Origin of the sequence: Viridibacillus soli (assembly GCF_016612995.1) — a bacterium.
GTDB classification, from domain to species: domain Bacteria; phylum Bacillota; class Bacilli; order Bacillales_A; family Planococcaceae; genus Viridibacillus; species Viridibacillus soli.
The window spans coordinates 1-57,671 of the sequence record NZ_JAEOAH010000012.1; the positions used below are offsets into that span (position 1 = coordinate 1).

Annotated in this window: 53 protein-coding genes and 6 pseudogenes (1 of these 59 running past the window's edge); 44 read left to right on the forward strand and 15 right to left on the reverse strand. The window is 36.4% G+C overall.

Features of this window, described 5'->3' with window-relative positions:
* The first annotated feature begins 445 nt into the window (after positions 1–445).
* The 3 genes from JFL43_RS10175 to JFL43_RS10185 are packed head-to-tail and all read left to right on the forward strand — an operon-like array spanning position 446 to position 2,094.
* Positions 446–1,156, forward strand: coding sequence for a cytochrome c biogenesis CcdA family protein (locus tag JFL43_RS10175; protein WP_200748975.1), 711 nt, complete (start codon positions 446–448; stop codon positions 1,154–1,156).
* A gap of 60 nt (positions 1,157–1,216) precedes the next feature.
* Positions 1,217–1,579, forward strand: coding sequence for a response regulator (locus tag JFL43_RS10180; RefSeq protein WP_200748976.1), 363 nt, complete (start codon positions 1,217–1,219; stop codon positions 1,577–1,579).
* Positions 1,580–1,602: 23 nt separating this feature from the next.
* A complete protein-coding gene (locus JFL43_RS10185) occupies positions 1,603–2,094 on the forward strand; it encodes a CcdC family protein (RefSeq protein WP_200748977.1) in 492 nt (163 codons plus the stop codon).
* Between the two features lie 45 nt (positions 2,095–2,139).
* Here the strand turns inward: JFL43_RS10185 and JFL43_RS10190 are convergent, their stop codons facing one another.
* Positions 2,140–2,571: a DUF2621 domain-containing protein gene (locus JFL43_RS10190; RefSeq protein WP_200748978.1), complete on the reverse strand. Its 432-nt coding sequence runs from the start codon at positions 2,569–2,571 to the stop codon at positions 2,140–2,142.
* A 116-nt stretch (positions 2,572–2,687) separates the two neighbouring features.
* Between JFL43_RS10190 and JFL43_RS10195 the strand changes: the two genes are divergently transcribed.
* The 4 genes from JFL43_RS10195 to JFL43_RS10210 all read left to right on the forward strand — a co-directional run bounded on the left by JFL43_RS10195 (position 2,688) and on the right by JFL43_RS10210 (position 4,048).
* Positions 2,688–2,909, forward strand: a complete 222-nt coding sequence (locus tag JFL43_RS10195; protein ID WP_100797116.1) for a DUF1659 domain-containing protein — start codon at positions 2,688–2,690, stop codon at positions 2,907–2,909.
* A 22-nt stretch (positions 2,910–2,931) separates the two neighbouring features.
* On the forward strand, positions 2,932–3,153 hold the full coding sequence (locus tag JFL43_RS10200) for a DUF2922 domain-containing protein (RefSeq protein ID WP_200748979.1): 222 nt from the start codon (positions 2,932–2,934) through the stop codon (positions 3,151–3,153).
* A 78-nt stretch (positions 3,154–3,231) separates the two neighbouring features.
* A complete protein-coding gene (locus JFL43_RS10205) occupies positions 3,232–3,357 on the forward strand; it encodes a YvrJ family protein (protein ID WP_200748980.1) in 126 nt (41 codons plus the stop codon).
* 94 nt (positions 3,358–3,451) lie between these two features.
* Positions 3,452–4,048, forward strand: coding sequence for an SCO family protein (locus JFL43_RS10210; RefSeq protein ID WP_200748981.1), 597 nt, complete (start codon positions 3,452–3,454; stop codon positions 4,046–4,048).
* Between the two features lie 157 nt (positions 4,049–4,205).
* Here the strand turns inward: JFL43_RS10210 and mscL are convergent.
* Positions 4,206–4,580 (reverse strand): annotated as a pseudogene (gene mscL / locus JFL43_RS10215) (large conductance mechanosensitive channel protein MscL).
* Positions 4,581–4,787: 207 nt separating this feature from the next.
* Here mscL and JFL43_RS10220 point away from each other — a divergent pair.
* From JFL43_RS10220 to JFL43_RS23050, 7 genes and pseudogenes are all read left to right on the forward strand, one after another.
* Positions 4,788–6,224 (forward strand): MDR family MFS transporter, encoded by a 1,437-nt coding sequence (locus JFL43_RS10220; RefSeq protein ID WP_200748982.1) that lies wholly within the window; start codon positions 4,788–4,790, stop codon positions 6,222–6,224.
* A gap of 45 nt (positions 6,225–6,269) precedes the next feature.
* A complete protein-coding gene (locus JFL43_RS10225) occupies positions 6,270–6,971 on the forward strand; it encodes a lytic transglycosylase domain-containing protein (protein ID WP_200748983.1) in 702 nt (233 codons plus the stop codon).
* A gap of 123 nt (positions 6,972–7,094) precedes the next feature.
* Positions 7,095–7,307, forward strand: a pseudogene (locus JFL43_RS23190) (tyrosine-type recombinase/integrase); the annotation flags it as partial.
* 402 nt (positions 7,308–7,709) lie between these two features.
* Positions 7,710–7,926, forward strand: a pseudogene (locus tag JFL43_RS22520) (hypothetical protein).
* Complete coding sequence (locus JFL43_RS10230; RefSeq protein ID WP_200748984.1) at positions 7,904–8,473, forward strand: HAAS signaling domain-containing protein; 570 nt, start codon at positions 7,904–7,906, stop codon at positions 8,471–8,473. Before JFL43_RS22520 ends, JFL43_RS10230 begins: the two are co-directional and overlap by 23 nt.
* Positions 8,470–9,075 carry an NDxxF motif lipoprotein gene (locus JFL43_RS10235; RefSeq protein WP_200748985.1) on the forward strand — a complete coding sequence of 202 codons (606 nt, stop codon included), beginning with the start codon at positions 8,470–8,472 and terminating at the stop codon, positions 9,073–9,075. The genes JFL43_RS10230 and JFL43_RS10235 overlap by 4 nt, the downstream gene beginning before the upstream one ends.
* A gap of 309 nt (positions 9,076–9,384) precedes the next feature.
* Positions 9,385–9,591, forward strand: a pseudogene (locus tag JFL43_RS23050) (transposase domain-containing protein); the annotation flags it as partial.
* A 49-nt stretch (positions 9,592–9,640) separates the two neighbouring features.
* Here JFL43_RS23050 and JFL43_RS10250 read toward each other — a convergent pair.
* On the reverse strand, positions 9,641–12,424 hold the full coding sequence (locus JFL43_RS10250; protein WP_200748986.1) for a dynamin family protein: 2,784 nt from the start codon (positions 12,422–12,424) through the stop codon (positions 9,641–9,643).
* A 279-nt stretch (positions 12,425–12,703) separates the two neighbouring features.
* Here JFL43_RS10250 and JFL43_RS10255 point away from each other — a divergent pair.
* Positions 12,704–13,210, forward strand: a pseudogene (locus JFL43_RS10255) (DUF1572 family protein); the annotation flags it as partial.
* Positions 13,211–14,059: 849 nt separating this feature from the next.
* Complete coding sequence (locus tag JFL43_RS10260; RefSeq protein ID WP_200748988.1) at positions 14,060–14,620, forward strand: GNAT family N-acetyltransferase; 561 nt, start codon at positions 14,060–14,062, stop codon at positions 14,618–14,620.
* A gap of 818 nt (positions 14,621–15,438) precedes the next feature.
* Here the strand turns inward: JFL43_RS10260 and JFL43_RS10265 are convergent.
* Positions 15,439–15,687: a GlsB/YeaQ/YmgE family stress response membrane protein gene (locus JFL43_RS10265; RefSeq protein ID WP_100797127.1), complete on the reverse strand. Its 249-nt coding sequence runs from the start codon at positions 15,685–15,687 to the stop codon at positions 15,439–15,441.
* Positions 15,688–15,760: 73 nt separating this feature from the next.
* On the reverse strand, positions 15,761–16,312 hold the full coding sequence (locus tag JFL43_RS10270) for a cysteine hydrolase family protein (protein WP_100797128.1): 552 nt from the start codon (positions 16,310–16,312) through the stop codon (positions 15,761–15,763).
* Between the two features lie 399 nt (positions 16,313–16,711).
* On the opposite strand from JFL43_RS10270, the gene JFL43_RS10275 reads away from it, so the two are divergent.
* From JFL43_RS10275 to JFL43_RS10330, 12 genes are all read left to right on the forward strand, one after another.
* On the forward strand, positions 16,712–17,887 hold the full coding sequence (locus JFL43_RS10275) for an alanine racemase (RefSeq protein WP_200748989.1): 1,176 nt from the start codon (positions 16,712–16,714) through the stop codon (positions 17,885–17,887).
* Positions 17,875–19,221 carry a D-arabinono-1,4-lactone oxidase gene (locus JFL43_RS10280; protein WP_200748990.1) on the forward strand — a complete coding sequence of 449 codons (1,347 nt, stop codon included), beginning with the start codon at positions 17,875–17,877 and terminating at the stop codon, positions 19,219–19,221. Before JFL43_RS10275 ends, JFL43_RS10280 begins: the two co-directional genes overlap by 13 nt.
* Positions 19,222–19,520: 299 nt before the next feature.
* Complete coding sequence (gene ilvE / locus JFL43_RS10285) at positions 19,521–20,420, forward strand: branched-chain-amino-acid transaminase (protein WP_200748991.1); 900 nt, start codon at positions 19,521–19,523, stop codon at positions 20,418–20,420.
* A gap of 15 nt (positions 20,421–20,435) precedes the next feature.
* Positions 20,436–22,103: a dihydroxy-acid dehydratase gene (ilvD, locus tag JFL43_RS10290; protein WP_100797132.1), complete on the forward strand. Its 1,668-nt coding sequence runs from the start codon at positions 20,436–20,438 to the stop codon at positions 22,101–22,103.
* A gap of 330 nt (positions 22,104–22,433) precedes the next feature.
* Positions 22,434–24,188, forward strand: a complete 1,755-nt coding sequence (ilvB, locus tag JFL43_RS10295; protein ID WP_200749035.1) for an acetolactate synthase large subunit — start codon at positions 22,434–22,436, stop codon at positions 24,186–24,188.
* Complete coding sequence (gene ilvN, locus JFL43_RS10300) at positions 24,185–24,700, forward strand: acetolactate synthase small subunit (protein WP_100797133.1); 516 nt, start codon at positions 24,185–24,187, stop codon at positions 24,698–24,700. Before ilvB ends, ilvN begins: the two co-directional genes overlap by 4 nt.
* A 40-nt stretch (positions 24,701–24,740) precedes the next feature.
* Positions 24,741–25,772, forward strand: a complete 1,032-nt coding sequence (ilvC, locus tag JFL43_RS10305; RefSeq protein ID WP_100797134.1) for a ketol-acid reductoisomerase — start codon at positions 24,741–24,743, stop codon at positions 25,770–25,772.
* Positions 25,759–27,300: a 2-isopropylmalate synthase gene (locus tag JFL43_RS10310; protein WP_200748992.1), complete on the forward strand. Its 1,542-nt coding sequence runs from the start codon at positions 25,759–25,761 to the stop codon at positions 27,298–27,300. Before ilvC ends, JFL43_RS10310 begins: the two co-directional genes overlap by 14 nt.
* 21 nt (positions 27,301–27,321) lie before the next feature.
* Positions 27,322–28,422 carry a 3-isopropylmalate dehydrogenase gene (gene leuB, locus JFL43_RS10315; RefSeq protein WP_200748993.1) on the forward strand — a complete coding sequence of 367 codons (1,101 nt, stop codon included), beginning with the start codon at positions 27,322–27,324 and terminating at the stop codon, positions 28,420–28,422.
* A 17-nt stretch (positions 28,423–28,439) separates the two neighbouring features.
* A complete protein-coding gene (gene leuC, locus JFL43_RS10320; RefSeq protein ID WP_200748994.1) occupies positions 28,440–29,849 on the forward strand; it encodes a 3-isopropylmalate dehydratase large subunit in 1,410 nt (469 codons plus the stop codon).
* 14 nt (positions 29,850–29,863) lie between these two features.
* On the forward strand, positions 29,864–30,451 hold the full coding sequence (gene leuD, locus JFL43_RS10325; protein WP_100797138.1) for a 3-isopropylmalate dehydratase small subunit: 588 nt from the start codon (positions 29,864–29,866) through the stop codon (positions 30,449–30,451).
* Between the two features lie 521 nt (positions 30,452–30,972).
* On the forward strand, positions 30,973–31,374 hold the full coding sequence (locus JFL43_RS10330) for a thiol-disulfide oxidoreductase DCC family protein (RefSeq protein ID WP_200748995.1): 402 nt from the start codon (positions 30,973–30,975) through the stop codon (positions 31,372–31,374).
* Between the two features lie 60 nt (positions 31,375–31,434).
* Here the strand turns inward: JFL43_RS10330 and JFL43_RS10335 are convergent, their stop codons facing one another.
* The 3 genes from JFL43_RS10335 to JFL43_RS10345 all read right to left on the reverse strand — a co-directional run bounded on the left by JFL43_RS10335 (position 31,435) and on the right by JFL43_RS10345 (position 32,689).
* Positions 31,435–31,782 (reverse strand): DMT family transporter, encoded by a 348-nt coding sequence (locus JFL43_RS10335; RefSeq protein ID WP_200748996.1) that lies wholly within the window; start codon positions 31,780–31,782, stop codon positions 31,435–31,437.
* A 25-nt stretch (positions 31,783–31,807) separates the two neighbouring features.
* Positions 31,808–32,080: a DMT family transporter gene (locus tag JFL43_RS10340; RefSeq protein WP_234447723.1), complete on the reverse strand. Its 273-nt coding sequence runs from the start codon at positions 32,078–32,080 to the stop codon at positions 31,808–31,810.
* A gap of 69 nt (positions 32,081–32,149) precedes the next feature.
* Positions 32,150–32,689 carry a TetR/AcrR family transcriptional regulator gene (locus tag JFL43_RS10345; protein ID WP_200748997.1) on the reverse strand — a complete coding sequence of 180 codons (540 nt, stop codon included), beginning with the start codon at positions 32,687–32,689 and terminating at the stop codon, positions 32,150–32,152.
* Positions 32,690–33,305: 616 nt separating this feature from the next.
* Between JFL43_RS10345 and JFL43_RS10350 the strand changes: the two genes are divergently transcribed.
* From JFL43_RS10350 to JFL43_RS10385, 8 genes are all read left to right on the forward strand, one after another.
* Entirely contained in the window at positions 33,306–34,028 is a 723-nt protein-coding gene (locus JFL43_RS10350; protein ID WP_267907784.1) for a FadR/GntR family transcriptional regulator, read from the forward strand.
* A 133-nt stretch (positions 34,029–34,161) separates the two neighbouring features.
* Positions 34,162–34,878, forward strand: a complete 717-nt coding sequence (locus JFL43_RS10355) for a (Fe-S)-binding protein (protein WP_200748999.1) — start codon at positions 34,162–34,164, stop codon at positions 34,876–34,878.
* 11 nt (positions 34,879–34,889) lie between these two features.
* Positions 34,890–36,320: a LutB/LldF family L-lactate oxidation iron-sulfur protein gene (locus JFL43_RS10360; protein ID WP_200749000.1), complete on the forward strand. Its 1,431-nt coding sequence runs from the start codon at positions 34,890–34,892 to the stop codon at positions 36,318–36,320.
* Complete coding sequence (locus JFL43_RS10365) at positions 36,317–37,027, forward strand: LutC/YkgG family protein (RefSeq protein ID WP_200749001.1); 711 nt, start codon at positions 36,317–36,319, stop codon at positions 37,025–37,027. Before JFL43_RS10360 ends, JFL43_RS10365 begins: the two co-directional genes overlap by 4 nt.
* A gap of 260 nt (positions 37,028–37,287) precedes the next feature.
* A complete protein-coding gene (acnA, locus tag JFL43_RS10370; RefSeq protein ID WP_200749002.1) occupies positions 37,288–39,993 on the forward strand; it encodes an aconitate hydratase AcnA in 2,706 nt (901 codons plus the stop codon).
* Between the two features lie 147 nt (positions 39,994–40,140).
* A complete protein-coding gene (locus JFL43_RS10375; protein WP_200749003.1) occupies positions 40,141–42,147 on the forward strand; it encodes a M14 family zinc carboxypeptidase in 2,007 nt (668 codons plus the stop codon).
* A 157-nt stretch (positions 42,148–42,304) separates the two neighbouring features.
* Positions 42,305–42,730: an acyl-CoA thioesterase gene (locus JFL43_RS10380; RefSeq protein WP_100797149.1), complete on the forward strand. Its 426-nt coding sequence runs from the start codon at positions 42,305–42,307 to the stop codon at positions 42,728–42,730.
* Positions 42,730–43,026, forward strand: a complete 297-nt coding sequence (locus JFL43_RS10385; RefSeq protein ID WP_200749004.1) for a hypothetical protein — start codon at positions 42,730–42,732, stop codon at positions 43,024–43,026. Before JFL43_RS10380 ends, JFL43_RS10385 begins: the two co-directional genes overlap by 1 nt.
* 43 nt (positions 43,027–43,069) lie before the next feature.
* On the opposite strand, the gene JFL43_RS10390 is transcribed toward JFL43_RS10385, so the two are convergent.
* Entirely contained in the window at positions 43,070–43,366 is a 297-nt protein-coding gene (locus JFL43_RS10390; protein WP_100797151.1) for a HesB/YadR/YfhF family protein, read from the reverse strand.
* A gap of 21 nt (positions 43,367–43,387) precedes the next feature.
* Positions 43,388–43,990: a glycerol-3-phosphate 1-O-acyltransferase PlsY gene (gene plsY / locus JFL43_RS10395; protein WP_100797152.1), complete on the reverse strand. Its 603-nt coding sequence runs from the start codon at positions 43,988–43,990 to the stop codon at positions 43,388–43,390.
* A gap of 253 nt (positions 43,991–44,243) precedes the next feature.
* Between plsY and parE the strand changes: the two genes are divergently transcribed.
* The 5 genes and pseudogenes from parE to JFL43_RS23495 form a co-directional block, all read left to right on the forward strand.
* A complete protein-coding gene (parE, locus tag JFL43_RS10400) occupies positions 44,244–46,196 on the forward strand; it encodes a DNA topoisomerase IV subunit B (protein WP_200749037.1) in 1,953 nt (650 codons plus the stop codon).
* On the forward strand, positions 46,193–48,619 hold the full coding sequence (gene parC, locus JFL43_RS10405; protein ID WP_200749005.1) for a DNA topoisomerase IV subunit A: 2,427 nt from the start codon (positions 46,193–46,195) through the stop codon (positions 48,617–48,619). The genes parE and parC overlap by 4 nt, the downstream gene beginning before the upstream one ends.
* Before the next feature lie 344 nt (positions 48,620–48,963).
* Positions 48,964–50,043, forward strand: coding sequence for a phosphotransferase (locus tag JFL43_RS10410; protein WP_325166664.1), 1,080 nt, complete (start codon positions 48,964–48,966; stop codon positions 50,041–50,043).
* Positions 50,044–50,339: 296 nt separating this feature from the next.
* A complete protein-coding gene (locus JFL43_RS22535; protein WP_325166665.1) occupies positions 50,340–50,474 on the forward strand; it encodes a DUF3888 domain-containing protein in 135 nt (44 codons plus the stop codon).
* 157 nt (positions 50,475–50,631) lie between these two features.
* A pseudogene (locus JFL43_RS23495) lies at positions 50,632–50,831 on the forward strand (MFS transporter); the annotation flags it as partial.
* A 268-nt stretch (positions 50,832–51,099) separates the two neighbouring features.
* Here the strand turns inward: JFL43_RS23495 and JFL43_RS10420 are convergent.
* The gene (locus JFL43_RS10420) at positions 51,100–51,279 is read right to left on the reverse strand and encodes a hypothetical protein (RefSeq protein ID WP_200749007.1); all 180 of its coding nucleotides are present in this window, start codon (positions 51,277–51,279) and stop codon (positions 51,100–51,102) included.
* Between the two features lie 192 nt (positions 51,280–51,471).
* A complete protein-coding gene (locus tag JFL43_RS10425) occupies positions 51,472–51,921 on the reverse strand; it encodes a hypothetical protein (protein ID WP_200749008.1) in 450 nt (149 codons plus the stop codon).
* Positions 51,922–52,126: 205 nt separating this feature from the next.
* Between JFL43_RS10425 and JFL43_RS10430 the strand changes: the two genes are divergently transcribed.
* Entirely contained in the window at positions 52,127–52,978 is an 852-nt protein-coding gene (locus JFL43_RS10430; protein WP_200749009.1) for a leucine-rich repeat domain-containing protein, read from the forward strand.
* Between the two features lie 136 nt (positions 52,979–53,114).
* Here the strand turns inward: JFL43_RS10430 and JFL43_RS10435 are convergent, their stop codons facing one another.
* The gene (locus JFL43_RS10435; protein ID WP_200749010.1) at positions 53,115–53,351 is read right to left on the reverse strand and encodes a hypothetical protein; all 237 of its coding nucleotides are present in this window, start codon (positions 53,349–53,351) and stop codon (positions 53,115–53,117) included.
* A gap of 110 nt (positions 53,352–53,461) precedes the next feature.
* On the reverse strand, positions 53,462–54,736 hold the full coding sequence (locus JFL43_RS10440; RefSeq protein WP_100797163.1) for a dicarboxylate/amino acid:cation symporter: 1,275 nt from the start codon (positions 54,734–54,736) through the stop codon (positions 53,462–53,464).
* Between the two features lie 445 nt (positions 54,737–55,181).
* Here JFL43_RS10440 and JFL43_RS10445 point away from each other — a divergent pair, with 445 nt between their 5' ends.
* Positions 55,182–55,607 carry a hypothetical protein gene (locus JFL43_RS10445; protein ID WP_200749011.1) on the forward strand — a complete coding sequence of 142 codons (426 nt, stop codon included), beginning with the start codon at positions 55,182–55,184 and terminating at the stop codon, positions 55,605–55,607.
* A gap of 357 nt (positions 55,608–55,964) precedes the next feature.
* Here JFL43_RS10445 and JFL43_RS10450 read toward each other — a convergent pair whose 3' ends face one another.
* A complete protein-coding gene (locus JFL43_RS10450; protein WP_200749012.1) occupies positions 55,965–57,014 on the reverse strand; it encodes a DctP family TRAP transporter solute-binding subunit in 1,050 nt (349 codons plus the stop codon).
* Between the two features lie 97 nt (positions 57,015–57,111).
* Here JFL43_RS10450 and JFL43_RS10455 point away from each other — a divergent pair, with 97 nt between their 5' ends.
* On the forward strand, positions 57,112–57,671 hold the 5' portion of the coding sequence (locus JFL43_RS10455) for an ATP-binding protein (protein WP_200749013.1). Its footprint extends 1,036 nt past the window's final position; 560 of the gene's 1,596 nt are visible here — the first part of the coding sequence; the start codon lies at positions 57,112–57,114; the stop codon falls past the right edge of the window.

Genomic DNA, 57,671 nt, shown 5'->3' on the forward strand with positions numbered 1-57,671 from the left:
TTTTTTTTTGTTCAATACTAACGTATGTTACTACAGTTTTTAGTTGCTTGTAGCGGAGGGTGCATGCCCGCGGAAAGCGAGCATCCCGTAGCGGAAATCAACCTATCTACCACTTTATTAGTAATGGTTAAAATGGGTTATTCAACACGCCTGTAATGTTATATTAGAAATATATCGCACTTCTAAATGCAAATATAAAATGATTTTAAAATCTGCATATAGTTGAAGCAATTAATACTTGTCGTGACAAAGAGCAACCTATTAGCGCCAAATCTCCCTTGACAATTGCATTCAATCCTATAGTTTTAGGACATATTTTCTTGTAAAAAATGACTCTACATTCACTTCTTCATTTTGTCATGAAAATGTCACAGCCAAAAGAAAAGTAATTTCATGAAAAGTTTGGTACGATGGGTACAGAAACTATAAGGAGAGACAACTAGATATGGATACTGATATTAATTTGTTTTTAGCATTTGGTGCAGGGTTCTTAAGCTTTATATCACCTTGTACGTTGCCACTTTATCCCGCTTTCCTTTCCTACATAACGGGTGTGTCATTTGACAAATTGAAAAATGACAAAGGAATGCTTCAAAAGACGGCTATCTTACACACATTATTTTTCTTAATTGGATTTACAATTGTTTTCGTCGTTTTAGGATTCTCTACGACATTTGTATCAGGCTTCTTTTATGAATATCAAGATTTAATTCGTCAAATGGGTGGTATTTTAATCGTTATTTTCGGATTAATAATTGTTGGAATTTTAACACCAGACTTTTTAATGAAAGATCGCAAATTCCAATTTAAAAATCGACCAGCAGGCTATTTAGGTTCATTATTAATAGGTTTAGCGTTTGCGGCAGGCTGGACGCCATGCACAGGGCCGATTTTAGCATCAATTATTACTTTAGCAGGTTCAAATCCTGATTCAGCAATTTTGTATATGCTAACATATAGCCTTGGATTCTCTATCCCATTTTTCGTTTTATCATTCTTTATGACAAGAATGAATTGGATTCGTACACATAGTCAGAAAATCGTGCAAGTCGGCGGTTATGTGATGATTGTTGTTGGGATTTTATTGTACTTTGATGGCATGACACTGATTACACGTCTCTTAGAGCCGATTTTCGGTGATTTTATCGGATTTTAATTGGCATACCAGACGTTTTCGTAGTATAGTATTTTCAGTTTCAATTTAGGGGTTGAGTGTTTGGCGAAGGTATTAGTAGTAGACGATACGATGTTCATGCGTCATGCGATTAAAACGATGCTAGCGGGTTCAGATTATGAAGTCGTTGGAGAAGCTAGTAATGGCAAGGAAGCAATCGAGAAATATCGGGAGTTATTGCCAGATGTAGTAACGATGGATGTTACGATGCCAATTATGACAGGTTTAGACGCAACAAAAATGATTATCGATGAATATCCTGATGCGAAAATTATCGTTATTAGTGCATTAGGTCAACAGAAAATGATCATACAAGCACTAGAAAATGGTGCAAAGGATTTTATTATGAAACCTTTTGATCAAGAAAGTTTATTGTCTACAATTGTTAAAGTAATGGAAGATTAGTAAATGTGAGGAGAGGGTCTGTTATGTTGAGTTCTATTCCTTCTCAATATATGGTCATCGGTTCAACTGTCGCCGTTATATTTATGGGTATTATGGCGATGATTGTAAGAGCTAGATCGGCTAAAAAACCAGCAAATGCTAGGAAAATTATTATACCGCCAATTGCGATGTCTTCGGGTGCGTTAATGTTTTGCTTTGAGTATTTCAGAGTACCTTGGACACAAGTTTTAGAGGCAGTTGTTGTAGGGTTAATCTTTTCAACGGTATTAATTGCTACATCAAAATTTCATATTGTTGAAAATGACATCTTTTTAAAGCCATCGAAGGCATTTTTCTTCATTTTGATGGGTTTGCTAATTGTCCGTACGGTTGCAAAAGTTTGTTTGAGTGGTTCATTCCATTTAGGTGAGCTTGGTGGTATGTTCTGGATACTTGCATTTTCAATGATTGTCCCATGGCGAATAGCGATGTTAGTTCGCTATAAAAAGCTTGAAAGACAATTACATGTAAATTAAAAAAAGGTTCTTTTCCACTAAAAGTGGAGAAGAACCTTTTTTTGTTTAATCGAGTAAATTTTCGTATGGAGACAAATCGATTTTCATTTGGGTTAATTTTTTGCGTAAAAATTTATGATCTCTTTTTGGAGAGGCAATGATATAACCTCTAATAATTAAATCGAATGTAATGGATGAAGCTTTTTCTTCTAAAGCTAGTTCACCGATCTTACCTGCAATTTTCTGTTTTGCTACAGGTCTAAATAGATCCGGAACAGGACTTACAAGCTCCGTCAATAAAGCTTTTGACTCGTCACCCCATAAATGAATTGTATTATCTACATAATGTTCTTCCCAATCCATAGCAGACTTTCCATCTTCTTTAGGCATTCTTTTTAAAAACTTACGGAACATAAAGAATCCGCCAATTGCCATTGAGCTAATTAAAATAACGACCCAAAATAATATAAACCACAGAAACCAGCCAGTTAATTCCAAACATCTCACCTCTTCTATACTCTTATCCCATTATAAAAGGAATATGAAAAAAATTCACCTGTTGTCTCCTTTTCTTTATAAAAATGCTATGTAATTGTTGAAAGGAGGTGAACAAAATGGCAGTTTTTAGTTTTAATAACGCAACTTTACGCTTATCGTTTGTAGTAGGTACAAATGCAGAAGGAGAACCGGTTGAAAAGAAGAAGACGTACCGTAATATTAAAAACGGTGCACAAGCAGATGCATTAGTATCTGTGTCTACTGTATTAGCCGGTTTATCCAGCTATCCAATGAGCAAAATTGAGTTCAACGAATTACAGGAAGTGGTCGGTAACTAATTTGACAAAGGGGGGATAACAGATGACAAAGGTGTTGCAGCTACAATTTAAAACAACGGGTGATAAAAACTACACGTTGAACGTCGATGCACCAAAGGAACAGCTGACTGAGCAAGAAATTTTTAATGCGATGACAGCGATTATTGATAGTCAAGTATTCTTAGTGAATCGAGATCCTTTAGCGACGATTAAAGGCGCGCAAGTTGTTGATCGTCAAGTGACGGAATATCAAATGCAAGGATAAAGGAACATCAGATTGCGCCGTCTGCCATCAAGGCTGATGGCGCAATCTTTTTATTTTCTTAGTAAAGGAGGAAATAAGATGGAGCAATGGTTGGTATTTATACAAGAAATAGGTTTTCCAATCGTTGTATCATTTTACTTGATGCATCGTGTGGAATCTAAGCTGGAATCGATTCACAATGCGCTACTATCTTTGAAATCGTAAGCATTCACAAATTCGTCAGAAACGATTGCCTTACGCTTCTTGTGTTATGGCTTACAATTCGTTAAGATTGGTGGTATGAGGGAGTGAACAAAGCATGAAGAAAAGACATTTAACATTGCCCTTGCTAATGATTGTTGCATTAGTATTATCCGCATGTGGTAATGGGAATTTTAAAGCGGATACCAATTGGGAAGTACAATCGTTTGAATATACCAATCAGCATGATGAAAAAGTTTCGTTAGATTCTCTAAAAGGTAAGCCATGGCTAGGTATGTTCATCTTCACCAACTGTACAACCGTTTGTCCGCCAATGACGATGAATATGACAGATATTCAAAAGGCATTCCAAAAGAAAGACTTAGAAGACTATAAAATTGTCGGATTTAGTGTAGATCCAGAAGTGGATAATCCTAAAGTATTAACGAAGTATTTGGCAGAATATCCTGTACCTGATGATTCTAAGTGGGATTTGTTAACGGGTTACACGCAAGATGAAATTTCTGAGTTTGCTTTAAAATCATTTCAAACGTTAGTAAAAGATAATCCGTCTGATGATCAAGTCATCCACGGTACAAGTTTCTTTTTAGTGGATCAAAACGGCATTGTCGTGAAAAGCTATGGCGGCTATCAAGATGTACCTTTTGATACAATCGCAGTCGATATGGAAACATTAATTGCAGATGGTAAATAAAAAAACCGAGCGATTCGTATTGAATCGCTCGGTTTTCTGTATCGGCTACATCTAGCTCCGTGCTATTTTGCCGATAGGTTGTTTCGTACCCTCATGCGAAGACAAAGAGCGCCAACACGTCGGGTGTAAATGAACTATCTTCGCTTTTGTTCTTATATTAAGCTTGTTTATCTTTTAATAAGTCGCGAATTTCTTTCAGTAAATCTTCTGTTGTAGGAGCAGGTTGTGCTTCTTCAACAAGTGCTGCTTTTTGTTTTTTGACATTAAGTTTTGAAATAATGCGGATGAACATAAAAATGGAGAACGCGATAATTAAGAAATCAAATGCACTTTGGATAAAGTTTCCATACATAATTCCTTTATATTTTAATTCTGAAAAATCAACTTTACCAACAAATAGTGCAAGAACAGGCGTAATAATATCGGTTACTAATGATGTTACTATTTTCCCGAATGCCGCTCCGATAATAACCCCGACAGCTAAATCCATAACGTTTCCTTTTAAGGAGAATTTTTAAAAATTCTCCCACATGTATATATACCTCCAATTTAAATGAATGCGTGAACGTGAAGTGAAAACTGGTTCTATTACTCAATCTACTAATGTCCGTTTTTCTAAGTATCAAACCTAAATGAAAGAAACTAGTGAAATTTGGCTCATATAGGTAATTTTTTGTTTTCGTGTTATAATATTTACCTTAGTAATCCAGTATATTTTTAGTTAGAATAGAGGTTTTTTATGAACAAAGTATTTATTGCCGTCTTACTTGCAACAGCGCTTGCTGCTATTGAGGGTACGATTGTGGCAACAGCAATACCAAGTATTACGACGGATTTATCAGGTGTGGAGTTAATTAGTTGGATTTATTCCGCGTATTTGCTAACATCTGCAATTGCAACGATCATTTTCGGTAAATTAGCCGATTTATTTGGGCGAAAACGAATGATCATTATCGGTATTTCTATTTTCTTAATTGGTTCGTTTTTATGTGGTCTAGCACAGTCGATGGAGCAGCTAATCGTGTTCCGAGCAATTCAAGGGATTGGTGCCGGTTCCATTTTGCCGATTACGTTAACAATTGTTGGTGAATTATTTGATACAGAGAAGAAACGTGCAAAAGGACAAGGCTGGATTAGCATGGTCTGGGGCGTTTCAGGTGTAGTAGGTCCCCTTATTGGTGGGTTCATTGTAGATCAATTAACTTGGCATTATATTTTCTATTTAAATATACCATTTGGTTTAGGTTCTATTTTCATGATTGCAAAATATTATGAGGAAGATTTGAAAAAGGCGAAACGTAAAATCGATTATGCAGGAGCATTATTTTTCTCCGTAGGGATGGTTGCATTACTTTATACGATTATTGAAGGTAGTAATACACAAAACTGGTTCGGTACGACTTCGATCATTTTGTATGCTGTTGCAGCTATTGCGCTTATCATTTTTGTTCGTGTAGAGCTGAAGGCAGAAGAGCCAATCGTGCCGCTTTCCTTATTCAGAAATCGTCGCTTGAATATAGTGAATAGTTTAACCTTATTTGTAATGGCGATTGTCATCAGTATTTCTGCATACTTGCCGATATTTGCGCAATCCGTTTTTGGTAAGAATGCGACGCAAGCCGGTTTAATGCTGACGCCTTTATCTGTCATGTGGACATTTGGTGCGATTATGGGCGGTAATTTAATCGGGCGTTTAACGACTAAAACGATTATTCAAATAGGGGCAAGTTTGTTAGTCATTGCGACGTTTATTTTAACGACATTATCAGCGAATTCTAATGAGTTGCTTGTTTATGTTGGAACCGGTATTTTAGGCGTAGGTATGGGCTTAATTGCACCGATGCTGATTATCGCTGTACAAGCTTCGGCTTCAAGAGAGCAGCTAGGTACCGCTATTGGTTTGAATTCCTTTATTAATACATTTAGTCAATCGATTGGGGCAGCGATTTTCGGGATGCTGTTCAATTTAGCAACAAGCGAAAAATTATCTAGTTTTGGCAAAGGTGACATCAATTTGAATGGTGATTTCGATACGAATATATTTTCTAGTGAAGAAATTGGCCAACTGGTCGATATTATAGCTAATGGTATTCGTATTGTATATTCAGGTTCCTTCGCATTTGCAGTGATTGCACTCTTGTTATCATTCTTTATTGCTAAAAGGAAACCGGTTTAATAATATTTTCTGTTAATATAAAATGGTCTGATAGGTGTTTATTGAATGGTGAATAAAAAGAAGCAACAATTGAATATGAAATTGAAGCTCTGGCTGATCATTTTACTAATTCCTGTTTCAATTGCACTTTACACAACAACGATCATCATGTGGCAACAACTGAAGGAGTTGCCGATGGTGAAGCAGTTTAGTAAAGAAGAAAAGAAAGACGTACCGTCATTTGATATCGAAATTCCGAATCAATATATTCCGGTCTATCAAAAGGCCGCTAAAAAATATAATGTTCCGTGGACGTTACTTGCTGCACATCATCGAATTGAGACGCGTTTTTCGTCGATGAAAACATTAGAATCACCTGCTGGAGCAGTTGGTCATTTGCAATTTATGCCTTGTACTTTCGTTGGCTGGAGTCATCCTACATGTAAAGACCTTGGTAAAGGGCATATTAAAAAAAAGGAATTGACGAGCCCTAAAACGATTAAAAAATACGGTGGTTACGGCGTAGATGCAAATGGAGACGGTATAGCAGATCCATATAATATTGAAGATGCTGTCTATAGCGCTGCGAATTATTTAGCTGCAAGCGGTGCAGCAGATGGCAAAATAAAGAAAGCAATTTATCAATATAATCATAGTGAAGAATATGTAGATAATGTATTTTACTACTACAAGCTCTATGAGGAGAATAAAAAAGAGCTCGTTTACAATAGTAAAATAGCATTGAAGGCTGCAAAAAAAGTAGAATAAAAGAGTTACTACCCTTTAATTTTAAATGAACAAAAGTACACCACTATCTATTTTAAATAGACTAAACTAAAAAGAGGATATTATGTTCAATATATGAACATATATCCTCTTTTTCTTATATATGAAAACCCTTATGGAACATGTCACGCTCGTCTAAACGGAAACTGCCCTCATATGGAAGCACCTCCTTGTCTTACTTGTCTTCCTTGTCTTGATAATCAAACACCAGGTAAAGATTTAGCGGTAGGATTTTCAGAATTAGATAAGGAAAGGTATGAACTTCATATAAAATCAACCACAAAAGCAATTGAAATAGCAAAGAGGATAAGCAGAGATAGCCGAGACAAATGAAAAAAAGTTTACCAAGGGTTGTCTCTTAAATTGTAATCTTAATATCATCATCCAAATTAATTTATCAAGGAGCATCAGCTTACTTCATGTTTATATTTACTTAGTATACGTCCGACGTTATCAAAGCAAAAGTTGAAATTCTTTGATTTTAAAAGTCTCCTATAAGGATTTTTTATGTATTTTAGGGAAATAATTACTAAAATATAAAAAATTGATTTATCTAGGATTTGATGTTACATTGTTATTTGAAGTATCAAATATCGCATTGGTTTAGAGTGTTAAAGTTTATTGCTTTTTAATAAAAATATAGTATTAGATCATTACAAATGTTGGTAATAAATTATGAACGCTCAGTTTAAAAAAGGTGTAATTGAATTAATAGTCTGATTGATAATAAACAAAGAGGATGAATATGGCTATTCACTAGTAAAAAAAATATCTAACCACCTATCATCAAAAATCAACAGAAGGAACATTTAGAAATTACTACATAGTTACAAAGGATGGAATTGATAAACTTGAAACTTTGAAATTTGAATGGAATGAGTTTTTCCTAATAATTAATCGCTTTATCGAGGAGAATGATAAACTTGAACAAGAATAATTTTTTGAAATTACTTAAAAATAGTTTGGATTTTATGTCTGAACAAGAAAAAAAAGGTATAGTAGATGAATATATTATGCACTTTGCTGAGAAAAAACATGAAAATAAAAGTGAAGAGGAAATATCTAAAGAATTGGGAAATCCTGTAGAGATTGCTAAAGAATTAAACGCTGTTTATTCTATTAAGAAGGTTGAAGAGAATAAAAGCAAGTTTACATCACATTTGTCAATTATGGGATTAAGTGTAATGAATTGTATTATTATTATAGTGAGTTTATTTGCGCTACTAATACTTTTACCATTTATATTAGCTTATATCATTGGTGTACCTACCATGATTCTATCTCCACTGATTTTAATTGTAACAGGATTTGTTAATGGATTTAGTACAATTGGATTTAAAGAGATTTTCGAGTCCATAAAAGGGCTTATTATAGGCTCTCTTTTAGCATTCCTAGGGTATTATATAGGGAAATCTTTTGTTAGACTATGTATTAAATACTTTAGATGGAACAAGTCAATTGCAAGGGGGGAGAAATTATTATGAGAAGGATTTTTTACAGCTTCCTAATTCTTTTGATACTAAGCGCATGTTCGCAGGAAAAAAATATTGACGCTACAGAAGATACTACAGAAGAGGAACTTCCTCTTACGCAGGACGTAAAGATTCCTAGTATTATTTTCACCTCTGAAAAACAAAATAGTACAATAGGAGAAGATGAAATAAAACTAAGCATAAAAACATATCTAGATAGCTTTGAAGAATTATCTAATGCTAGTGAACCATTTCAAGAGATTATAGATGAAGAAGAGGAATTTAATAAAAATGAATTAGAGAAATTCGACAAAATTATCAAGCTTACAAAAGAAAATGATAAGAATTTTTCTAACTATATCTTAAATAATACATTGCCTGAAGGTTATCAAGAAGAGTCTGAAAGAATTAGCCAGTACATTACAGCTTTAAATGAGACTCTTAATGAAATGGATGAAATGCTAGATGACATAAATAAAGGAGTTGTTCCAAAATTAAACATTATATCAATAATTGGTAAAGGTAAAGTGGTGAATGGAAGAGAACAGAAAAAAATAGAAGAATTCCTTGATAAGAAAAATATTGATACTAAAGTATTTGGACGGGAACATTAAGAAAAAGAAAAGTAACAGAGTAATTCGTTGAGCTTTATAATTATAATCGATTCTTATCCTTTTAAGCATTTTCGGCCATTATTGCCAAACTTAGTACTATGCATAAAATTATATTATACATAAGACATTACAATACTACCGAAATATTGAATTGTTCATATTTTGGTAGTATTGTTTTTTTACACCAATATAAAGGGTGAGGAATAATGATTAAATTATCTATGAAGGCAAATAATGAAAAAAGTGAAGCTGATGTATCAAAAGCAACACTTTATAACAACAAAGACATCCGTTCAAGAATAGAAACAGCGAGGTACTAGAGGAAGTGCCATCATGTATAGTGTGGTTGAAACCGCAAAAGAGAATAATCTAAGTCCCTATCATTATCTTCGTTATTTGTTTGAAAAGCTTTCCAACTTCGATTTAAACAATAAAGAGGGAATTGATAAAGTCTTGCCGTGGTCAATGGATTTACCATCTAGTTGCAGAGTACCGAAAAAAATGAAGCAAACAAAAAATAACTCCAAAATCAACTTTTATTGTATATTTTGGAGTTGCTTTACGTTTACTCTATGTTTGTTTCTATAGTTAAATCTGTATAGGAATTATCCTCACCTATATTTAAGATTACTTCACATTGACGTAATCTCAATTCAAAGAGCGTTATAGAATCATGATAAACTTCAGGATTGGATTTCATTTTATGCAGTATATCTTGTTTTTCTTGTATTTCTAAATGAGTGTTTTCTACAGCTTGTTCCAAAGCGCCAAATGGATTTTTAAAGAACATATTAATATCCCGCGCTTGTGCGTTTTCAAATAGCCCAAATTGCAAGAAAAATTTGTTCATAATAGAAGTCGTTACATCGGTATAATCTTCATTTTCTAAATACTGTTTGTATTTGTTATACAGCATAGCTTTATTTTTAGGAAGAACTCCAAATAATTTACCGGCACTTTTCAGTAAAAATTGTGCTGGTGTAAATCGGCGTAAGATATTTACTTCTTCCATCTGTATTCTAGTTGTCATTCTATCAGTATCTCTGCGCCAGTCATCAAGCACTTTAAAGTCACATTCTAACTGTATTCGATTTTCTCCATATAAAGAATTAAGTCCTTCACTGATTTCTTCTAAGTACGATTGACTTTGAAGGAACTCATTATTAGAAGTTGCAATCCAATTTTGCATAGAGCGAGCAAGATTAGGTAACACAGTTTGTTCTAGATATTTTTGGACTCTTTCGTTCATCGCTGTATTTAGTTCAATATCAATGTGCCCAAAATCGCTTTCTTCACTAATTAAATCAGAACAACTCTGCAATAGTTTCGGAATATGTTCTGTAAGCTCATTAGTAATTTCGTTTTTCATTGTACGATATGATTCTGTAATTAAATGGATTTTTTCCTTCTCTAAAGCAGAAAGGTTATTAATAAAACCATTTAGTTTAACTAACATATCTTTATCCAAATTAATAGAATCCACTAGTTTATTTTCCATCTCGACGCGTTTATCCAAAAGATATTTAATTGTTTTTCGAATGAAAAACAATAACTTTTCAGTACGTTCTACATCGATATTTTTATGGTTAAAGTTAAAATGAATAAACTCAGTTAAATCGTTTAGTTGTTGACTATTTGTATATAACGAAGAGTAAGGGAAAATTCTTGCATGCGGGAAATATGCGTTTATTCTCGCTTGCGTATCATGTATAACTCTTTTTGCTTCTGCTTCACTGTAAATGTTATCGATTTTATTTAATAAGAAATGAATTTGTAGATTTGGTGTATGTTCTTGAATACTTAATAGAATGTCACGTTCTTTGTCAGTAAAAGGCGAATCCGCATTCAATACGAATAATAATTCGTCTACAGAATTTATATATTCGAATGTCTCATCTCTAGTATCGTTGTTCCTATTAAAGCTAGGTGTAACAACGAATGTACGTTTATTTTTACTTAAAAATCTGCATGGTAATTTAAATTCAACATATGCTCTATCTCTATATGTTTGGGGGTGTAGAGACATCATGTTCTGGTAATCAGAGAAATTCTCAGTTGTTGTAATTGCTGAATCTGTTATTGCGTTAAATTCTGTATGAGCGTCATTTTTAAAGACAACTACATTTGAGACTGAGTTTTCTAATATATTTTCTCCTAGTACAGAGTTAATAAATGAAGCTTTTCCATTTCCTGAAGTTCCAGTTACTAAAAGGCGATTTGTTCTTAAATCTGCAAGCTCGCTAACTAACCATCTAAATCGATGACCCATTTCTAAATCATTTTTTTGTGCCCACTGTGTAATAGATTCAAAAAGATGCAAACTATATTCTAAGCCATTTACATGATTAATAGAATATGATAGTAGGTTTTCCGCATGTTTTATATTTTCTGAATCTATTTTGGAAGGGAAACTCTCATCCCATGCCAATACAGCTGCAGATGGAAATACAGAATGAGACGGATTGGCTATCTTTAACCAATTTGTTAAAAGATTTGGAATGATATCGTGTAATTGTCTTAGCATATATTGACCTTGAATTAATTCAAAGTACGTTTCTTCGTAAAGAGAAGAAATTTTGTCCCATATATCGGACGAATGTATTTCGAGAAGTAAGAAAAATTCATTTATTGTTTTAAGCCATAATAAGTAATTTTGTTCATTTTTATAGCTGTGCCAAAGTGATGAAACAATTTGCGTAAATTGTACTTGATCTACATTATTTAATGTAACTAATACTTCATAAAAATAGTCTGGTGAAATATTTTTAGTAAATCCTTTATCGATATATTCTTTTAGAACCTCAAACCATGGAGAAGATTCTGTTCGAATTAGTTCATTCACAGCAAGCCCTACTGCACTGTCAAAATCTTGCTGTTCTTCATAAAAGGAACGTGCAATTGTTGTGACGTTTGGATAATCGGGATTTAAAGAAACCGCGTCTTTAATAACAGCGAAAGCTGAATCAAGATTATTTTGCTCGATGTAAAGAGACAGTAATTGCAGTGCAATTTCGGTCTTAAGTGTTTTGTTATCAGTAGTAATGGAGGTATAAACATTTTCAGCAACTGATAATTGATTAAGTTCGAAGTAAGCATCCGCAATATTTTTTTGTGCCCATGGTGCTAATTCATTACTAACTTTCTCCCATTTAAAAATAGCTGATTCAAAATCTTGATGGTGATAATAAAATTCACCTTGTGCAAAACGAATATAAGATCCATCGGAAATCTCATTTTTTTGTTCGTTTAAATAAGCTTCTCCAAGTACTTGAAGAGGTGGATGTGTTTCATTCTCCATTAGGAATGTTTCATAATATATCTTTTTTATTAATTGTTTTTCTAATCTCATTTTTTCCCCCACCATATCTCAGAGAATACATTTTTCTCCAGTGTCAACACTTTTTTGTATTTATACTTTTTTATTTTAACAAAGAATTTCTTTTGGAAAATTTCATTTTTCTTTCATTTTTTAAGTAAGATTGAAGTTTAATGAGAAAAGTTTCATTTTTTTTTCAATTTCCTTTCACAGTTGTGAAACAACATTAAATCTTCCTAATAACTTAATGCGAAAATAATATTCTACATTAAGTTGTAACATTCCATGTAGAGTTCGTTATAAGTAAGCGCCAAAAGTGTAAAAAGCCTTGGATATAAAATGATAAATCAATTATCAGAAGGGGAAATACATTGGACTTATAATATCGAGTCAAATAGTGTTGCATTAATAGTAAAGCATTTGAGTGGAAATATGGTTTCAAGATGGACTGACTTTTTAACTTCAGACGGAGAAAAGGAATATAGAAATCGTGATGAAGAATTTATAGAAGATATATCTTCAAAATCCGAGCTAACTATTGTTTGGGAAAAAGGCTGGAAAACCTTAATTGATACATTAACTGCTTTAAGTGAACAAGATTTATTGGGAAATATATATATTTATGGAGAAAGGCATTTAGTTTTAGAGGCTATTGAAAGGCAAATAGCACATTATGCTTATCACGCCGATCAAATGGTTTTTATTGGTAAGCAAATAAAAGATAGTAAATGGGAGAGTCTCAGTATTCCAAAAGGAAAATCGGAAGGGTATTTAAACCAAATGCTTGATAAACACCAAGACAAAATAAACAAAGAATAGTATAGTCCTATTAAAAAACACCTCGTTTTTCATCTGTCAGGTGCTTTAGTTTAATAAAAAGGAAAGGGCGTTACGTATTAGTCATATAAAATATGTAATGTCCTTTTATTTATTTATTTATCTTTTTTTAATTTAGGTCTTGATAAAATAGATAGTGGTGTACTTTTTGATTGCGCCCAGCATGGACGCAAACTATAGGGAGCAAGTCCCGAGCCATGAAATCAGAAGTAGTGGTTAGGCAAGCACGATGAGGTCAGTGGTGACGCGGAATTTGAAGAAAGCGAGCGGCAAATCTCCGGTCTAAGGAACAAGAACTTAGACAAGGCTATACATATTTGAAAAAGCCTACTTAACAACGCAAAGCCCTTTCTGTCTATAGGTATATTTAGTAAATGGAGTAGATAGGCGGTGAGAAAGAGTGTGTTCTTACCTCGGGACCTAAATACATTAAGTTTGTTTAGTGATAAACAGGTAAACAATCAAACGTCATAGTACTGTTTAATTCTAGAGTGATTGAGAAGGAGTAAACGATAGAAATCTCCTATGATAAAATAGAACTTTTTTAGTAACCCTTGAACTAACAAACATACACATACCAGCTATTGATAAATCCAACTTACAATTGTTAATTTCCTCGAATTTTGTGTGCCATCAAACATTATGTTAAATATATTTAAAATTACATAAATTACTAATAATATATAAATAAGGATAATTATTGTGTTTTTATTGCCTTTTGAATAACTGAAAAAATATAAAGAAATGAAAATGATATGTATTTTTGAATTAATTCATTTTTTAAATGAATTTTCAAGTATGTTAAAAATCATAAGATAAGAGAGGTATGCTATGTTTACAAATGCTTGTATTGAAACTGAAAGATTATTAATTAGACCCTATCAAATTGGTGATTTAGACTGTTTATATGAATTGCAAAAGCACCCCGAGGTACATCGCTATATTCCTGAACCGATTTATTCCATGGGAGAAATGGAAAATATCATTCGGTGGAGTATGGATGTAAACAAAAAGAACACAGTAAATAATATTATAAAATTCAATCTTGCCATAATAGAAAAAACTTCTCAAAAATTAATCGGTTATTGTGGATTAGGACCGTTAGACTTTAACCCCTCATTAACAGAATTATATTATGCATTAACATATGATCAGTGGGGAAATGGATATGCTACAGAAGCTTCAAAAGCTCTTTTAAATTATGCTTTCTCAGTTTTTCAGGTTGAAAATATTGTTACTACTGTATTTCCAGAAAATCTAGCCTCTATTCATGTGTTAGAAAAACTAGGGTTTCAATATAAGCATAAAGTTCAAGATTTAGATGTAGAATTTCAAGAATTTGAAGGGTTACTGTTTTTCTCTAAAACAAATCCTATTTCTTTAACTAACTGATTCAAAGCATGTGTAATATATTGTTGTAATTCTTTAGAAAATAATTGTAGTTTAACAGAAATCGATAGGCTCTTAAAAAACGCCATTCTTAAAAGTCATGGAAAAATCGCATGGGACTTAGGTGAAATGTTTGTTAGTGTTGATCTTATTGGAAATCCAAAGATAATGATCAAACATGGTTACGATACTATTTTAAAGACATACATAAAAACTGCTGTTTTCTATAATGAGGATGGTACTATATATAATAAAAAGTATACAAGAATTGACTTAAAGAAGTTGTTAAACTATTGAGTAGATTTTGTCGACTTAGAAGATACTGATAAAGGCTTTGTGACTGATCCCATAGAGCGAGATAAATAAAAAGAGAATTATATTTTCAGGTGTGTTGATTAGGGGAATATTAGGTTGTTACTTACCGTTAAAATGGTTTTTTATTTTCAATATTAACGTATGTTACTACATTTTTAGTTGATTGTAGCGGAGGGTGATCGACTCCTGCGGGGAATGCAAGCGAACGGAGACCCTGCACGGAGCGTAGCGGAGGAAGCGGCTCGGTGCTTGCCCGCGGAAAGCAACCTACCACATTAATAGTAATGGTTAAAATGGGTTAATCAACACGCCTGATATATATTCAAACAATTTTTTATGGAGGATAATTTATGAAATTTGTACTAATATTTGGTCCACAGGCAGTAGAACATGAATTAGCAAAAGTAACTGAATTTTATGAAGGCTTCGGATGGGTCATAAATAAGTAAGTAAAAGGATAGATAAGGCAAAATATATCTGCTTTATCTATCCTTTTGTTTAATTCGTTATTTTTTCATGGATCTTAAAAACAGACTAGCGATAAATACTAAGATGACGGCACCGATAATGGAAGGGAAAACATAGAAGTCTTGAATTTCCCAACCCCATGATCCGAGCAATTTACCTCCAAGCCAAGAACCTAGAATCCCTGCAATCATATTGCCTAGGATTCCTCCTGGTATATCTTTACCTATTATCAAGCCAGCCACCCAGCCGATTAATCCACCTACAATTAAATACAAAATAATACTCATTTATGATCACTCCTTTAGATGTATAGTATTCTTATATCCTTATTGGAGTGATTCTAAACTGCTTTTCTTCATCTTATAAAATAACTTTTGCACCAAGCGTGTTTTTGAAGTGGTTCAAAGCCCATTCATGACCTTTTTCGTCAAAGCTTGCAACACCTTTTTCATAGACAAAAGTTTGAATACCTTTGTTATAAGCATCCACTGCAGTATGTAGTACACAAATGTCCGTGCAAACACCGACTAAGTGTATCTCACATATGCCTCTTTCACCTAAAAGTTGCTCCAAGTTCGTCCCTGCAAATGAGCTGTAGCGTGTTTTATCCATCCATCGCACATTGCTCAGATGTTGATTTTCTTTGTAAAGAATTTGTAATGATCCGAAAAGTTCTCTTCCATCAGTATCTCGAATATTATGAGGAGGGAACAGTTTAGACTCGGGATGATAAGAATCATTTATCTCATGTAAGTCACAAGCAAATACGACGAGCTCATCTTCTTGTATAAATTGTTCTGTTAACGATGCAATGGTTTGTTCTATCGCTTGCCCTGGCTTGCCGCAAGTTAATGCTCCGTGATCCGCCACAAAATCATTCGTATAATCGATTACTAATAATGCTTTCTTCATATTAGAATAACCCCCTACAGTGTCTTTACATATATCATTACACATAGAGGGGGGAGTTGTCATATAAAAAAATTAAAACTTACCTGTGCAAATTTTTTGCAAATTTAGTTACAGGTGATTATAATATGAAAAAAGAAGGGGGAAGTGCTTATGGATCGTGTTTTAATGAAAAAGTTTAACAAACAAGCTTTAGTATTTGTTGTTATTCACACTATTTTCTTCTTAAATCTTGCAGTGGATTTATTTGAAATCCGTTAGCCTTACTAAAATTGAAAAATTATATGCTTATTGAAATGCCCTTTTAGGCGGAAAAGTTAAACATCATTGACAGATGGATTTCTCGCTTAAAAGGGTATTTTTCGTTATTAAGATAAAGAAATGCAGATGGGGTGTGAGGCAATGCAAACGTTTAAACGAGCCTTTGAACATTTAGAGTGTCCATTTGCATGGCTTGATCTAAATGCATTGGATGCCAATATCGATTTTATAAATCAACATGCAAATGGTAAGAACATTCGCATCGCTACAAAATCAATTCGGTCAAAATCACTCCTTACGTACATTTCATCAAAATTACATTCTTTTTCAGGGTGGATGACGTTTACTGCTGAAGAGACACTGTATTTGCTAGAGGAAGGGCATGATCATTTTCTCATTGGCTATCCAGTAATGGAGCCTAAGGGGGGAAGAGAGCTTGCTAAGTACGTGAAAGAGGGCAAGGATATTACCTTTATGGTAGATGATGTACGGCATATTCAATTCTTACAGGACATAGCAAGTGAATATGACACGACTTTACATATTTGTATCGATATTAATCTGTCGATGAAAACGCCGTTTATTTATTTTGGTACGAGGCGTTCTTCATTAGATTCTTTAGAATCACTTGCTAATTTATTAGCCCAGCTGACACAGTTTTCGAATATTTTAGTAAAGGGTTTAATGGGCTATGAGGCGCAAATTGCTGGGGTTGGGGATAAACCGTTTCGTAAATGGCAAACGCCGATGATTCGTTTTTTGAAAAATAGCTCTAAGAAAAAGGTATCAGCTTTTCGTAAACAAGCTGTAGCAGACATTAGGCAGCGCTTTTCTACATTGGAAATTGTGAATGGAGGGGGCTCTGGCAGTTTGCTCTATACGGCTGCCGAGGAGGAAGTGACAGAGGTGACGATAGGCTCAGCATTTTTTGCGCCAGCGTTGTTTGATCATTATCATACATTGCATCTACAGCCAGCAGCAGGATTTGCACTACGTGTTACACGAAATCCAGCGTCGAATATAATTGTTTGTCACGGCGGAGGATATATTGCCTCTGGAGCAGTAGGGAAGGACAAACAGCCTGTACCATATGAACAACATAGTTATGAATATTATGATTTAGAAGGTGCAGGTGAAGTGCAAACGCCCCTTCATGTTCGTAGTGGCCTTCATGTGAATATTGGAGATACGGTTTATTTTCGTCATGCAAAGGCGGGGGAGCTCTGTGAACGCTTTCTCCGGCTTGAAGCCAAAAGAGGAGATCAATATATTGATAGTTTCATGACATACAGGGGGGAAGGTAAATGTTTTCTGTAAAAGATTGGGTTGATAACAAACAGTGGGCAAACTGGGCTGGAAATGTGGTTAGTAAACCGTCAAGCGCCTTATTACCACATTCAACAGAACAGATGGCTTCGATTATTGCAAAAGCGAATAACAGTGGGCAAACGATACGTGTAACGGGCGCAGCACATTCTTTTAGCCCAGTAGCAAAGCCTGATGACATAGCAGTATCACTACATAATATGCGTGGCTTAATCGATGTCGATCAGGAATCAGGAGAAGTGACACTTTGGGCAGGTACTTATCTATACGAAATTGGGCCACTGCTAAAGGAGCACGGTTTGGCGCTACAAAATATGGGGGATATCCAAGCGCAAACGATTGCTGGAGCGGTTTCAACGGGTACACATGGTACAGGTATAACACTTGGTTCTATTTCAAATCAAGTTGTTGCATGGGGGTTTGTGGACGGTTTAGGGAAATATCATGAGCACCGTAGAGGGGACGATGAACTGTCACAATCCTTACATTTATCGTTAGGTCTCTTAGGGGTACTCGTCCAGGTAACGATCCAAACTGTGCCGCTCTATAGTTTAAAATGTGAATCCAAGCAAACATTATTAGATGTCGCTTTACAGGACTGGCCACAATTGATTCGAGATAATCGTCATTTAGAATGGTTTTATTTCCCAGGTAATGAAAAGATACAAGTGAAGATGATGAATATAGTGCCACTGATGGAGCAATCTAAATCATCAAAAGTGATTGAGAGTATCAAATCTCAAGTGGTAGAAAATGGTTTGTTCTATATCATGTCTGAGCTTTGCCGTAAACAGCCAAAAAGAACAGCGCTCGTTAGTAAAATTTCTGCATCTAGCGTGCCAAATGGCATTAAAACAGGACTAAGCTATGAAATTTTTCCAACACCTCGCCATGTAAAGTTTTTAGAAAGTGAATATGCGATCCCACTTGAACATTTTGAAGCTTGTATGGAAGAGATTCATTATATGCTGCAATCACATCCATTTAGGGTGCATTTTCCGATTGAATGTAGAACGGCAGCAGGGGAGGTGGGCTATTTAAGTCCAACACAAGGGAGGGAGTCGGCGTTTTTAGCATTTCATATGTATAAAGGAATGGATGAAAAACCTTATTTCAGATGGGTGCAACAATTAATGACGAAGTATAATGGGCGACCTCATTTTGGGAAAGCGAATGCATTAACTTCGGATAGAACGGCTGAACTGTATCCAGATCTCCCGAAATTTTTGGCGCAGCGTGAAAAAAGTGATCCAAATAACGTGTTCATGACAGCCTATTTTAAAACTTTGTTCAATAGTGTGAAGTGCAAAAGTATAACCATATGACCTCAATCACGCTCCATTCCGTTTATGCCATGGCAACGGGATGGAGCGTGATTTTAATTTAATTTATGCTAATTTATAAATTTTCTAAAAATTTATAAATTTGTACATAATTCAGCTAAAACCAAACTAGAAGGGAATGAAAACGCATACAAGAGTAATTGACTATTCTAAATTGATAAACAATTCAAAAAATAAGGTTGACGTACTTCAAAATACGTACTATGATAGCAACAATTTAATAAAACGTTTGAAGTAAAATTCACAAACGTGACAATGTTATTAAGGAAAGAGTGATAAGTATGGAAGAACAGTTAATTTATCTCGATGGAGATTTTGTTAAGAAGGAAGATGCGAAAGTATCAGTTTATGACCATGGCTTTTTATATGGTGACGGAGTATTTGAAGGTATTCGAGCATATAACGGAAATGTTTTTCGTTTAGAAGAGCATTTGGTGCGACTCTACGAATCAGCAAAATCCATTTTACTTGAAATTCCATACACTATCGAAGAAATGACCGATGTAGTGAAACAAACTTTACGAGTAAACTCACTACAGAGTGCTTATATCCGCTTAATCGTTTCACGCGGTGTTGGGAACTTAGGGATTGATCCTAGAAGTTGTAAAGGCGCAAGCGTAATTGCCATAGCTGAACCTTTATCTTTATTCCCAGCAGAACTTTACGAAACAGGTATTGAAATTGTATCAGCTTCAAGCCGTCGTAACCGTTCAGATGTTTTAAGCCCAAAAACAAAATCATTGAACTATTTAAATAATATTTTAGTTAAAATCGAAGCAAACCTTGCAGGTGTTCCTGAAGCGTTAATGATGAATGCAGACGGTTATGTTGCAGAAGGCTCAAGCGATAATATCTTTATCGTAAAAGATAATAAGTTAATCACACCACCAGGTTATATCGGTGCTCTAGAAGGTATTACACGTAATGCTATCCTAGAAGTAGCGAAAGAAAGAGGTTATGAAGCGGTTGAAGGAGTTTTCACTCGACATGATGTCTATGTAGCTGACGAAGTATTTTTAACTGGTACGGCTGCTGAAGTAATCGGCGTAGTGAAAGTAGACGGTCGTGTTATTGGAGAGGGCATCCCAGGTAAAGTGACAAACGACATTTTAGAAGGTTTCCGTTCAATTGTTAATAATGATGGTGTTAAAGTTTACGAAGAAAATACGACAACAGCTTGATTAGGGGCGTTTTAAATGAGAAGTGACATGATAAAAAAGGGAGTCGATCGTGCTCCGCATAGAAGTTTGTTATATGCAACAGGCGTTAAAACAAAAGATTTAGATAAACCGTTTATCGGTGTTTGTAACTCATATATTGATATTATTCCAGGTCATGTTCATCTTCAACAATTTGCACAAGTCGTAAAGGAAGCGATTCGAGAAGCAGGCGGTATTCCATTCGAATTCAATACAATCGGTGTGGATGATGGCATTGCTATGGGGCATATCGGGATGCGTTATTCATTACCAAGCCGTGAACTGATTGCAGATTCTGCGGAAACTGTTATAAATGCTCACTGGTTTGACGGCGTATTCTACATTCCAAACTGCGACAAAATCACACCAGGTATGCTGATGGCAGCTGTTCGTACGAATGTTCCTTCCGTTTTCGTCTCAGGAGGACCAATGGAAGCGGGTGTTTCATCAACTGGTGAACAGCTCTCATTAACATCAGTATTTGAAGGCGTTGGCGCATATAAAAGCGGTCAAATGACAGCTGAACAATTGAAAGACATTGAAGATAATGCTTGCCCGACTTGTGGCTCATGTTCAGGAATGTTCACAGCTAACTCTATGAACTCTCTTATGGAAATGCTAGGCATGGCTCTACCAGGGAACGGCACAATCTTAGCAACATCGGATGCACGTCATCAATTAATTAAAGACGCAGCAAAACATTTAGTCCAAATGATAAAAGATGATGTGAAACCACGCGATATTATTACAAAAGAAACAATCGATGATGCCTTTGCATTAGATATGGCAATGGGTGGATCGACAAACACAGTTCTACATACATTGGCAATCGCTCATGAAGCAGAGATTGACTACAATATTGAAGATATTAATAAGGTAGCAGAACGTGTTCCTTATTTATCGAAAATTATGCCAGCATCTAATTATTCAATGCACGATGTTCATCTTGCAGGTGGCGTTAGTGCTATCGTCAATGAACTTTGTAAAATTGATGGTGCGATTCATAAAGACCGTATTACCATTAGCGGTAAAACAATTGCTGAAGATGTAGCAGGATATGAAATTACAAATACTGAAGTCATACGTACAAAAGATAATCCATACAGTCCAGTAGGCGGTTTATCCGTACTATTCGGTAATATTGCTCCAGAAGGCGCTGTTATTAAAGTAGGTGCTGTTGATCCTTCAATTAAAGACTTCACAGGCGAAGCAATCGTCTTTGATTCTCAAGAGGAAGCACAAGAAAACATTGATAATGGGACGGTTGGAGCAGGTCACGTCGTTGTCATTCGTTATGAAGGACCAAAAGGCGGACCAGGAATGCCTGAAATGCTCGCACCAACATCTGCTATTATGGGACGCGGTTTAGGCAAAGAAGTAGCGCTCATTACAGATGGGCGATTCTCAGGTGCCTCAAGAGGTATCTCAATAGGACATATTTCTCCTGAAGCTGCTGATGGTGGTCCAATTGCGTTAGTTGAAAACGGAGATATAATTTCTATTAATCTAAAAAATCGTACGATTGAATTACAAGTTTCTACTGAAATTCTAGCTGAAAGAAAGCAAAACTTAAAACCATTCGAACCGAAGATTAAAAAAGGTTATTTAGCAAGATATTCTAAACTCGTTACATCCGCTTCGACTGGTGGCGTGTTGAAAATTTAGTTTCACAATCAAATAATTAAATCGTTGATGAGGTTAAAGGTTATAGATTTTTGTATTCACAGAGAGCCGGTAGTGCTGGGAGCCGGCAATACAACTATATCCGACATCCCCTCGGAGTGGGTTGCTAAACACGCAAGTAATTAGGTAACCTCGGGTACAACCAATTGTGCTCGTTAGATAAAGAATAGACTCGTCTATTCAAGAGGTAGTCTTTTGACTATGAACAAGGGTGGTACCATGAAAAGCTTATTTTCATCCCTACGTAAAGGTTTTCTTTGCGTGCGGAGAAATGAGCTTTTTTTATATAAATTTTCAGGGGGGAGTTATATGATGAATGCACAAGTTCAACTAAAGAACAGAGCGTTAGCACCAAAAGGGTCTGAAGAAGGTACTAAACCTAAACAGAATGGTGCGGCATTATTTATTGAATCATTGAAGAAACAAAATGTTGAAATTATTTTCGGATATCCAGGTGGTGCTGTCTTACCTATATATGACGCACTTTACCAAAATCCAGTGAAACATATTCTCGCTAGACATGAACAAGGCGCTATTCACGCAGCTGAAGGATATGCTCGTGTATCAGGTAAACCAGGTGTAGTAATTGCGACTTCAGGACCGGGGGCTACAAACCTTGTCACGGGTATTACAGATGCTATGATGGATTCTTTACCACTTGTTGTCTTTACAGGACAGGTTGCAACGACTGTAGTTGGAACGGACGCTTTCCAAGAAGCTGATATCGTTGGAATTACACAACCAATTACTAAGCACAACTATCAAGTGAAGAACATCAATGATATCCCAAGAATCGTTAAGGAAGCATTTCATATTGCTTCAACTGGCCGTAAAGGACCGGTACTAGTAGATATTCCAAAAGATATCGCAAATACCATCTTTGAATCAGAAGTGGATGATGATGCACCCATCAATTTACCGGGTTATCAGCCAACATTACATCCGAACTTTTTACAAATTCAAAAAGCTATAAAGGCAATTGCTGAATCAAAACAACCTTTAATTTTAGCTGGTGCAGGTATTCTTGCAGCTGATGCATCCGCTGAATTAACTGAATTTGCTGAAAAGCAAAATATTCCGGTAACGAATACTCTGCTTGGACTTGGCAGTATTAATGGTGAACACGAGCTCTTCCTAGGAATGGCAGGTATGCACGGTACGTTTACGTCGAATATGGCGATTAGCAACTGTGATTTACTTATCAATATAGGAGCTCGCTTCGATGATCGTCTAACTGGCAATCTAAGCAAATTCGCTCAAAAAGCGAAAATTATTCATATCGATATCGATCCAGCTGAAATTGGCAAAAACGTACCGACGGATATCCCGATCGTTGCGGATGCGAAAGAAGCATTAAAAGCACTATTAAAACATTCAATTGAGGCACCTGATACGAAGCTTTGGCATGAGTATTTGTCTGAATGTCTTGCAGAATATCCTTTATGGTACGACGCAAAAGAGCCAGATACAGTTTATCCACAACAAGCTGTTGAGCTAATCCACCGTATTACAAATGGTGAAGCAATCATTACAACAGATGTAGGGCAACATCAAATGTGGACAGCGCAATACTATAAGTTCAAAAATGAACACAATTGGGTAACATCTGGCGGGCTTGGTACGATGGGCTTTGGTTTCCCAGCAGCAATTGGAGCTCAATTTGCAAAACCTGAACAAAGAGTTATTTCTATTGTAGGGGATGCAGGCTTCCAAATGACTTCTCAAGAACTTGCTTTATTAAAGGAATTCAACCTACCAGTGAAAATTGTTATTTTAAATAACAGCTGTCTAGGAATGGTTCGCCAATGGCAAGAGACGTTCTATGAAGAGCGCTATTCATCTTCTTTAATGCCAGTACAGCCAGATTTCGTGAAGCTAGCTGAAGCATACGGTGTTAAAGGCTACCGCATTAATACAATCCATGAAGCTGAAGAAATACTGACAGAAGCATTATTATCAGATGAACCAGTACTAATCGATTGTCGTGTGAAGCAACTTGAAGTAGTAAACCCAATGGTAGCACCAGGTAAAGGGTTGGATGAAATGATTGGGGTGAAAAAAGGATGAAAAGAGTTATAACTGTAACTGTGATCAACCAAAGTGGCGTATTAAATCGCGTCACAGGGTTACTTATGAAAAGGCAATTTAACATCGAAAGTATCACGGTTGGTCATACAGAACAACCGGATATATCTAAAATGACTTTCATCGTACATGTTGAAGATGAAAACAAAATTGAACAATTGGTCAAACAGCTCTCAAAACAAATTGATGTGATTAAAGTAAATGACATCACAGATAAATCAATTGTTATACGTGAGCTAGCACTAATTAAAATTGTTGCTCCACCGAATTTGCGCATGGAGATTAATTCAATCGTCGAACCGTTCCGGGGCTCTATTATTGATATGGGTAAAAATGTTGTAACTTATCAAATCGTAGGGAACCCAGAAAAGATTGACGCGTTTATTGAACTTATTCAACCATATGGTATTAAAGAGCTAACACGTACAGGCGTAACAGCATTCGTACGTGATGCACAAGTAAAGCCAACAGCGCAACTTTCGATTTTACAATAGAAATTAAAAAAACTACTAAACCAATCAGGGGGAATTTAAAATGGCAAAAATGTACTATAACAACGATATTAACGAGGCAGTACTACAAGGGAAGAAAATCGCAGTAATCGGTTACGGTTCACAAGGTCATGCACATGCTCAAAACTTAAAAGAATCAGGATTCGACGTTGTAGTTGGTATCCGCCCAGGCAAATCTTTCGACAAAGCTGAGCAAGACGGTCTTACAGTTAAAACAGTAAAAGAAGCAGCTGCAGAAGCAGATGTAATCATGATCTTACTTCCAGACGAACGCCAAAAAGCTGTTTACGAAGAAGAAATCGCTCCAGGACTACAAGCTGGTAACGCACTAGTATTCGCACATGGTTTTAACGTACACTTCGGTCAAATCGTGCCACCAGCTGACGTTGACGTTTTCTTAGTAGCACCAAAAGGACCAGGGCACTTAGTACGCCGCACATATGAAGCTGGCGCAGGTGTACCAGCATTATTCGGTATTTTCCAAGATGCAACTGGTAACGCAAAAGACGTGGCCCTTGCTTACGCTAAAGGAATCGGTGCAGCACGCGCTGGCGTAATCGAAACAACGTTCAAAGAAGAAACTGAAACAGATCTATTCGGCGAACAAGCGGTTCTTTGCGGCGGTACAACAGCACTTGTAAAAGCTGGTTTTGAAACATTAGTTGAAGCGGGTTACCAACCAGAAGTAGCTTACTTCGAATGTATGCACGAACTAAAATTAATCGTTGATCTTATGTATGAAGGCGGCCTTGCTAACATGCGCTACTCAATCTCTGATACAGCTGAATGGGGAGATTTCGTTTCTGGTCCACGCGTAATCGATGCTTCAGTAAAAGATCGTATGAAAGATGTTTTAACTGATATCCAAGAAGGTAAATTTGCTAAAGAATGGATCGAAGAAAACGAAACAAACCGTCCAAAATACAACGCTATCAAAAAAGCGGAAGCTGAGCACCAAATCGAGGTAGTAGGTGATAAACTTCGTGAAATGATGCCTTTCGTAAATAACGGTAAAAAGATTGCGAAGGAAGTGGTGAAGAGTGCGCAAAATTAAAATTTTCGATACAACACTACGTGATGGAGAGCAATCTGCCGGTATTAACCTTAATACCGCAGAGAAGCTTGAAATTGCAAAACAACTAGAACGCTTTGGGGCATCTATTATTGAAGCAGGTTTTCCTGCTTCATCCCCTGGCGATTTCGAAGCTGTACAGCGTATTGCGGGTACCGTTAAAAACTCAATCGTCACAGGTCTTGCTAGAGCTATTAAAAAAGATATTGATGTTACTTGGGAAGCACTTAAAGGTGCTGAGCAACCACATATCCATGTGTTCCTAGCTACTAGTCCAATCCACATGCAATACAAGTTAAACAAAACACCAGATCAAGTTGTGGAAGCAGCCGTAGAAGCTGTCAAATATGCGAGTAGAACATTTCCACTCGTGCAATGGTCTGCTGAAGATGGTTTCCGTTCGGACCGTGAATTCCTTGTCCGTATTATTAATGAAGTGATTAAAGCTGGTGCAACGACAATCAATATTCCGGATACAGTAGGTTATGCAAGCCCTGCTGAATATGGTGCACTATTTAAATATTTAAGAGAAAACGTCACGGGTAGTGACAAAGTGAACTTCTCCGCTCACTGTCATGATGATTTAGGCATGGCTGTTGCAAATTCAATCGCGGCAATTGAAAATGGCGCCAACCAAGTTGAAGGTACGATTAATGGGATCGGTGAACGCGCTGGTAATGCAGCATTAGAAGAAATTGCTGTTGCTATGCACATCCGTAAAGACATTTACGGTATCGAAACGGGCATTAATTTACAAGAAATTAAACGTACGAGTCAACTCGTTAGTAAACTTACAGGTGTCGTTATCCAACCAAACAAAGCAATCGTTGGCAGAAATGCCTTCGCTCATGAATCAGGTATTCACCAAGATGGTATGTTGAAAAATCCTGAAACATATGAAATTATTACACCTGCTTTAATTGGCGAAAGCGCGGTTCCTCTCGTATTAGGTAAACACTCCGGAAGACACGCATTCAAAGACCGTGCAGAAACGATGGGCTTTGACTTAAGCGATGAAAAAATTAACCGTGCATTTGCGGAATTTAAAAAATTAGCAGATCGTAAAAAGGAAATTACGGAAGAAGATTTGTTAACTTTATTAACAGATCAACAAATTAAGCATGAAGAGATTCCTGTGTACCAACTAAAAAGTGTGCAAGTACAATATGGTACAGCGAATATTCCAACAGCTACCGTGCAAGCAATTCAACCGGATGGTGAACAAGTGACAGTAGCATCTACTGGATCGGGTTCTGTTGAAGCGATCTTTAACACATTAGAAATGCTTGTTAATGCTAGTGTCGAAATTCTAGATTACCGTGTCACATCTGTTGGGAAGGGCCGAGACGCATTAGGTGAAGCCGTTATCAACTTAACGTACAATGACCAAAAAGTAACAGGTCGTGATGCTGCACAAGATGTTCTGGAAGCTTCAGCAAAAGCCTATTTAAATGCTATTAATAGACAAATTATTCAAGCGAGTTTAAGAGCTAAAGAATTAGTTCACTAATTATATAGAGGAGGAGTTTAAATGGATAAGAAAATTACAGTACTACCGGGTGATGGAATTGGCCCAGAAGTTGTTGCTTCCGCCGTTTCCGTTTTACAAGCAGTCGGTAAAAGATATCATCATACATTCCACATCGCTTATGGTGCAATAGGTGGCACAGCAATCGATCAGCATAACGATCCGCTACCACAGGAAACGATTGCCCTTTGCGAACAAAGTGACGCGATCCTACTTGGAGCAGTTGGGGGTCCTAAATGGGATCAAAACCCTGCGGAATTGCGCCCGGAAAAAGGATTACTACGCATTCGTAAGCATTTTGATTTATTTTCAAACTTACGCCCAGTGCAAGCAATCCCTTCACTTTTAAAAGCTTCTCCTCTAAAAGAAGATATTGTGAAAGATGTTGATTTACTAATCGTTCGTGAATTGACTGGTGGTTTATATTTTGGAGAACCGCGTCAACGTACAGATGAAGCTGCTTTAGATACATTAGTTTATACACGCGCTGAAATTGAACGTATCGTGGATAGTGCATTCCAACTAGCTCGTGTACGTAGAGGGAAATTAACATCTGTAGATAAAGCGAATGTCCTTGAATCTTCAAGACTGTGGCGCCAAATTGTAGATGAAAAGAAAGCTGGCTATCCAGATGTTGAAGTAGAGCACAGCTTAGTTGATTCTACTGCTATGAAATTAATTACGAATCCAGCAGCATATGACGTTGTTGTAACGGAAAATATGTTCGGCGATATTTTAAGTGATGAAGCTTCAGTTATTACAGGCTCACTTGGCGTATTACCTTCTGCAAGTATTCGTTCTGATAACTTCGGTCTATATGAGCCGGTCCACGGTTCAGCTCCTGAAATTGCAGGAAAAGGCATTGCGAACCCAGCAGCGACGATTTTATCTGTTGCCATGATGTTGAAATATTCATTTGGCTTAATTGAAGAGGCTGCTGAAATCGAACGTGCTGTAACAGCAGTATTCGAAGATGGTTATTACACTGCGGATCTTGCAACACCAGGAAGTCGCGTATTAACAACATTTGAATGGGCTGAAAAAGTCATCAATGAGCTAGACACTAGCTTCGTTTCAGATAGCATTATGACATCATATATTTAAGGAATAGGTGATTGTTTATGGCAAAGAATATTATCGAAAAAGTTTGGGATCAACATGTCGTTTATCAAGAGGACGGGAAACCAGATTTGCTTTATATCGACCTACATTTAATTCACGAAGTAACGTCTCCACAAGCGTTTGAAGGACTTCGTTTAAACAATCGTAAAGTACGTCGTCCAGATCTTTGCTTTGCAACGATGGATCACAATGTACCGACGAAGAATCTACCGATCATCAATGATCCAATCGCTAAAAAACAAATTACTACATTAGCTGAAAACTGTGCAGAATTTGGCGTTCAATTAGCCGATATGGGACACCCTGATCAAGGGATTGTACATGTCATTGGACCACAGCTTGGTTTAACACAACCAGGTAAAACAATCGTTTGTGGTGACTCACATACATCAACCCACGGTGCATTTGGTGCCATTGCTTTTGGTATCGGTACGAGTGAAGTAGAGCATGTATTGTCAACACAAACACTATGGCAAAACAAACCAAAAACAATGGAGATCCGTGTAAACGGTGAACTTGGCTTTGGTGTAACGGCAAAAGATATCATTTTAGCAATTATTGCGAAGTTTGGTATTGATGTAGGTACTGGTCATATTGTTGAATTCACAGGTAAAGCGATTCATAAATTATCAATGGAAGAACGTATGACAATTTGTAATATGTCGATTGAAGCTGGTGCAAAAGCAGGATTGATTAGTCCAGATCAGATCACTGTTGATTACATTCAAGGTCGTCGTTACGCACCACAAGACGAAGAGTTTAAAGAAGCCACTGCGTATTGGTTATCTTTAGCGTCGGATGAAGGTGCTACATATGATCGCATACTTGAAATTGATTCGACAGAAATCGAGCCATTTGTAACTTGGGGTACTAATCCTTCGATGGGTTCGGGGATTTCAAAACACGTTCCATCAGCAGCTGATTTTGAAAAAGAATCAGATAAACAGGCATTGCAAAAAGCATTGCAATATATGGATTTACAAGAAGGTACACCATTAACTGATATTGCGATTCAGCACGTTTTCATCGGTTCATGTACGAATTCTCGGCTACATGACTTGCGCTCTGCAGCGTCAGTTATTGAAGGTAAAAAAGTAAATGAAAATGTGCGAGCAATCGTCGTACCTGGATCCTTCACAGTTAAGCAGCAAGCGGAAGAAGAGGGTCTAGATAAAATCTTCCTAGAAGCGGGCTTTGAATGGCGCGAATCAGGTTGTAGTATGTGTCTTGCGATGAATGAAGACGTTGTACCAGCGGGCGAAAGATGTGCTTCTACATCTAACCGTAATTTTGAAGGTCGTCAAGGCGCTGGCTCCCGCACGCATCTTGTGAGCCCACAAATGGCTGCAGCTGCTGCAATTGCTGGACATTTCGTCGATGTTCGTGAAATTTTAAATGTACCTGTATGATGGAGGCGTAGAAGATGGAACCTATTAATATAGTAAATAGTGTATTAACACCGCTTAATCGAAAAAATGTCGATACCGACCAAATTATTTCTAAGGAATTTTTAAAACGTATTGAACGCACGGGTTTTGGACAATATGTTTTTTATCATTGGCGCTTCGATCAAAATGATCAGCCAATTCAAGATTTCGTTTTAAATCAACCGCAATATGAAGGTTCTAAAATTTTAGTAGCGCATGAAAACTTTGGTTGCGGTTCTTCACGTGAGCATGCACCATGGGCGATTTTAGATTACGGTTTCAATGTCGTTATTGCACCTAGCTTCGCAGATATTTTCCATAACAATTGCTTCAAAAATGGTATTTTAACAATTGCATTATCTGTAGCGGAAGTTGAAGAATTACTTGCAGCAGGCGAAGCTTCACCACTTGAAACAGAAGTGAATTTAGAAGCACAAACTGTAACAGCAAATGGTAAAGTATACAATTTTGAAATTGACCCTTACTATAAACAAATGCTGTTAAACGGTTGGGATGAGATTTCATTAACTTTCCAATATGATGAGCAAATTACGAAATATGAAGCAACTCGAAAAGCGTATTAAAAGCGTTAGTAAAACTACCTATTGTCTATGTTGATAATAGGTAGTTTTTGTGATTTATGACGACTTAATACTGCTTACTTTTAATCAAAACTATTTTTATTATAAATCGCTGGTGTTCCACATGATACTAATATTGACTCTTTACTAGATGATAAATCCATCTAGAAAACTAAATGAGACAGGAAATAATACTCTAGATAGTAATTTGACAGCTTTTCTAATGGAATAAGTGAACTAATATAAGAGTTATCTTGACCATATTGCCTGGGAAATCAGATATAATGGAATTGAATTTTCAGAAAATAATTTAAGAGTACCAAGTGAATTGGTTGGGTAAGATTAATTTGCTTTTTATATACGGATGAGAAAATGTAGTTAGATTTGTAAGTATTTACTTTTGATAGTCTTTAGATCTTAACAGAATTATTGTTGAGTTATCTCAAATTCTAAACGGTTCTTTGTTAATATAACTGTAGATAATGTACAATTAATAGTAATACATAGAGAAAGAGGAGAGTGTAATGACCAGTCATCAAAATACAATCCTGTTTTATGATGGTAGTTGCGGATTCTGTCAGTGGGCAGTGCAGTTCGTCTTAAAACATGAAAGGAATCACGAAATTCTTTTTGCTCCATTGCAAGGTGAAACTGCAAAAACCACATTGTCTCCAAATCTTACTAAGAACCTCGATTCGGTTGTAGTGAAAGCTCCTTCTGGAATAATGACCGAATCAGAGGCTGTATTTTATCTTCTGCCATATTTAAAAGTACCTTTTTCTTTATTTGTTGTTTTTAAACTAATTCCATTGTTTGTGCGTAATCCAGTGTATCGTCTGATAGCTCGCAATCGACATAAATTAATGAAAGCACCAGCTAGTTGCCACCTACCAAGTGTAGACGAACGGAGAAGATTATTACCGTAACCCGATTTATTTTCATTTTTGGTATACCTTTTAAAAGAGTAAAGAAAACCCATCAAGCCTTTAACTTGATGGGTTTGTTACTTTTTCAGAACTATTGGAAGAATTTAATAAAATCACTCCTCCAATTATTAAAATTAAGCCAAGTAATGTCATAATGCTAAATGGGTCTTGCCATAACAATATCCCAATTACCGCTGTTATAGCTGTACCTACTCCTGCCCAAATTGCGTAAGCTAAACTTAAAGGAATTGTCTTAAGGCATATTGATAAGCAATAAAACGCTAATCCAAATCCAATAATCACGGCAATAGAAGGGAGTACAACAGTAAACCCTTCTGATAATTTCAGCATAGTTGTGCCAAATATTTCGCTAATTACGGATATCCCTAAAGCTATATAACCTTTCATACTATAACCCCCGATTATCTAAAGATTAATGATCGCCACCACTTGAGAGTTTCAATACAACAACTCCCCCAATGATTAGTACTAATCCCAATGCTTTTTTTAAATTAAAATTTTCTTTATAAACGATTACACCGACTAATGCAGTCAAGGCTGTACCAACCCCAGACCAAATTGCATAAGCCGTGCCTAATGGTATTGTTTTAAGAGATAAAGATAAGCAATAAAAAGCTATACCCATTCCAATAACTACCCCAACGGAAGGGAACAACTTTTTAAATCCGTTGGAAACTTTTAACATAGAACTACCAATTACTTCACTAATAATGGCTACTGCCAAAATTACATATGGATTCAAGATGAATTCCTCCTACTTTGTCATATTTATCAACTTTTGAATTACATTTTCACGTAATTTTTCATCTAACGGAGCTATATTAAACAGTTCTGAATAGTAAAGTCCATCTATTGCTAAGCGAATAATAGTTGCTGTTACAGGGTCTATACTATCTTGTTCCACTTGGTTTTGCATATACTGATAGCTTTGAGACATACTTTTTGATAAATCTGGATTTAACATAGAAGCAGCAATTATTCCTACATTTAACTCAGCATTGTGATTCAAGTCCTCTTTTGTCGTTTCAATTAAAGCACGGCTCCATTTACCTTTTTCAATCGGGTCAATCATAGCATGTTCATTAAATAGAGAAGTGAAATCTGCGAAGATATATTGTGTTAATCCCATTAATAATGCTTCTTTATTTGGAAAGTGATACAATAAACCACCTTTACTAATTCCAGCTTGCTTTGCCACTGCATCTAAAGTTAGCGAGTTTATATCATTTTCCAAAATAAAATCTTTTGCAGATTTTAGAATATGTTTGCGCTTGATTGTTGCTTTTGATTCCATGTGTGAAGCCCCCTTTAACAAAACCGTCCAGACGGTCTTTTTTGTGTTTTTATTGTACCGTCTAGACGGTTTTGTTGTCAATATATAATGCTATGATTAATCGAAAAAGGGAGTTATAGCAGATGAACATTTGATTGCCACTATCTTTTTTCTAATTAACTATGTGTTTTAGAAACTATGCAACTAAAAATAGTTTATTTACAAACCTCGCTAGTCTATAAATAAAAACACATTACTGCTCCTTAATTTTTCCTAAATCAAAGTATCCTTCTACCACCTGTCAAATAAGGAAAAATTTCACTTTACATTGTAAAAACCAATCCAGGACGAACTAAATTTTTAGATTATCAGATGTGTTGATCAGGGGAGTATTAGGTTGTTATTTACGGTTAAAATGGTTTTTTATGTTCAATACTAACGTTTGTTACTACCTTTTTTAGTCAATTGTAGCCCAGGGTTCTAGACTCCTGCTTGCCCACGGAAAGCGAGCATCCTGTAGCGGAAATCAACCTAACACTTTAATGGTAAAATTGGTAAATCAACACGACTGTTATTTAACATAAGTTTTTAAAATAGTATTCACTTTGGTTATAATAGAATGGAGGTGGCAAAACAATTGAATTATAAAAAAATAACTCGTAAAAAGATATATGAAGAAGTAGCAGATATTATATTTGAAATGATTAAAAGTGGCGAGCTCAAGCCAGGTGACCAATTAGATTCTGTGCAGGAATTAGCAAATAATTTTCAAGTTGGACGTTCAGCAATCCGCGAAGCATTAACATCATTACGTGCAATGGGTTTAATTGAAATGCGACAAGGCGAGGGTACTTTCGTTAAAACATTCACAGCAAATAACTTAATTTATCCAATTCAAAATGCTATGCTTATGACGAAAAAAAACATTGTAGAGTTATTAGAAGTAAGACTAATTTTAGAAGTCGGCATCGTTGCAAGTGCAGCACAAAAACGCACAACGGAAGACCTGGACGAAATGCGATTACATATAGAAGAGATGACAAACCACACTAAAAATTCAGAGCTTGGGGAGCGAGCAGATTTAGCTTTCCATTTAGCAATTGCAAAAGCAGCCGATAATGTACTACTGAGCGCGTTAATGCAACAGGTTTCTGACTTAATGTCAGAGGCGATGCGTGAAACACGTCGTATTTGTTTGTTTGATAAAAAGCAAACCCTTGCACAACTAAACGAACAACATCTTCAAATTTATCATCAAATTGAAACGCAAGATGCAATTGCTGCTGCGCAAGCAATGAAGTCGCATTTGCAATTTGTAGAAGAAATATTGACGCAACATATGAAAGAGGAGATTGAGTGATAACTCAGTCTTTTGAAACTAATTAACTGAAAAGTCCGCATTTTTAGCGGAATACATGGAAAGTGTCTGATTTTTCATGTATTATAAAGAAAAAACAAGTCATCAGATGACCATATCTTTAGGGGGGAAGTACATGAAAGTAACATTATTTGTAACATGTCTTGTCGATATGTTTGAAACAAATGTAGGAAAGGCGACAGTGGAGTTGTTGGAGAGACTTGGCTGTGAAATTGATTTCCCGACGGCACAAGTATGCTGTGGGCAACCGTCTTACAATTCTGGTTATGTTGAGCATACAAAATCGGCGATTAAAAAAATGATTGAAACGTTTGAACATGCGGAAGTTGTTGTCACACCATCAGGATCCTGTGCCACAATGTTTCATGAATATCCGCAAATCTTGAATGACGAACCTGGTTGGTCTGCACGAGCAAGGCTTTTAGCAGAAAAAACATATGAGCTAACGGATTTTATCGTAAATGTGTTAAAGGTTGAAAATGTAGGAGCGAAGTTGAATGGTGAAGCAGCTTATCATCCATCTTGCCATATGACACGCCTACTTGGTATAAAAGATGCACCGTTTACACTATTATCAAATGTTGAAGGGTTAGAAATGAGACCACTTCCTTATGCGTATAATTGTTGCGGCTTCGGGGGCACATTCTCCGTGAAGATGGGCAATATTTCGGAACAAATGGTTGATGAGAAAGTTGATGCAGCAGTATCGACAAAAGCATCCATTTTAGTAGCATCCGATGGTGGTTGCATTATGAATATTGCTGGCCGAATGCAACGACGACACATACCGGTGAAAGTGATGCATATTGCAGAAGTATTGAATGCACATTAAGGGGTGAGCATATGTCTATAAAAATTTCGGATGGTCAGTTTAAAGATAAAGTAAAAGAAAATTTGCAGGATGACTTTATGCGCGGAGCGGTTTCTAGCGCCCAAGATCGTCTGCGTTTCCGGCGATTGGAAACCGCTGAGGAACTTGGTAATTGGGAGGAATGGCGCTCACACGGAGAAGAAATTCGAAAGCATGTACTTGAAAATCTCGATTACTATTTACAGGAGCTTTCTGAAAACGTACAAAAACTAGGTGGTCACGTCCACTTTGCTCAAACAGCAGAAGATGCCAATCGTTATATTGAAGACGTCGTGAAGAAGAAGGAAGCAAAAAAAATCGTCAAATCGAAATCAATGGTGACAGAAGAAATTGGTTTAAATGCAGTATTAGAGAAAGCCGGTTGTGAAGTTATTGAAACAGACTTAGGCGAATATATTCTGCAACTGGATGAACACGATCCACCATCGCATATAGTGGCACCTGCACTACATAAAAATAAAGAACAAATACGTAAAGTGTTCGCAGAGAAAATAAACTATACAAAATCAAATGATCCAACTGAATTGGCACGGCATGCACGTGAGACGTTACGAAGCGAGTTTTTAACAGCAGATATTGGCATTACAGGTTGTAACTTTGCGATTGCCGAATCCGGTTCGATTAGCTTAGTGACGAACGAAGGGAATGCGCGATTAGCGACAACCGTGCCGAAAACGCAAATTACGGTGATGGGAATGGAGCGCATTGTGCCTACTTTTGAAGAATTCGAAGTGCTTGTGAGCTTGCTGACAAGAAGTGCTGTTGGGCAAAAACTAACAAGTTATGTGACGGTATTATCTGGTCCTCGTCGCGAAGGCGATGCGGATGGTCCAGAAGAATTTCATTTAGTAATTGTCGATAATGGGCGTTCGAAGATTTTAGGGACTGAATTCCAATCGGTCTTGCAATGTATTCGTTGTGCAGCTTGTATTAATGTCTGCCCAGTGTATCGTCATATTGGTGGCCATTCATATAATTCGATTTATCCTGGTCCTATTGGTGCTGTGTTAACACCATTACTTGGCGGTTATGATGATTTTAAGGAATTACCTTATGCGTCGACATTATGCGGAGCATGTACAGAAGCATGTCCTGTGAAGATTCCATTGCATGAACTATTGCATAAGCATCGTCAAGTAATTGTTGAAAAAGAGGGCAAGGCACCAATTTCTGAAGGCTTAATGATGAAGGCATTTGGCATTGGAGCGGCTTCAAATCCACTATACACAACAGGTACAAAGCTTGCAACAAAAGTCATGAAGCCATTTATGAAGGATAAGGAGTTTATTTCAAAAGGGCCCGGGCCATTAAAGGAATGGACGGCGATTCGTGAATTCCCAACACTAAAAAATGAACGTTTCCGTGACTGGTATAAAAATCGCGAAGGAGGAGACAAGAAATGATCCAACAACGTGAAACGTTTTTAAATAATATTGCAGCAGCGCTTGGCCGTGAGGTGAATAAGACAAAAAAGCCAGAGCGTAACTGGAAGCATAATCCACAAGCAGTTACATTAACTGATTTATCGCAAGATGAGCTTGTGCAGTTGTTCAAAGCACAATGCGTTAATATTCATACGGATTATGTTGAAACAACTGCAGCAGAATTAAAGGCTGAACTATCAAATCGCGTCGACATGTACGGAGGAGGCCCGATTTCTGTATGGGAAGATGAACGCTTCGACACATATGGTCTTGGTGTGTTACTTCGTGAAGAATGGCCACAAGCAGGTGTTGAAGTGAATGAATGGGATATTCAAAAAGGCGCTGATAATATAAAATTTGCCGAAAAAGCGAATGTTGGAATTACATTTAGTGATATCACATTAGCTGAGTCTGCAACGGTCGTGCTATTTTCTAATGGTGGTCAAGGACGTTCTGTCAGTCTACTCCCACAAACATATATTGCAATTATTCCGAAAAGCACACTTGTACCTAGAATGACACAAGCGGCGCAAGCTATTTCTAAGAAAGTGCAAAGAGAGGAAGCAGTACCACCTTGTATTAATTTTATCTCAGGGCCAAGTAACTCAGCTGACATAGAGATGAATCTTGTTGTTGGTGTGCACGGCCCTGTGAAAGCAACATATATAATAGTAGAAGATCGCTAAGAAAAAACATGTCTACAATTTTTTTGTAGGCATGTTTTTTTATTTTTTCTTTGAGTATAATATAAAGGCTGTTTAGTGACAGAAAAACTACATTTTCGAGAATGCTTATGGAGTTTAGTAAAGGTCATAAATAATTCTTATCACGTAGCATAATTTTAATGTAATTTACTTATGTATCTTTTTAGTTTATTATAATAGGTGGAGAAAAGAAGCTATATATAAAGCCTTTTCATAAGTTAATTTAGAGGGGGAACCAACCAATGGCAATCAAAAACTTGCACAACAGCCGCTCTTCATTTGAAGTTAATGGTAAGCAATACAATTATTACCGTTTAGCTGCAATCGAAGAAGCTGGTATCGCAACAGTATCACGCCTTCCTTATTCAATCAAAGTTTTATTAGAATCTGTTTTACGTCAATACGACGGCTATGTAATCAAAGAAGATCATGTTGATCAACTAGCAAAATGGGGCGCAGATGTAGACCCTAATGCTGAAGTACCATTCAAACCTTCACGCGTAGTATTACAAGATTTCACTGGTGTACCAGTAGTAGTTGACTTAGCATCACTACGTTCTGCAATGAAAGAAATGGGTGGAGATCCTGAAGTGATCAACCCTGCAATTCCTGTTGACCTTGTAATTGACCACTCTGTACAAGTAGATAAATACGGTACTGCTACAGCTTTACAAGCGAATATGGACCTTGAATTCGAACGTAACGCTGAACGTTACAACTTCTTAAAATGGGCTCAAACTTCATACAATAACTTCCGTGCAGTACCACCAGCAACTGGTATCGTTCACCAAGTTAACCTTGAGTATTTAGCTCCAGTTGTACACGTTAACGAAAATGCTGATGGCACATTCGAAACGTTCCCAGATTCAGTAGTAGGTACTGACTCTCATACTACAATGATCAATGGTATCGGCGTACTTGGATGGGGCGTAGGTGGTATCGAAGCAGAAGCAGGTATGTTAGGTCAACCTTCATACTTCCCAGTTCCTGAAGTAATCGGTGTTAAATTAACAGGCGATCTTCCGAACGGAACAACTGCAACTGACTTAGCTCTTAAAGTAACACAAGTACTACGTGCTAAAGGTGTAGTAAATAAATTCGTTGAGTTCTTCGGACCAGGAATTCCTCAATTACCATTAGCTGACCGTGCAACAATTTCAAACATGGCTCCTGAATACGGTGCTACTTGTGGTTACTTCGCAATTGACGAAGAATCATTAAACTACATGCGTCTAACTGGTCGCGATGAAGAACATATCCAAGTTGTTGAAACTTACTTAAAAGCTAACAACCTGTTCTTTGATGCAGATTTAGAACCAGTTTACACTGACGTTGTAGAAATCAACCTTGCTGATATCGAACCTAACTTATCAGGTCCTAAACGTCCGCAAGATTTAATTCCTCTTTCAAACATGAAAAAACGTTACCACGAAGTAGTAGTAGCTCCTTCTGGTGTACAAGGTTTTGGTTTAAAAGAAGACGAATTCACTAAAACTTCAACTGCTAAATTCGCTGAAGGCGATGTAGAAATCCCTGCAGGTGCTGTAGCAATCGCTGCTATCACTTCTTGTACAAATACATCTAACCCTTACGTATTAATCGCAGCTGGTTTAGTAGCTAAAAAAGCTGTTGAAAAAGGTTTAACTGTTCCAAAATGGGTTAAAACTTCATTAGCACCAGGTTCTAAAGTTGTTACTGGATACTTAAACGATTCAGGTTTACAAACTTACCTTGACGAAATCGGTTTTAACACTGTAGGTTACGGCTGTACTACATGTATCGGTAACTCAGGTCCATTACTTCCTGAAATCGAAGAAGCGATTACTTCAAATGATTTATTCGTAACTTCAGTACTTTCTGGTAACCGTAACTTTGAAGGTCGTGTACACCCACTTGTAAAAGCTAACTACTTAGCATCACCACCATTAGTTGTTGCTTATGCATTAGCTGGTACAGTAGATGTAGATCTTCAAAATGATTCATTCGGTAAAGACAAAGATGGCAACGATGTATTCTTCGCTGATATCTGGCCTACAACTGAAGAAATCAACAAAGTTCTTGGTAAAGTTGTTACACGTGATCTATTCCAAAAAGAATATGCACGCGTATTTGACGAAAACGAAAAATGGAATGAAATTGAAACATCAACTGATTCTTTATACACATTTGATGAAACATCAACTTACATTCAAAACCCACCATTCTTCCAAAACCTTGCTGCAAAACCGGAAGATATTAAAGGTCTAGAGGGTCTTCGTGTTATCGCTAGATTCGGCGATTCAATTACAACTGACCATATCTCTCCTGCAGGTGCAATCGGTAAAGATACACCAGCTGGACAATATTTACGTGAAAACGGTGTAGAACCACGTAACTTCAACTCTTATGGTTCTCGTCGTGGTAACCATGAAGTAATGATGCGCGGTACATTCGCTAACATCCGTATCCGTAACCAAGTTGCTCCTGGTACAGAAGGTGGTTACACAACTTACTGGCCAACAAACGAAGTTATGTATATGTATGATGCATGTATGAAATATCAAGAACAAGGTACTGGTTTAGTAGTTCTTACTGGTAAAGACTACGGAATGGGTTCTTCACGTGACTGGGCTGCGAAAGGTACTAACCTTCTAGGCATTAAAACAGTTATCGCTGAATCTTACGAACGTATTCACCGTTCAAACCTAGTTATGATGGGTGTTCTTCCACTTCAATTTGTAAATGGACAAAATGCAGATTCTCTTGGCCTAACAGGTAGAGAAGAAATCTCAGTTAACATCGCTGAAGGCGTTAAACCTCAAGATATCTTAACTGTAACTGCTAAAGCTGAAGATGGTTCTGTAAAAGAATTCCAAGCTCTTGCTCGTTTCGACTCAGAAGTAGAAGTAGACTACTACCGTAACGGCGGTATCCTACAAATGGTACTTCGTAACAAATTAGCAAAATAAGATAGGTTGGGCTCTTTATGAGCCTTCCTTTCTCTAAATACATGTGTAGCATATCTTAATGACATGCTACACATGTATTTTTCTGTTTTCAACTGTAAGATTCATCATGTTAAGTCATTTTGAGAAATAAGTAGTAGAGGTGTACTAATGAAATCAATTAAAATGCAGCTAACTAAGTCATTCGCTGCAATTACTGTTCTAACTTTAGTCCTTACTGTACCATTTTCATATGTGAATACAGCATATGCCAAAGAATCAGAAGCACCATTAGAGGAAGTCCAATCGGAAGCTAAATTAGAAGCCGAAGCGACAGTGCCTAAGCAAGAAATCACAACAATTAAAGAAACACCTGAAACGCCTGTAGCATCAGAGGGAGAACCACCACCTGTTGAAACGCCACAGGAAGAACAACTTGTTGAAACACCAGAGGCTAAGTATACATATGTAACAGTGAAAGAAAATAGTGAATTATTCGGACCAAATAATACAACAAATGCGTTATTAAGACTAAACAATCCATCGATGATCTACCATGTTAATAGTACAGAAAATGAAAATTGGTATGAATTATCAATTGGTAATAAAGCATATTGGATTGCTCGCGAGAATCTACTCGCAGCTGGGCAAGAAAATGTCGCTCCTAGCATCCAACGTGCTATAACTATTACAACAAAGAAGTCCTTTAAAATTTACAGCAAAGCAAGCACAAATTCGACTGTTTTAGTTTCGGGTTCGCAAGCAACTACTTTAAAAACGCATAATATTGTAGATAACTATTTTGTAATTAATGTAGGTGATCAAATCGGTTATATTTCATTTAAAGATGTCGATTTGTCATTTAAAACAACAGATAAAGTCGAAATAGCGAACGAATCAGTGACTTTATATACCGTTTCTAAAGGAAAATATAAAAAAGTCGGTACATTAAAAAAAGGTGCCATTATCAAACCGACAAAAAGATCGAGCAAATATCATTTTATAAATAAGAGCGGAAAGCAATACGCTATTCCAATCGCTGGTACAATGCCGACGAAAACTGCAACTTCATTAGCAACATTAAAATCAGCAACTTATCCAGTCACTCTTTATGTCGAAAAAACATCAGCTGTATATGATAAAAATGGTGTTAAAATCGGCTCTCTAAATAAAGGACAAATCGTGCAATTAAAAGGTATTTCAAAAAGTCACGGCATAATCGAATATTTGGGCCAATCAGGTTATGTAGATTTAGCTAATTACTATCACAAAAACATCGTTAATCCGACAAAAAACGTCACACATAAAGCTTACTCATACTATGTTCAAGTTTTCGCTAAACTTTATCCTGAATTCACTTCTCTGGAAAAAATCGGTGAATCAGTTGAAGGGCGTGCAATTTATGCCTTAAAAGTTGGGAATGGAAAGAAAGAGATTTTAGTTGATGCAGCCATTCACGCACGTGAACATATGACGACAAATGTAGTCATGGAAATGATTGATAACTACTCATACAGCTACAATAAAAACACAAGTTTTGCTGGTTATAACGTCCGTAAAACCCTTGATACAACAAGCATTTGGTTTGTTCCAATGATCAACCCAGATGGCGTAACGTTAGTGCAAAACGGCATTAATAGCATGGCAAATAAAAATCTGATTAAGAAAATTAATAAAAGTTCCAACTATAAACGTTGGAAAGCAAATGCTCACGGTGTGGACTTAAACCGAAACTTTGATGGTGAATGGAAATACGTAGCGTTCACTCCAAAAACATATAAAGGCTACAAAGGTCCGCGTGTATTCTCTGAACCGGAAGCACAGGCATTAAGAGACTTCGTCAAACGCCATAAATTTAAATCGGATATCTCTTATCACTCATCCGGTCAAATTTTATATTGGTTCAACTTCCAAAAAGGTGCCAATTACAGACGTGATTTAGCATTAACACGTCAAATTAGCCGTGTAACAGGCTATCCAGTCATTCCACCTGTCTTTTCAAAAGGTAGTGGATCATCTGCTGATTGGTTCATTATGTCAGAGAAAAAACCAGGAATTACTGTTGAAATCGCGCCATATGCGGGTGAAGGCCCAGTATCTCAAAGGTATTGGAATAGTGTCTGGAAGAAAAATAAATCAATCGGTTTATTAGCTGCAAAAGAGGCTAGTAAGCGATAAGTAAAAGACGAAGCGTAATGGCTTCGTCTTTTTTTAAGCCCTCAGGACAAATATAAAGTGCAAATTCAATAGAATGATGTCGAAATACGCTGTATATAGCGCTTTTATAAGTATTTTAAGATAGACTTCTGTATAATGGATATATGAGGTGAAGAAAATGTTTGTTAGTAACAAAGAGGTAGAAATCCGCTATGCTGAAACTGATCAAATGGGGGTTGTCTATCATTCAAATTATATTATTTGGCTTGAATTAGGACGCACACAGTTAATCCGTGATTTAGGATTTTCAGTTACCCAGCTAGAGGAAAATGGTTATGTATCGCCAGTTATGGATATATCGATTCAATATAAAGCTGCGATGCGTTACGGTCAAGTAGCAACAGTACGAACTTGGATTGAATCCCACAGTAAGTTACGCTCAGTATATGGCTATGAAGTTCTTCATGAAGATGGCACTGTTGCGATAACGGCAAAATCCGAACATATTTTAGTGAAAAAAGAAAACTTCCGTCCTGTTTCTTTATCAAAAGTAGACCCTTTATGGGATGAAAAATACAAAGAAGTCGTTAGAAAAGAAGATTAATGGCACTAGGTGTGACAAGAGATGAACTGAAATTATGGAAAGAGCGTGTGGAGGCTTGCGAAATTGCTTTTCTGACGCATTATTGGAAGGACGAGCGTTTTCCAGGTTGTAAAACGGTGACAAAAGCTGGTTGTGCGGATGTCGAAAAACTCATCAAATGGGGAGCAAACTACAGTTTAAAGCCAGAGTGGATTGATTATAAGCATTATCCACATTTCGACCTTTTTGGCGACTATGAGCGTCAAATTTTGATTAATGAAGGGCAAATGCAGCAGTATAAACGCTTTTATGCATAACAAAAGCATGGTGCAAAAGGCGCCATGCTCTTTGTTTGTCTTATTAAGCTTCTTTTTTATACTCATACTTGATCTCATCAAGTGTTTCGTTTACTAAGACGTGCAAATCATGATTGTCGAAAAACCACATATCATCCTCTTCGATGTAGAAAAGGCTATTGTTTTTTTCTAACGTGACTGCAGGATTCATGGACTGTTCACGGTTCATGCCGAGTGAAAAGCCTTCATGTAAGGGGCTTGAGCCGCCATAGCGTGCATAAAAACGAATTTGATCCCCAGTATCTAGTTCCATTTCTTCTTCAAACCATTTCAATGCTTCTTCTGATACGACAATTTTCATGTGGTGCACACTCCCTGTATGTTATATCCACTTTACCTTAGGCTCAGTGCCGGCTTTAATCCGTGCAATATTCGCACGATGTCTGTAGAAAATAAAGGCTGCAAGGGTTGTAATAATTAATAATAAAAAATAGTCTTGCTCAAAGAACATATATATAATAGCATATACAAAAGCTACTACAGACGCAAACATAGAAGCAAAGCTGACCATCTTGGATACTTTTAAGCAAAGTATGAATGCTACAACTAAGAGGATGAAGATCGGCCAATGGTAGCCTAGTACTACACCTGCAGATGTTGCTACCGCTTTACCACCACGGAATTTTGCGAATACAGGGAACATATGACCAATAACCGCAATAGATCCTGCAATGAGTGGATGGATTCCGCTATCAGCAAAGAACACAAGTGACGCTAAAATAGTCGCTGCAGTTCCTTTGAGGATGTCCATAAGTGTCACAACAATACCTGCTTTTTTTCCAAGTATACGGAAAGTATTGGTGGCACCTAAGTTTCCGCTACCTTGCTCGCGGATATCCGTTTTGTAAAAAAGTTGGCCAATCCATAAACCTGAAGGAATAGAACCTATCAAGTAAGTCAAAATGATTAATAGAATCGTATTCATAAAAAACTCCTTGTAATTTTAGTAGTTGGTACTAATAGTTTATCATAATACTATATTAGTACACAATGTACACATCTTCTTAGAGTATTATCTTATTCTTATTTTGCTTTAGATTCAACGTTTGGTACAATAAACTCTGTATGAAATTAAATTACGACTTGTTGACAGGCAACGAGAAAGTGCGTAATATGATTTTGAGTAGAACGGGTGTTTGTATTTAGGGGGAATTTTTTTGACAGATAAACAAACAGTCATGTCTTACAATGATGATGCGATACAAGTACTAGAAGGACTAGAAGCTGTTCGTAAACGTCCGGGTATGTATATCGGTTCAACTGATAGCCGAGGATTACACCATCTTGTTTATGAAATTGTCGACAACGCAGTCGATGAAGCGTTAGCTGGCTTTGGTTCACATATCATTGTGAAAATTCACGAAGATCAAAGTATAAGTGTACGTGACTTCGGTCGAGGAATGCCTACAGGTACACATAAAACAGGCAAACCAACACCGGAAGTTATTTTTACCATTCTGCACGCAGGTGGTAAATTTGGACAAGGTGGCTACAAAACAAGTGGTGGATTGCATGGTGTTGGTGCTTCCGTAGTGAATGCTCTTTCATCATGGCTTGAAGTGACAATTCACCGTGCCGGTACAAAATATAAAATGCGCTTTGAAAATGGTGGTAAACCCGCTACAACATTAGAGAAATTAGGGGCAACAAAGGAAACGGGAACAGCTATTCATTTCCATCCTGATGACACAATTTTCTCAGCGACAAAATATAATTTTGACACCCTTGCTGAACGTTTGAGAGAATCCGCCTTTTTATTAAAAGGCTTGAAAATTGAATTAATCGAAGAACAAACAGGCAATCATGAAACGTATCATTATGAAAACGGTATCGAGGCTTTCGTTACTTACTTGAACGAAGAAAAAGACGTATTACACCCAGTTAAATACGTTGAGGGAGCGCAAGACGAAATTGAAGTCGAATTCGCGTTCCAATTCAACGATGGCTACTCAGAAACGATTTTATCTTTCGTTAACAACGTTCGTACTCGTGACGGCGGCACACATGAGACCGGTGCAAGAGCGGCCATGACACGTGTCTTCAATGAATATGCGCGTAAAATTGGTCTAATCAAAGAAAAAGACAAAAACTTAGACGGCTCTGATATTCGCGAAGGCTTAGCAGCAATTATTTCCGTTCGTATCCCTGAAAATTTACTACAGTTTGAAGGACAAACGAAAGGCAAGCTAGGTACAAGTGAAGCGAGAAGTGTTGTCGATTCTGTCGTATCTGAGAAATTACTTTATGTGCTAGAGGAAAATGCAGAACTAAGTGCCTCCCTTGTACGTAAAGCGATTCGTGCGCAACAAGTTCGAGAAGCAGCTCGAAAAGCTCGTGAGGACGCACGAAATGGTAAAAAGAATAAGAAATCTAGTGCATTATTATCTGGTAAGTTAACACCAGCGCAATCTCGAAACGCTGCAAAAAATGAATTATATCTTGTCGAAGGTGACTCTGCGGGCGGTTCAGCAAAACAAGGCCGTGACCGTACATTCCAAGCGATTTTGCCGCTCCGTGGTAAAGTAATCAATACGGAAAAAGCAAAATTACAAGATATTTTGAAAAATGAAGAAATCGCAACGATTATTCATGCTGTTGGAGCTGGTGTAGGGGCAGACTTCACAATTGATGATGCAGCTTACGATAAAGTCATCATCATGACCGATGCCGATACAGATGGTGCCCATATCCAAGTACTACTATTGACTTTCTTCTACCGCTATATGAAACCACTCATTGAAGCTGGTAAAGTATATATCGCACTACCACCACTTTATAAAGTGTCTAAAGGTGCAGGTAAAAAAGAAGTAATGGAATATGCTTGGACTGAAAAAGATTTAAAACAAGCGATCAATAAAATTGGTAAAGGCTATATTCTACAACGATATAAAGGTCTCGGTGAGATGAATGCCGACCAATTATGGGATACAACGATGAATCCAGAAACAAGAACATTAATCCGCGTTAAAATCGACGATGGTGCGCGTGCTGAACGCCGTGTTACAACATTAATGGGTGATAAAGTAGAGCCACGTCGTAAATGGATTGAATCAAACGTCGATTTCGGTCTAGAAGAAGACTCCAATATTCTTGACAATGAATTCATTCAAAATGAGGAGGACTTAGTATGACACAGACCGAGCGTTATCAAGATTTACCATTAGAAGAAGTCATCGGTGATCGGTTTGGTCGATACAGTAAGTACATCATTCAAGATCGTGCCTTACCAGATGCCCGTGACGGTTTAAAACCCGTACAACGTCGTATATTATATGCGATGTTCATGGGCGGCAATACACATGAAAAACCATTCCGTAAATCCGCAAAAACTGTCGGTAACGTAATCGGTAACTATCATCCACATGGTGATAGCTCCGTTTATGAAGCAATGGTACGTATGAGTCAGGACTGGAAAGCGCGTCATATGCTTATTGAAATGCATGGAAATAACGGTTCTGTCGACGGTGACTCAGCGGCAGCGATGCGTTATACAGAAGCAAGATTATCTGCCATTTCTGCTGAAATGCTGCGTGATATTCAAAAAGATACAGTTGATCTAGTACCAAACTTTGATGATCAAGACATGGAGCCTACTGTTTTACCCGCTAGATTCCCAAATCTACTCGTTAACGGCTCGACAGGGATTTCCGCTGGTTATGCGACCGACATTCCGCCCCATGCTTTACACGAAGTATTAGATGCTGTTTTAATGCGTATGAATAACCAAAATGCAACAGTTGATGAGTTAATGACCGTCTTAAAAGGGCCAGATTTCCCAACTGGCGGTATTATTCAAGGTGTTGACGGGATTAAGAAAGCATATGAAACAGGTAGAGGAAAAATTATTGTCCGTGCCAAAGCCGACATTGAAATATTAAAAGGTGGCAAAGAACAAATTGTTGTCACTGAAATTCCTTATGACGTCAATAAAGCAAATCTCGTGAAGAAAATTGACGAAATGCGATTAGATAAACGTCTTGAAGGTATTGCAGAAGTACGTGACGAATCAGATCGTACGGGTTTACGAATCGTAGTAGAGCTGAAAAAAGAAGTTTCAGGAAGACCAATTCTGCAATATTTATACAAAAATACTGACCTACAAATTACGTATAACTTTAATATGATTGCCATTTATAAACGTCGTCCAACGATGATGACATTACCATTATTGTTAGATGCTTACATTGGCCATCAAAAAGAAGTTGTGACAAGACGTTCTAAATTTGACTTACAAAAAGCAAACGATCGTCTACATATCGTGGAAGGATTGATGAAGGCATTATCGATTTTAGATGAAGTCATACATACAATCCGTCAGTCAAAAGATAAAAAAGATGCAAAAAATAATTTACAATCTAAATTTAACTTCACTGAAATTCAAGCAGAAGCAATCGTTTCCTTACAGTTATATCGTTTAACAAATACTGATATTACTGAATTACGTGAAGAAGAAGCAGAGCTAATAGCGAGAATCACTGAATTACAAAATATTTTAGGCAGTGAAGCAAAATTAATAAGCGTCATTAAAAAAGAATTACAAGATGTTCGCAAGCGTTTCGCAGAACCACGTCGTACAATTATAGAAAACGAAATTGAAGAGATTAAAGTAAATTTAGATGTCTTAATTCCGAGTGAAGAAGTAATCGTGACAGTAACACAAGACGGTTATGTTAAACGTACGAGCCAACGCTCATACAACGCTTCGAACGGTAAAGACTTTGCGATGAAGGATTCCGATCATCTATTATTAGAATCTCCGATTAATACGCAACGACATCTATTGCTATTTACAAGCAAAGGTCACTATATTTATCAACCAGTGCATGAGTTACCGGACATTCGTTGGAAAGACTTAGGTCAGCATATTTCAAGTATTGTACCGATTGATTCCGATGAAATCATTATCAATGCACGTGGGGTAGAAACATTTGACCCGAATATATTTGTTATGACGATTACAAAAGGTGGACAAATTAAACGTTCTCCGCTCAATGAATACGTCGTACAACGTTACTCTAAACCAGTTAAAACAATGAATGTCAAAAATGAAGATGAAGTAATCTTCGCTGATTTTGTAACAGCAACTGATGAAGTGATTTTAACTACTCACTTTAGCTATTCAGTTCGTTTCCCTATGGAAGATGTGCCAGTAACCGGTGTTAAAACTGCTGGTGTTAAAGCGATTAACTTAAAAGAAGAAGATTATGTTGTCGCAGCGAACATCATTCCAGAAAATGATAACGGTGATCTAATGCTTATTACACACCGTGGTGCCGTGAAGAAAATGGCTGTCTCTGAAATCGAAGTGAGCGGCCGCCCTAAACGTGGTGTTGTGACAGTTCGAGAGCTAAAAAAACAACCACACCGAGTTTATACAGTCATTTATGTGCATAAAGGTGATTCATTACTGCTAGAAACCGAAAAAGGTGTTCAAGAAGAAGTACAAGAGGGTCAATATCGCGCAGCCGATCGTTATTCTAACGGTTCATTTGTAGTTGATATTGATACTGATGGTGAAATCACAAGAGTTGTGAAGAAGAAGCCTACACAATAGAATATGATGATTTACATTTTGAAAGGAGCTCATAGTAGCTCCTTTCTTTTTAAGGAGAAGAATATACAGAAAAATCAGAATGTTCGGATTGTTTTATTTGGTGAATTAATCGAAGGATTGGGATTATGAGCAAGCATAATTGGCAATCTAGAATTTATGCAAGAAAAGGTGCCTTCTGACTTTGTAAAGTCACTTATTCTATCAAGTGGTTTACTAGCAGGGGTGTTGATGGGACCATTAGCTGGACGAATCATCGATCAGTCACGTAAAAAAATTTACTCAAGTGTAGGGCGCGTTGTGAGTGTTGTCTTTATGTTTATAGCATTAGCAACAGGTTCTATTTGGTGGATGGTTGTCTTCTTAGTTTTTTACAAATGTCAGCATCTTTTTATTTTCCGGCACTACAAGCGACTTTGCCATTAATTGTAGCTGAAAAGGATTTATTGCAATTAAATGGTTGGGATATGAATGTTGCTACAGCTGCTCGTGTTACTGGGACAGCTTTAGCCGGTTTGATACTTGTTTATTCGGCTATAGATACACTTTACATGCTCTCACTCGCCGCTTATATTGCATTGCTCTTCTATCGAATATTAGTAGAAAGTGATACATTTTATCTTCGTATTTTGCCAGAACAAGATTATAGTTTTGCAACTGAAGTTAAAGTACATGACACTTTGATTAATAAAGGGGTAAAAGTTCCCAAGGTTATTCATTTTGAACATAAAAATCATTTAACGGGACTTTCCTTGATGATCATGGACGAAATGGCTGGACAAGGCTTAAGTGATTGCTCGAATTATATGGATATTAAAAATTTTGAAAATGTGATTTATGATGCTGGAACGCAACTTGCACTTATCAATCAAATACCAGTTGATGGATTTGGTTGGATAGACAAAAACAATCCGATTACGTTAGCTGGAGAACACGATTCATTTAAAGCTTACTATCATGAACATTATGAAAATGACTTAAGTTTGTTGTCAAATTATCCATTTAATATTGATGAAATAAAAAATATTAGAGATATCTTAGAAACTGGTTTCAAATTATTTGATAGAAAAGAGTCGTATTTAGTACATGGAGACTTTGATCCGACGCATATCTTCCAAGAAAATGGCTACTTTACAGGAATAATTGATTTTGGAGAGATCATGGGTAGTAGTCCTTTATATGATTTAGGACATTTCAAACTCCATGATGGAGAGTCAGGCAACAAAAAGGGATTTGAAGCTTTGTTAAGAGGATATTCTGAAGTTAAACATTTAACTTTTCACGAGATATTAGAAATCGATATTTGGGCATTGTTTATTGGGTTGAGAAGATTAGGAATGATTTATGGAAGACGTTGGAACTTTTATCACGATCATTTAATTCAGACAGTAAAATCTCAATTAACAGTCTTAAACAAGAATATATAAATCACCTTATTCAACTAACGCATGCTTTACTTCACTTAAAAGGAGCTGAGATCAGCTTCTTTTTTTGTTATGCAGCTAAAAGGGCAGATTTATTGAATAAAACAAGCTCTTTGGGAATTGAAAAAAAAGTTTCCGTTAATTGTATTACTATTTTTATTTAGCAGTAATGAGGTATTATACGCAAAAACCATAAATGAAGCTGATACGGAATTATACAAAACGGTTAAAATGCACCCGAAGATCTTACCTGGGCTTCTAGGGAAACTAATATCCTAAAGATAAAGCAGGTATATGGAATTGGTGGATTATATGAGATAACTTTGAAAGTGTACCCTTACTATGGCGCTCATAATGGATATGGAGAAGATGAAGTTGTGATAAATACAAAGGGTGAATTAATAAGGTTTAAACATTTGAAAACATATCCTTGAATAAGAATAAGAATTAAACATCTTTATTATTGATTTTTGAATGCAAACACATTTAAATGGATAGAAATTAAACAACTTTAAAGAGCCTTACTACAATAAAATGTAGCAAGGCTCTTATATTTTCATCTCAAAATTAAATAACTTTATTATCACTTTACATCATGGCCGATTCTTTTCTTTCAAAAGCATGTTAGATCGTATTATGTTTCAATCGTTTTATTGTCCACAGGTGCTTTACTAGATTTTATTGGCCTACAATTCATGGTGCTGGTCTTCGGAACTATCAGCGTACTCATAACAACCTATTATTTGCTAAGAGTGAGACGGGTTGGGGTTCAGATTGTAGCGGGGCAGTAATAGCAAAAGTGACATTTAGACAGTTAGTAGATAGCTATTTAGAAATTTGGAGAACGTGCTCATTTGAAGAGATGAAAGTACTCATTTCCATAGACTATCAGGCAAGAGAGAATAAGAAAATTAATAAAATAAGTGAAATGACTAAATGATCTTCTATTTTCGTTTAGTTAAGATGAAAAAGAGATGGAACTTGGTATTTAAATAACCAAAAAGCATTTCCTAAGAGCTTTTGATCTCCTTGGAAATGCTATTTAAATTGAAAACAGCGTTATCCACCACCATTTGTATATCTATTATCACCCATCAAATAATTTGTACTATCACCAGATTTTGCATTAGGATGAGTAGTTATGTTTGGATTATTTTTGAATTTCTTTCTCTTCAAGTCAACAAATAAAGCTAAACCTAAAGCAAATACTATAACTAAGATTGCAAATAACCAGAACATATTAATCACATCTTTCTTTACACAAATTTTATAAGCCTTTAAAATTAGGGTGGTTTCTATATTGGGATAGGTAGTGGGGGAGCTCTGAGAAAGCTAAGTCACTTCCCACCGTTTGCGCAAAATACTGTATTCTTCTATATTTATGTTAAAAATTATAAAGGTGACTAGGAGATTAAAGGAAAAACAGTGTAGCTACTTCTTTTCATGTACCTTTACGTAAACACTGCCAAATAATTTGTCATCAAAATAAGCATCCAACTTCCACATACCACTTTTCGGTAGTGACATATTCGTTGGTAAACTCATATCGGCTCCATTAAGTGGTGAAACATCATTTCCATCCCCTCCAAATAACGTGATGGAATCCCCACCTGTTTCATGTGTAGCTATTACTTTTAAAGGGTGTTCCAGCTCTTCTTTCGTTCCCCAGAAATGCCACATATACTTGTGGACTTTATCTGGATAAAACTTAATTACCTCACTATCATCATATATAAAACCTAGACGTCCTTCTTCACCAATCATCGTATAGTTTCCAGATTCAAATAATGGGCTTTCTTTCCACCCCTCCTCTTGATTACAACCGATAACAGTAAAAGAAGTAATGATTGTAAAGATCAAAATCAAACACTTTTTTAGCATGAATATCCCACCTTCCATGGACTTATTAAAGTATTCGGCTACAAGAATGAAAATCCTTTTAAAATTTTTTATCCGTCTATACTTTATAAAAATTCTCTGGAAGAACAAGATAAAGGTGATTTACTTTTTAAATTAATAGGATATATTTATTGGTAGGCAAATTAAATCTATCTTGATGAATAGCTAATTAAAAGGAGGAAATTAAATGAAAATCAGCTTACCCCACGCTAAGTTAAATTCGTTACCAAACATAAACTTTATTTTGAATGAGATTATAGATATAAATCTTTTTGATAATCGTTTTAGAGGAATTCCAGAAGAAATCTATAAAATGAACAATTTAAAGGTGTTAAATATTTCAGCTAATGAGATTGAAAATATTTCAGCTAATATAAAAAATTTAAAAGAACTTAAAATGATGGACTTAGGACACAATCAGATTGAAATAATCCCATCAGAAATAGAATTTCTTGTGAATTTAGAGGATTATTTATATCTTCACAACAATAAATTCGAAGAGGTCCCTCCCGAAATTAAAAGCTTAAAAAAATTAAAATACTTAAATCTAAGTGATAATAAATTGCGTGAATTACCTAGAGAAATAGGTGAATTAACGAATCTAATCGAGTTGCGCTTAATGAATAACAAACTTAGTATGATACCAGAGAGCTTTAGCATGTTAGCCAATATTAAAGAGCTCCATCTAAAAAATAATAAACTAACCACTTTACCAGAAATATTTGAAAATTTAACATTATTAAGAGTGCTGGATATAGAAGAAAATCAATTAATACAAGTGCCGAATTCACTCAACAATTGTAAAAAGTTAAGACGTTTGAATTTGAGAAATAATGAATTGACTACGTTACCTGATGGAATAGGAAAGCTAGTAAACTTACTAGAATTAGATTTAAGGAGTAATCAATTGATTGAATTGCCTGAGTCTTTGATGGAGATTGAAGGATTAGAACGCTTAGATTTAAGGTGGAATCATAACTTGAAAATACCAAAATGGTTAGAGAAAGTAGAAGAAAGAGGCTGCATAGTCTACTTGTGACACTGGATTTCTCAAAGTTGCTAGTAAAGTGCCGAGAGTTGCTGGTAAATCATGAAAAGTTGCTGGTAAAGTACCCAAAGTTGCCAGTAAAACCTCAAAGGTTGCCAGTAAACTCACAATCCATGTATTTAAACAACTAAAAAAGCATCTCCACCGGAATAATGATCTCCCTGGAAATGCTTTTTGTGTTTATGAAATTGAACTTGTAGCTTATCTTTTTGTGTTTATGAAATTGAACTTGTAGCTTATCTTTTTTTGTTTTCGTCAATCGAGTGTGTGTGCTGAATGTTACTTCACCGCGATGTGTTGTGACGTCCTTACCTAAATTGCGTAATACATGCTTTCTACGGCGTTTTGCTTTTGACATAGCCATGAATATCACTCCTTCTATCATTTGCTTACAGCATACACTATACGAGCTATAGAAGCAATTATAAAAGCCATCTGACAATTCATCAGATGGCTTTTGTATGTGGAACGATTTTATATTGCAGGAGCTTCTTTTGCGGCAGCTTCTTCAAGCGCTTTATTTTGAGCACCGGTTGGATCGAATTCATTTTCTGATTTCGCTACGATTACAGTTGCAACCCCGTTACCGATTAGGTTTGTTACAGCACGCGCTTCAGACATAAAGCGGTCAACACCGATTAGTAAAGCAATTCCTTCAACAGGAATCATCGGGAAGGCAGCTAATGTTGCAGCTAGGGTAATGAAACCTGATCCTGTAACACCCGCAGCACCTTTAGAAGTTAGCATTAAAACACCAAGTAACGTCAGTTGTTGCCAGATTGATAGAGGTACATCATACGCTTGAGCGATGAACATAGCAGCCATCGATAAGTATATGGAAGTACCATCAAGGTTAAAGGAATACCCCGTTGGTACAACTAATCCAACAACTTGTTTAGAACATCCGTAGTTTTCAAGTTTACGCATCATAGATGGTAGGGCAGATTCAGAAGATGAAGTACCTACTACAAGGAAAATTTCATCTTTAATGTAGGCAATAAATTTGAAAATATTGAAGCCATAATATCTAGCGATAGCACCTAAGATTAAGACGATAAATAAGAACATTGTAATATACACAGCTAACATTAACTTACCTAATGACCATAATGAACCAAGACCAAAGTTACCAATTGTGTAAGCCATGGCACCAAATGCACCGATAGGCGATAATTTCATAACCATACCGATGATCTTGAAGAAAATTTCTGATGTTTGTTCAAATAATTTAATAACAGGTTTTGAAGCATCTCCAAGGGAAGCCGATGCGACACCGAATAATATGGCACAGAATAGAACGGGTAGTAATTGTCCAGCAGCAAGTGAGCCGAAGAAGTTATCCGGAATAATACTCATGATAAAGCCCATTAAACCGTCGCTTTCAGCAGCAGCAGAAGTATAAGCTGAAACATCTCCACCTTTAGCAGCAGAAGTATCTAACCCTTTACCAGGTTGTACGATATGAACAACTAGTAAACCAATGGCTAAAGCGAACGTTGATACAACTTCGAAGTAAATTAATGCTTTGCCTCCGATTTTACCAACCTTTTTCAAATCGCCCATACTACCAATCCCAATTACTACTGTCAGGAAAATAATTGGTGCAATTAACATCTTAATCATTTTGATGAAAATATCTGCTAATACTTTTAATTTCGCTCCAAACTCTGGGAATATGGCTCCTACGACAATACCAAGAATAATGGCGATAATAACTTGTACGGTTAAATTTTTTAAGTTAATTTTCAACTGTGTACCTTCTTTCTGTTATGTGTTTTGATATCGCTTTCATTGCTATCATCATAAATGCTAGGAAAACGTTTTCATATATTTTGGTGATAATGTTCTTTTTGGTCTTTTTGGTCTTTCGGTTGTTAGATCGCCAAAACATAGGTAAAACAAGGGGTTAAGTGTATATAGAATAAACAAAGACATAAATTTATTTTTATATTACAGAGAATAAAAATCATTATGTACTAGTACAGTTATATCTTTCTACTGCAGTTTTGAAATGAAATTTGATCAAAAATAGAACTTTAACTTGAATTTCATGGAAATGGGAGGAGTGTAAGGAAGATATATCAATTAAACATGTTCAGCCAAATTTTTTAGTTACGAGGAAGGAAATTTGAACTTTGAAGTCATTCGAAACATATGGTATTAGAGAAGAATGTTCGAGAGGTGACTAGATACATTGCCTAATCAAATCGTTTTATCATTTATGTCAGGTTTGCAGCCTGAAACCCCAAAACAAGCTGTAGAAATATGGATATTAGGTGTAAAGAATCGAAGTGGCGCTGTTCAGTATGCTTTACTTTCGCCAACGCTACAAAAATATACACGAAAGCAATTTGAAGAAGCGGGTTGGGTGACAGGTCAATCAAGCCCGTGGGTTGATCACGTTCATTTTGTAAAAAAAAATAAAATTAGTGATACAAATGTACAGTATACAATTGCATATGATCTCCTCACTTCATATGCAAACTTTGGTACATGGTATAAAGTTATTACAGTAGAAAAGAATCCGGAACCATCTAGAACAAACTGGTTTATCACTAAAATACTAACAAAATATAACCAAGAAGAAGCTTTTACTCCCGCTGAAACGATCATTAAATAACGGTTAGTTGAGGAGTAAGAAATTTGTTAACTAACAAAAAAGCCACCTGAGATAAACTCAATTGGCTAGATATGAAATTTGTATATTATTTAATTTGTAGTATGCTCGGAATCTATTGCCCGATTATGAGCACCGGTTGAATCGAATTCATTTTCCATTTTCGCTACAACAAATGTAGCAACAGAGTTTCCGATAATATTAGTAAGAGCACGCGCTTCACTCAAAAAGCTAGTAGGGCAGTCCCTTCAATACCCGCAGTCATATAAAGGCATAAGAAAAAGCCGTGGTAAAAACCACGACTTAAAAAAACTATAATACACAAAGAATAAAACTCATTTTACAGCAGTGCTAACGTTGTTATTTACTGTTTATTTCTTTTTCGATTTCCTGTAAGAAGGTTTCACTTACTTGTTTGCGATAATAATTGTAAATGGGTTTGAAAAGCTTTTGCCATCTTTGCTGTTCTGCTTTCGTAAGTGTTTCAATTTGAACATCAGGTAGTTGCTCTAAGCCTTTTAAATTATCGTCATTCATTTGTTTCGAATGTTCGAAATTCCAAGCTGTGGCCTCATCGATCGCTTCTAGTACATCTTCCTGTAAGTCTGAGGGCAAGCTATTATAAAAATCTTCATTCATCATCACCGCATAGCCTAGCACACCATGATTTGTAATCGTTAAGCTCTTTTGTAAATTATAAAAGCCTTTTGAGTAAATATTCGAGATCGTATTTTCCTGTGCATCAAGCTCTTTATTTTCTAAACCTGTATACACTTCATCAAAGGACGTTGCAACAGGGTTTGCATGAAGTAATGTAAATTGTTGCTGCAATACTTTACTTGGCATAGCACGTATTTTCAGCCCTTGAAAATCTTCAACTTTGAGTAGAGGATCGCCATCCGTTAACATTTGTTTAAAGCCATTATTCCAAAAAGCTAAACCTTTTATATTAAAGCGGCTTAGCTGATTGAGCAACTGCTCCCCAAAAGGTCCTGTCAAAACTCGTTCTACATCATCCTCTGTATGAAATAAATACGGTAAATCAAGCACCTGCCATGTTGGCAGGGTTTTCGTCATTTTAGAAAATGTCGGTGCAATCATCTCCACATCGCCATGTTCCAAGGCATCAAGCTCATTATTATCATTATAAAGCATGCCGTTTGGATAAATAACAACCCGAATGCGACCATCTGTTTTCCCCTCTAAAAGCTCAGCAAATTTAATTGCAGTCTGTCCTTTAGGTGTATCTTCTGCAACAACATGGCTAAAATTGATAACAATTTGGTCATTTAAACCACCTTGTTCTTCATCTATCGGTAAGGAGGAATCTAGCCAAAATTGTTGCTGATAACCTATTATGCCAATTAGCACTACTAAAGTGATACAAGCTGTAGTAATATATAAGCGCATTTATATACTCCATCATATTCTGTCATTTTCTATACATTCTAACATAGTTTCTAATGTTACAATGTAATCATTCTATAAAAGATCCAGGGGGTGCGCGATGAAAAATAAACAATTATCGATGAACGGCAAAATTATGTCGCTCACCTTTTTCATCATCGTTTTTTCATTTTTAGTTGCAGGAATTTTCGTACTCGGAAATATTATGAACACAAAAGAAAAAGAGCTAGGCGCTCAGGCGATGTTGATAGCGAGAACAGTCGGTAAGTTACCGGAAGTACGAGAGCAGCTCGGTTCAGAAGAGACGATTGCTAAAAGGTCAGCTACAATCAATCAAACAGTTGAAGGCATTCGTGTCATTAACAAAGCAGATTATATTGTTGTGTTAGATATGGATCATAGACGATTGTCCCATCCTGTTAAAAGTATGATAGGACAAACCTCAAGTACAGTCGATGAAAATCCGGCATTCGTTGAACATTACTATAATTCTATTGCAAAAGGTGAACTCGGTAATGTTGTGCGTGCATTTGTCCCCGTAATGAATGAGAAGCACAAACAAATTGGCGTTGTAGTAGTAGGCTATAGTTTACCAACTGTTCTTGAAATCATAAAAAGCATTCGTAATGAGATTATTATCGCCACGATGCTAAGTCTAAT

Bases quoted from the DNA above. Each gene is read 5' to 3' on its own strand.
- JFL43_RS10175 (WP_200748975.1), top strand. From the start codon at position 446: ATGGATACTGATATTAATTTGTTTTTAGCATTTGGTGCAGGGTTCTTA.
- JFL43_RS10185 (WP_200748977.1), top strand. From the start codon at position 1,603: ATGTTGAGTTCTATTCCTTCTCAATATATGGTCATCGGTTCAACTGTC.
- JFL43_RS10195 (WP_100797116.1), top strand. From the start codon at position 2,688: ATGGCAGTTTTTAGTTTTAATAACGCAACTTTACGCTTATCGTTTGTA.
- JFL43_RS10200 (WP_200748979.1), top strand. From the start codon at position 2,932: ATGACAAAGGTGTTGCAGCTACAATTTAAAACAACGGGTGATAAAAAC.
- JFL43_RS10205 (WP_200748980.1), top strand. From the start codon at position 3,232: ATGGAGCAATGGTTGGTATTTATACAAGAAATAGGTTTTCCAATCGTT.
- JFL43_RS10210 (WP_200748981.1), top strand. From the start codon at position 3,452: ATGAAGAAAAGACATTTAACATTGCCCTTGCTAATGATTGTTGCATTA.
- JFL43_RS10220 (WP_200748982.1), top strand. From the start codon at position 4,788: ATGAACAAAGTATTTATTGCCGTCTTACTTGCAACAGCGCTTGCTGCT.
- JFL43_RS10225 (WP_200748983.1), top strand. From the start codon at position 6,270: ATGGTGAATAAAAAGAAGCAACAATTGAATATGAAATTGAAGCTCTGG.
- JFL43_RS10230 (WP_200748984.1), top strand. From the start codon at position 7,904: ATGATAAACTTGAACAAGAATAATTTTTTGAAATTACTTAAAAATAGT.
- JFL43_RS10235 (WP_200748985.1), top strand. From the start codon at position 8,470: ATGAGAAGGATTTTTTACAGCTTCCTAATTCTTTTGATACTAAGCGCA.
- JFL43_RS10250 (WP_200748986.1), bottom strand. From the start codon at position 12,424: ATGAGATTAGAAAAACAATTAATAAAAAAGATATATTATGAAACATTC.
- JFL43_RS10260 (WP_200748988.1), top strand. From the start codon at position 14,060: ATGTTTACAAATGCTTGTATTGAAACTGAAAGATTATTAATTAGACCC.
- JFL43_RS10265 (WP_100797127.1), bottom strand. From the start codon at position 15,687: ATGAGTATTATTTTGTATTTAATTGTAGGTGGATTAATCGGCTGGGTG.
- JFL43_RS10270 (WP_100797128.1), bottom strand. From the start codon at position 16,312: ATGAAGAAAGCATTATTAGTAATCGATTATACGAATGATTTTGTGGCG.
- JFL43_RS10275 (WP_200748989.1), top strand. From the start codon at position 16,712: ATGCAAACGTTTAAACGAGCCTTTGAACATTTAGAGTGTCCATTTGCA.
- JFL43_RS10280 (WP_200748990.1), top strand. From the start codon at position 17,875: ATGTTTTCTGTAAAAGATTGGGTTGATAACAAACAGTGGGCAAACTGG.
- ilvE (WP_200748991.1), top strand. From the start codon at position 19,521: ATGGAAGAACAGTTAATTTATCTCGATGGAGATTTTGTTAAGAAGGAA.
- ilvD (WP_100797132.1), top strand. From the start codon at position 20,436: ATGAGAAGTGACATGATAAAAAAGGGAGTCGATCGTGCTCCGCATAGA.
- ilvB (WP_200749035.1), top strand. From the start codon at position 22,434: ATGAATGCACAAGTTCAACTAAAGAACAGAGCGTTAGCACCAAAAGGG.
- ilvN (WP_100797133.1), top strand. From the start codon at position 24,185: ATGAAAAGAGTTATAACTGTAACTGTGATCAACCAAAGTGGCGTATTA.
- ilvC (WP_100797134.1), top strand. From the start codon at position 24,741: ATGGCAAAAATGTACTATAACAACGATATTAACGAGGCAGTACTACAA.
- leuB (WP_200748993.1), top strand. From the start codon at position 27,322: ATGGATAAGAAAATTACAGTACTACCGGGTGATGGAATTGGCCCAGAA.
- leuC (WP_200748994.1), top strand. From the start codon at position 28,440: ATGGCAAAGAATATTATCGAAAAAGTTTGGGATCAACATGTCGTTTAT.
- leuD (WP_100797138.1), top strand. From the start codon at position 29,864: ATGGAACCTATTAATATAGTAAATAGTGTATTAACACCGCTTAATCGA.
- JFL43_RS10330 (WP_200748995.1), top strand. From the start codon at position 30,973: ATGACCAGTCATCAAAATACAATCCTGTTTTATGATGGTAGTTGCGGA.
- JFL43_RS10335 (WP_200748996.1), bottom strand. From the start codon at position 31,782: ATGAAAGGTTATATAGCTTTAGGGATATCCGTAATTAGCGAAATATTT.
- JFL43_RS10340 (WP_234447723.1), bottom strand. From the start codon at position 32,080: ATGTTAAAAGTTTCCAACGGATTTAAAAAGTTGTTCCCTTCCGTTGGG.
- JFL43_RS10345 (WP_200748997.1), bottom strand. From the start codon at position 32,689: ATGGAATCAAAAGCAACAATCAAGCGCAAACATATTCTAAAATCTGCA.
- JFL43_RS10355 (WP_200748999.1), top strand. From the start codon at position 34,162: ATGAAAGTAACATTATTTGTAACATGTCTTGTCGATATGTTTGAAACA.
- JFL43_RS10360 (WP_200749000.1), top strand. From the start codon at position 34,890: ATGTCTATAAAAATTTCGGATGGTCAGTTTAAAGATAAAGTAAAAGAA.
- JFL43_RS10365 (WP_200749001.1), top strand. From the start codon at position 36,317: ATGATCCAACAACGTGAAACGTTTTTAAATAATATTGCAGCAGCGCTT.
- acnA (WP_200749002.1), top strand. From the start codon at position 37,288: ATGGCAATCAAAAACTTGCACAACAGCCGCTCTTCATTTGAAGTTAAT.
- JFL43_RS10375 (WP_200749003.1), top strand. From the start codon at position 40,141: ATGAAATCAATTAAAATGCAGCTAACTAAGTCATTCGCTGCAATTACT.
- JFL43_RS10380 (WP_100797149.1), top strand. From the start codon at position 42,305: ATGTTTGTTAGTAACAAAGAGGTAGAAATCCGCTATGCTGAAACTGAT.
- JFL43_RS10385 (WP_200749004.1), top strand. From the start codon at position 42,730: ATGGCACTAGGTGTGACAAGAGATGAACTGAAATTATGGAAAGAGCGT.
- JFL43_RS10390 (WP_100797151.1), bottom strand. From the start codon at position 43,366: ATGAAAATTGTCGTATCAGAAGAAGCATTGAAATGGTTTGAAGAAGAA.
- plsY (WP_100797152.1), bottom strand. From the start codon at position 43,990: ATGAATACGATTCTATTAATCATTTTGACTTACTTGATAGGTTCTATT.
- parE (WP_200749037.1), top strand. From the start codon at position 44,244: ATGTCTTACAATGATGATGCGATACAAGTACTAGAAGGACTAGAAGCT.
- parC (WP_200749005.1), top strand. From the start codon at position 46,193: ATGACACAGACCGAGCGTTATCAAGATTTACCATTAGAAGAAGTCATC.
- JFL43_RS10420 (WP_200749007.1), bottom strand. From the start codon at position 51,279: ATGTTCTGGTTATTTGCAATCTTAGTTATAGTATTTGCTTTAGGTTTA.
- JFL43_RS10425 (WP_200749008.1), bottom strand. From the start codon at position 51,921: ATGCTAAAAAAGTGTTTGATTTTGATCTTTACAATCATTACTTCTTTT.
- JFL43_RS10430 (WP_200749009.1), top strand. From the start codon at position 52,127: ATGAAAATCAGCTTACCCCACGCTAAGTTAAATTCGTTACCAAACATA.
- JFL43_RS10435 (WP_200749010.1), bottom strand. From the start codon at position 53,351: ATGGCTATGTCAAAAGCAAAACGCCGTAGAAAGCATGTATTACGCAAT.
- JFL43_RS10450 (WP_200749012.1), bottom strand. From the start codon at position 57,014: ATGCGCTTATATATTACTACAGCTTGTATCACTTTAGTAGTGCTAATT.